Here is a 45,329-nt window from a genome sequence, read left to right on the forward strand (position 1 = left end):
CGCCGAAGCGAGCCCGTATTCACCTTTAACTGCTTGTTTATTCGCCGATTTGCCCGCGCTTGTCACACCCTTTTTGTCATTGCCGCCGCATGGCATTCGTCAATAAGCTTTCACTAATATGCGCGTTTATTAGTGTTTGCTTATATTATGATCTCGCTATGCGGAAATGAGAAACTTCAGATAACGATAGCCAATCACTTTCATACGCTTGATGGTCAGTACCATTATTTTCGAGAGCAGGCTGAAACATCATACATTCCACAAGAACGCGATAGAAGCAATGATCCGGTAGAGGGTGCACCGGAGATTCTCAATAGAAATTTAAGTGCTGGAAGAAGTGGCTCGTTTAATGCGTTAGCAATGATTGACGCATATTTCAGCCGTCTCGAACATTTCTTAGTACTCGCACTACCGTTTTCTAATTATGACCGCCAATCTGATAATTTGGTTGATTTTGTTGGCATGGTTTGGTCTGACAAACTCAAAAGAATACTCAATGTCAGTGAGACTTCTGTGCAAGCCTATTATGAACAGCTTGTAAGCGTTAAAGAGAAATACCGAAATACTTTTGCTCATGGAGGTTTTGAGAAGAGTGGGCAATCGTTTTATTTCCATTTGCCGAGATTTGGAGCAATTCCGGCAAGTATGTCGGGGCATCGAGAAAGCGTTCATTTCAACCTATTTCCAGTCGAGAATGACAGTTTCAACAATATTTGTAAACTCTTTGATGAGTTCGATAATTATCTGAAGAACGACGCTCTTGTTTCGACGTGGCAGTTCGCAGATAGTGGGCTCGATCTGGTCCTAGAAGAAAAGAAGCTATCCGAGATGCTGGCTGCATCAGAAGATGTTGAATCTTTTGAACAATGGATTGATAGGGAAGGCTACATAGCAGAGATGTATGCAAATGCCGATTACTAAAAAAGGGCCTAACAAAGCCATAAACTCGGACGCTAAAAAGCTACGCGATGCTTCGCTTTTTGGTGCCGGTTAAGGAAATTGGGTCAAGGAGGAAGGGGTCAGTTCTCGCATTGTAAGGTCACCGCCGGGGTCAGGAAAATAGGGTCAGGTCTTGCAATCCAGCACCGCCCGACTACACTTGGCCCATGGCCCGACCCCTTCGGAGCTCTTCGGCGATGCCTGTGAGCGGTTCAACTGGCGGTGCCACGCCTACTGCCAGATGACGAACCATTACCACGTCGTCGTCGAGACACCTGAGGCCAACCTGTCCAAGGGCATGCGCCAGCTGAACGGTGTCTACACCCAAAGGACCAACCGACGCCACGGGCTGGCCGGACACCTGTTCCAGGGACGCTTCAAAGCCATCTTGGTGGAACGCGATGCGTACCTGTTGGAGCTCGCGCGCTACGTCGTGCTGAATCCCGTGCGCGCGGGAATGGTCCCGGCGGCGGAAGGGTGGGCATGGAGCAGCTACCGGGCGATGGTCGGGCGGGCTTCGGCGCCGGCGTGGTTGGAGACGGATTGGCTACTCGGGCAGTTCGGCGAGGAACGCGGCGTCGCACGATGCAGGGGATTGCCGCGTTCTTCGGCGTGCATTACTCGACGGTGAGCCGCGCCGTACGACGCCTCAAGGCCGCACCAGACTGCAACGCGCCGGCAGCCTCAACAAAGTAGGGTGCTTGACTGCAAGACCTGACCCCAATGCGTGGAATGCGTGGGGTATGTGACCCCATAGTGGAAGCGTAGTGGAAGTAGTGGAAGTAGTGGAAGAACAACGAAGGCAAGACACTTAAGGAAATGGAAAGCGCATAACATGCGCCTACAGCGGACGCGCCAAAGGCGCGCGCCGCTGAGTCTTTACGTTGGGCGAAAAAAGATACCGATGAAAAAGACGCTTTTGTATAGACTACTTGGACTTGGTTCAGTCCCTAAGAAATTGCTCCCGCTGCTTGAACAGGAGGGTATTGTTGTCTACGATGAAGGAATGAGTGGATGGTTCATAGCAAAGCATGTCAATGGACCCGGAAAACGGTATCGTCATCGTTCAGAAGGTTTTTCTGGTTGCCTTGTGGTAACCAAAGAGAGGTTGATTTGCTACACATACGGGAAACGTCAAATCAACATCTCTTTTGAAGACCCGAAGATAGCAAATCTGTATGTCGACATACCCAAAGAAGAGAAGCTGTGTCTTTCGTTCGAGTCATCCGACTTTCAAGAAGCCTGGAATGGTTTAATTGAATTCCGATTTAATACAACCAAAGCTCACCAGTTTCGTGAAGCCTTGATCGAAATCGGCGTCCAACAAGGCGCTGCACCGGACCCCCGTTCCTCGCGCCAGTGAGCGTTAACGTTAGGTTTACAAAATGACACTTGTAACCTCGGTCACTTACCATTTCTTGGCTTAACTTAGATTCAGATTCATGCCGCCGGGGTCAGGTCTCGCATCGTAGCATTTTTTTCCGATCCGGCGGCCAGGGCGAGACATCGGCGACTCCGAGAGGCGCTGAGCCGCGTAGCTTTGTCCACCCGGGGGAAATTCAAACCGGGGTCACGGGGTCTCACAATGCACCCTTCGCGCTGTCCGGGCCGCTTTCGGTTTCCCGCTATGCTAGGTGAATCGCCCCAAAGGTTTCAGTAAGTGCCGACAACTCTTCGCGTTGGCCCTTACAGATCCCTTTTTCTTTGCAGGCGACCGAGATGATCCACCGCACATTCGCGTGGAATGCGACGACGAAATCTGCGAGTTTTGGCTGAATCAGATAGAGCTGGAGCGAAGCGGAAGATTCACCCAGGCTGAGATCCACCGCATTCACGAACTTGGTCGAACGTGAGACCAGCCAGATTGAACATCCCAGGTTGTTACCAACCCGAAAGGGATGACTCGACGGTGTCCGTCGCCGGCCGTGGCGGTCGCCGCCAAGACTGAAAACGCTTATATTTTGCGGATATACTTTCTTCAGCACTGGCGTGACTATGTGCGTTTGCCGCCCTTATTAGAGTTTTCTGAAATGCAATGGTCCGATGTCATCAATGATCCCAGCCTGCGCGATCTTCCTTATAAGATCGAACTGGATGCACAGGGAAGGATCGTGACGAGTCCAGCCTCGAACCGTCATGGGGCCCAACAGGCCAGGCTGGTCCGCCTTCTGGCGCGTCTGCTTAGCGATGGTGAGATTGCGACCGAGTGTTCTATCGGTACCCATGCGGGTGTCAAAGTCGCCGATGTCGTGTGGATGTCGCCCGAGTTCCAGCGGCAGCACGGCGATACCACGCCCTATCCGCAGGCTCCCGAGCTCTGTATCGAGATCCTGTCACCGTCGAATGCGCCCGCTGAGATCGAAGACAAGGTCCGGCTCTACCTCGGCTATGGTGCCCGATAGGTATGGACTGTGGATGAACAGGGTCAGATCAGCCTGTCAGGCCCAGAGGGGCAACGTCAGGTATCGGCTCTGCCCGGCATACAGGGACCCTTGGCGATCTAGTCGTCTGTCAGACTCGATAGGAGCGATAGAGGACACTTGATTTGCGGCCGGCGATGACGCCGGCGTGGGGGCACCCTGGCGGACTCCGCGCACATCGCCCGCCGGCGGGCGCCTACCACGCGAGTGGTTTTAGGCCGCGGCGTGCGGTCTCGGGCATTCCGCAGGCTTGCACTGGAACGCCGGGGCGGCGCGCCGAGCCGACCTCCGCGGCTCGGCGCTGCGGCCAGGTCGGTGGTCAGCCGGTCAGCGCCGCGAAGACGGCCGGGAGGCGCTCGGGGAGCCGTTCGACCTGGTCGACGATCGAGTAGCCGTTCTCGCCGAAGATGCGCGCGACGTAGCGGTCGGCATCCGGATCCAACGTCAGGCAGTAGGTGTGGATGCCGAGCCGGCGCAGGTCCTCGACGGCCTTCTTCGCGTCGTGGCGCAGGTACTGGGGGTCGCGCTCGTCGATGTCGGCCGGCTCGCCGTCGGTGATCAGCAGCACGAGCCGCTTGGTCGCGCCCTGCTGCGAGAGGTGCCAGCCGGCGTGGCGCAGCGCGGCGCCCATGCGGGTCGAGAGGCCGCCCTTCATGCCGGCCAGGCGCGACTTGGCCTCGTCGTCGTAGCGCTGACCGAAGTCCTTGAAGCGGTAATACTGGACGTCGTGCCGCCCGTCGGAGGCGAAGCCGTGCACGGCGAACGCGTCGCCGATGCTGTCGATGGCCCAGGCGAGGAGCCCGGTCGCCTCGCGGGTCAGCGTCAGGATGCTCGGGCTGTCCGGGTCGTCGGCATCGGTCGGTTCGTTCGTCGATTCGGACAGGTCCATCAGCACGACGATCGCGAGGTCGCGCAGGTGGCGGGTGATGCGAATATTGATCCGCGGGTCGGGCATCAGGCCACGGCGGATGTCGATCATCGCACGCACGGCGGCGTTGAGGTCGAGCTCCTCGCCCTCCTCGTAGCCGCGCCGGCGCACGATCCCCTGGGGTTGCAGGGCATCGATCAGGTGGCGGATGCGGCTCGCGATCGGCTTGTGCTTGGTCAGGATCTCGTCCATCCGCTCCGGGTCGCCTCGGCCCTGACGACGCTCCAGCACCGTGACCCAGTCGGGGCGGAAGAGCTGGGCCTGGTAGTCCCACTCCTGGTAGCGGTAGGGCTCGGAGACCGGCTCCTTGCCCTCGATCTGGTTGTAGGAGATGCCTTCGTCCTCGTAGGGGAAGAACTCGGTGGCGCAGATCCAGACCTCCTGGGCGTCGTCGCCGGCAGTCTCGACGTCGACCTCGTTGGCCAACTCGACGGCCGAGACGTACTTGCGCACCTGCTGCTGCGAGGCCGGCAGGTAGTCGATGCCGCGCTCGGTGAACAGGTTCTCGCTGAAGGCCCAGATGTAGCGGTTGTCGTCGCGGTAGGGCTGCGGCCAGGCCTCGAGGATGCGCAGGTTCGGCAGCGGCAGCCGCGCGGTGGCCTGGTTGTAGAAGGTGACGCCGGCGAGCCAGCTGATGCGGTTGTCGTCGGGGCGCACCGCGAGTTCGGCGCGGAAGGCGGCGGCCGCCTCGTCGACCAGCGGCTCGCCGTCGCGGTGATCCTCGTCGAGCAAGGCATGGGCGAGGCGCACCATCAGGTCGAGCATCGGGTGACGCTCGTCGTAGTCGTCATCGGGCGTCATCGGCGCCGTGAAGAACTGCAACCAGAGCTTCTTCAGGCCCGGGAAGTCGCGGATCGCCAGGTGTTCGATGCGGGCGTCCTCGAACAGGGCGATGAAGCGCATCTGCGCCGGCGAGAGCTGCTCGGCGCTGAGCCGCGCCTGGGTGTAGACCATGTGCGCGGCACAGTGGGCGGCGGCGGCCCGGTAGACCTCGAGGCCCGAGATGCCGTGCCAGACGTCGAAGGCGTCCGGCAGATGGATCTGGAAGTCCTCGATGTAGGGCTTGAGGCCCTGGCGCGACTCGTAGTCGCCCGAGGTCGGGCGCATGAAGAAGGCCCGCGCCCACAGCGCCCGCAGGTAGAAGTTGAGACGCCGCTGGTTGTCGACGAAGAGGGTGCCGCGCCGTTCCTTCTGGAGCACGGCGCGGGCCGACTCGGTCTTGAGGCCGAAGTAGGCCATCTGACCCTCGAGGTCGCGCTGATGGGCCTGGGCGCCCCACAGCGCCCAGCGGCGCAGGCCACCGAGGGTCAGCTTCGAGAGGAGTTCGTCGATGTTCTCCATCATCGGGCGCAGCCCCCGCGGGGCCTTGCCGGCGAGCTGGTGGAGCAGGCCCAGGTAGCCGCGCAGCACCTCGGCGTCGCCGAGGCGGCCGGCGGCGAGCGGCAGGCTCGCCATGATCAGCGTGATGACGGTGCCCGAGGTGTGCGAGGCGAGCTTCATCAGGGCCTCGACGATGTCGGGCACGATGTCCTCGCCGACCTCCTTGACGACCCGCGGCATCTCGCCCGCGTAGGTCAGCACCAGGTCCTGGCCCTTGCCCATCGTGCACATCGCGCGCAGACCGGTCAGGTAGTTGTCGAGCCCGCGCGGCGACATCACCCGCGAGGCCTCGTGGTAGCTCGACTCCAGCGCCTCGCGATGCGGGTGATCGGCGTCGGTGGCGAGACAGGAGACGTATTGGCTGAAATCGATGGTCATGGGATTCTTGGGCTTCTCACCGCAGAGACACGGAGGACACGGAGTCAACCGCTGAGGATGATTCGGCGGACCCCCTCTTTGAGCTGGGGCACGTTGAAATTGATGAGCAAGCCAAGCGGTTTCCCGAGTGCTCGCAGATAAGCGATCACCTGGGCCCGATGAATCGCCGCAAGCTCATCGACTGCTTTCAGCTCAACCAGAAGGGTATCCGCGACCAACAGGTCGATCCGGCCGTGGCCAACCGGATGGCCCTTGTACAGGGTATTGAACCGATACTGGCGCAGAAACGGGATGGCCTGCCTGGAAAGCTCGAAGCACAATGCCTCCTCATAGACGGCCTCCAGGTAACCCGGGCCGAGCTCGCGATGGACTTCAATCGCGGCGCCGATGACCCGCCCACTCAGTCGATTGAGGGATGGATCGAGCCCCACTTCATCTCTGCGCATCCTCTGCGCCCTCTGCGCCTCCGCGGTTCAAGCCTTGCACGCCTCAGAAATAGGTATTCACCGCCGCATCCAGCGTGTCGCGCATGTCCGGGTCGTCGGTCAGCGGCCGGACCAGGGCCATGCGGCAGGCCGGTTGCGGGTCGATGCCCTTGCCGATCAGCTGCGCGGCGTAGACCAGGAGCCGCGTCGACATGCCCTCGTCGAGTCCGTGGCCCTTGAGGTTGCGGCTGCGCTGGGCGACCTGGACTAGCTTCTCGGCGGTCGCCCGATCGACGCCACCCTCGTGGGCGACGATCTCCGTCTCGATCTCGGCGGTTGGATAGTCGAAATCGAGCGCGCCGAAGCGCTGCTTGGTCGACTGTTTGAGGTCTTTCATCAGGCTCTGATAGCCCGGGTTGTAGGAGATCACCAACTGGAAGTCGGGGTGGGCCTGAACCAGCTCGCCCTTCTTCTCCAGCGGCAGGTTGCGCCGGTGGTCGGTCAGCGGGTGGATGACGACGGTCGTGTCCTGGCGCGCCTCGACGACCTCGTCGAGGTAGCAGATGGCCCCGATCCGGGCGGCGACCGTCAGCGGGCCGTCCTGCCACTTGGTGCCGTTGATGTCGAGGAGGAAGCGCCCGACCAGGTCCGAGGCCGTCATGTCCTCGTTGCAGGCGACCGTGATCAGCGGCTTGCCGAGCCGCCACGCCATGTGCTCGACGAAGCGCGATTTGCCGCAGCCAGTCGGCCCCTTGAGCATCACCGGCATCCGCGCGGCATAGGCCGCCTCGTACATCTCCACCTCGTTGCCGACGGCCCGATAGTAGGGCTCCTCGGCGATCAGGTACTGTCCTCTGTCGATCTCGCTCATCGTTATGATCCTGGATTCTCGAGGGGACCTCGAATCGTTCGAGGTGCCTTTGATTGGGCGATTCTCGGGCCATTGCCCTCCGGGCAGGCCTTCGAGATGCAGCACGCCGACGCCGTCTGCGCACTGCCGCGGCCGTGCGCCCGGGCGACACGCCGGGGCGTTCGCGCCCTGATCGGGCACGCCCGGATGTCCCGCACCCCCAGCGGCGGCCGCGAGGGCCGATAAATGGCACACCAGCGCTACAGTTTCAAGGCCGCTGCCGAGAATTCAAGACCCCGTCAGGCATCGTCCTCGCGCCCGAGCGTGACCTGCGGCGGCTCGTCGTCGCCCGCGCCCAGGGTGACGGTCACGACCATCGGGGCGCAGCAGACCGAGCAGTCCTCGACGTAACGCTGCGAGCCGGCGCTCAGGTCGATGAGGATCTCCAACGGCTCACCACATGACGGGCAGTGCCGCCGATAGGTCTCCAGTGGATTCATGACGACCTCCGCTGCGAGGTTGGGGTGCGCTGCCGGCGCGGGGCGCGCTCGGCAGCCCTTCGTGGAACAGATGGCGGCGGGGGACGCGCAGCCACAGGGGCCGAGCGCCGTCGTCCTCGCGACGATGGCGCCCGTGCCCGGGGGACGGCCCCGATCTTGCGGCCCTCGCCGCGGAGACCGCTGGCGGCCCACAGCCCGATCCGGCCCCGGCAAAACCACCATCGTCGGTGGTTTTCGCCCGCCGGCGCGGCCCGTGCCGGTCGCCGGCCAGCCAGACGGGAGATCATCATGTTCTTCAAGCAGTTCTATCTCGAGAGCCTCGGCCACGCGTCCTACTTCGTCGGCTCGGAGGAGACCGGCGAGGCCCTGGTGCTCGACGTGCGCCGCGACGTGGAGACCTACTTCGCCGAGGCGCGCAACCAGGGGATGCGCATCCGCTACGCCTGCGACACCCACCAGCACAACGACTATCTGACCGGGATCTGCGAGCTGCCCGCGCGCGGCGATATCGAGCTCCTGTCCGGGGCGCGCGCCGAGCTCGGCTACCCGACGCGGTCGCTGGAGGACGGCGCGCGCCTCGAGATGGGCGAGGTGACGATCGAGCTCTTGCACACACCCGGGCACACGCCGGAGCACATCAGCCTGCTGCTCACCGACCGCTCGCGCGGCGACGAGCCGGCGATCCTCCTCTCGGGCGGCGCCCTGCTGGTCGGCGATCTGGCCCGCCCCGACCTGCTCGGCGACGAGGAGGCGACGCGCCGTGGCGCCGAGCAGTTCTGCGAGACGCTCCAGGGCAAGATCCTGACGCTACCGGACTTCGTCGAGGTCTACCCGACCCATGTCGCCGGCTCGCTCTGCGGCGGCCACATCGGCAGCCGGCTATCGACGACGATCGGCTACGAGCGGCGGCTGAACAGGCTCCTCGCCGACCTCTCCGACGCCAACGCGCTGGTGCGCCATTGCCTGGACCTGAAGGATCTGCCGGCGGTGCCACCCTACTGGCCGCGGATGCGTCGGCTCAACACGGCCGGTCCACCGCCGCTCGGGGTCCTGGCCGACCCGCCGCCGCTCGGCGTCGAGGCGTTCGAACATCGGCGCCGCGACGGCGCGATCGTCCTCGACTGCCGCTCCCCGGAGGCCTTCACGGCGCACGTCCCGGGGGCCGTCAACGTCGGCATCGGCACCTCGTTCCCGACCTGGGCCGGCAGCGTACTGCCCTACGACAGGCCGCTGATCCTCGTCCTGGAGCAGCCGGACGACCTCTGGGAGGTCTGCTGGCAACTGCTGCGCATCGGCTACGAACTGCCGCAGGGCTGGCTCGCCGGGGGCATGCTCGCATGGCGCACGGCCGGGATGCCGATCGACATCCTGCCGCAGTGGACCATCTGGCAGCTCCACGAGGCGATCGAGAGGGACCGCGATCTGCTCGTGCTCGACGTCCGCCAGCCGGCCGAGTGGTCGGCCGGGCACATCGCCCGGGCGACCCACATCACCGGCGCCGAACTCACCCGCCGCCTCGACGAGATCCCGCGCGAGCGCCCGGTCGCCGCGATCTGCGGCAGCGGTTACCGCTCGTCGGTCGCCGCGAGCATCCTCCAGCGCCACGGCCACCCGGCCATCTTCAATGTCCTCGGCGGGATGACCGGCTGGCAGGCCGAGGGGCTGCCGGTCACCGACTGAGCCACGTACCGCAGTTGACCGCGTCACCGTAGCGGTAAGGCAACGGATCGGCGGCTCCCGCACGCGCGCCCAAGGGCCGGACGATGGCGGGCCAGCACCCGGAGCGGCGTCGGCGTCGACGTCGTCCCCGCCCGCGAGACGATCACCACGGCGACCGGCCCCGCGCGTGCACCCTCATCGGGGCGGGATGTTCTGGTTTCGGCGGAACAGATTGTCGGGGTCATACTGCGTCTTGACGTCAACGAGTCGTTCGTAGTTGCCCCGATAGGCGGACCGCACCCGTGCCTCGCCCTCCTCTTCGAGAAAGTTCACATAGGAACCACCAGCCGAGTACGGGTGCAGATCTTGCCAATAGCCGCGCGCCCAGTCGCGGACACGGTCGCCATCCGCCGGGTCCTCGGCCACGCCAGCGATCAGGGACGACCACTGGCAGTCGCGATAGGCGAAGGCGGTCGCGTCGCTCGCGACCTGCTGCACGACCCCGTCGATGGGATAGAGGTGCATCGTCGACAGGGGCGTTGGCAGGCCGCGCGCGTGGCGTCCATGCTTGTCCACGGCCTCGTCCGGGATCTCGTTGACGAAATCCCCCTTCCAGTACCATTGCAGCCCGGGCGGATAGAATTGGTCGAAGAGGCCTTGCAGCAACGGATAGGGGACGGTGTCGATGTGCTCGAATAGCGGGTCGTGGACGCCGCGTACCTGTGCCAGCACCTCGTCGGCGCGTTCCGGTGGACCGCTGTAGCACCAGAGAACCGAGCAGACCCGGCGGCCATGCAGGCCCGACGGGAACAGCGGCGAGGGGGGAACCTCGAGAAAGGCGAAGAAGCCGTAGAGCTCGCGCGGCGCGCGGGGCATGAACTCCCGATACCACTTGAGGATCACCTCCGCATCGTCCATCGACCAAAACGCCGGACCGGCCTGGACCATCGCGACGGGATGCAGCCGCAACAGAAACGAGGTCACGACGCCGAAATTGCCGCCGCCACCGCGCAAGGCCCAGAACAGATCGGGATGCTCCTCGGCGCTGGCGCGGACCAGGCTGCCGTCGGCGAGTGCCACATCGGCCTCGAGGAGATTGTCGATGGTCAGTCCGTACTGGCGCGAGAGGTAGCCGTGGCCACCGCCGAGCGTGAGGCCGGCGACACCGGTCGTCGAGATGATGCCGCTGACCGTGGCGAGCCCGAAGGCGTGGGTCGCATGGTCGACATCTCCCCAAGTGCAACCTGGCTCGACGCGCACGGTACGCGCCTGCGGGTCGACGCGAATGCCCTTCTGCGACGAGAGATCGACGACCAATCCATCGTCGCAGAGGCTCAGTCCCGCACCATTGTGCCCCCCGCTGCGCAAGGCGAGCGTGACATCATTGTCGCGGGCGAAGCGAATGGCCCGCATCACGTCGGCGACATCGGCGCAGCGCGCGATCAGGGCCGGACGCTTGTCGATCATCCCGTTGTAGATGCGCCGCGCCGACTCGTAGGCGGGATCCTCGGGCTGAATCAGGTGCCCGCGCAGTTGATTGGCAAACTCACCGATCTGCCTTGCTTCGCGCATGATTGGCCTCCTCGTTGGCGTTCGGCCCGGCAACCGTCGCTCGCGATTCGAGACGATAACCGGACGCTTGGCTCGCGCACCGATCTTGGCCACCGCGCACCAGTGATCGGCGTTGCCAAACGGGCGGCAAGAACTACTCCAGGCGCCCCCACCCGAGTCGGCGAGCGACTGAGGGACCCGCGCACCCTCGGCCCGCCGCCCGTCGGTCGCATTGCCCCCGCCCCGTCGGCAAATGCCCCGACAGCCGATGCCCGGCGGCCCGCACGGGCGGCCACGACGGAGCCATCGACACGCGAGTCGCCGGCGTCAACCGGTGCCGACCCGCTCGCGCACCGGAGCCCGGAGCGTCAGCGCGTTGCGCACGCCAAGACCAGCCTCGTCGCTGGCGAAGCGGACGTAGACGAAGTCGGCCGTGAGGCGCTCGGGCGTGCGGAAGCCGTCGAACTCGTAGAGGCAGAGCGCCGCGCCAGACGGGGCAGCAGGTCATAGACGGGCTCGACGAGCCAGCCGTGGTCACGCAACTCGAAGGCGTGGCGGAAGCCACCATCGAGCGCGGCTGGGAATCCTCGAAGCCGCCGTGGATCGACGCGCCAGCACGGCGGGAGCTGGAACAGGATCGGCCCGAGCCGCCCGGCGCACGCGGACAGGCCCAGTCGCGCCCCTGCGTGCCTGATCGCCCTGCCGCCAAGGGCCGATCCGGCGGCGGAATACCGGACCATCGTCGAAGAATCTTCACGGCCCGGTCACCCATCGGTCACAAGCCCACTCCATCTAGGTCCTGCGCCGGCCGCCTTGCCGGCGCACACCGACCGCCGAGACGCCCAAACCCACCTGATTGACCCGAGGTATCGACGATGGATGACAAGACCCATGCGCCCAATCCAGACAATTTTCGTTGGGATAATGACGGTACCGCCGATGTGCTCCCCGGGACGGCGACCCGTCCCACCGCCGGCGAGCCGCTCGCCAGCGTCATCGACCGCGCGATCAGCCGCCGCGCCCTGCTGAAGGGTTCGGCCGTCGCCGGCGCGACGCTCGTGATCGCGCCGAGCGCGCTCCTGGCCCCGTCGCCCGCCGTGGCCGCGCCGCGCCACCGCGACCCGGGCAGCCGCCTGACCTTCGAGACGGTGCCCCCGGGCAACGAGCCGGATATCGTCGTACCGCCCGGCTACTCGGTCGACATCCTCCTGCGCTGGGGCGACCCGCTGACGCCCGCGGCGCCCGAGTTCGATGTCGACCAGCAGAGCCCCGCGGCCCAGGCCCAGCAGTTCGGGTTCAACGCGGACCTGGTCCTCTGGTATCCGCTGCCGCGCCTCGTCGCACGCTCGGTCGGTATCCGCGGCCGCCTCGGGGCGATCGCCAACCGCAGCCTCGGCCTCCTCTACCCGCGGCTCGCCACGCAGACCAGCCGACACGCGCTCGTGGTGGTCAATCACGAGTACACATCGGGCGTCGACATGTTCCCCGGTTACGACAGCGCGGCCCCGACCGCCGAGCAGGTGCGGATCGAGATCGAGGCGCATGGCTTCTCGATCGTCGAGCTGCGCCTCGGGGACGACGGTCGCTGGCGCTTCGAGCGCGGCTCGCCGTTCAACCGCCGCTCGACCGGCTCGACGCCGATCGAGATCGCCGGCCCATTGCGCGGCCATGCCCTGATGCGCACGTCGGCCGATCCGGACGGGGTCGAGGTGCTCGGCTCGCTGAACAACTGCGCCGGCGGCAAGACCCCCTGGGGGACGATCCTGACCTGCGAGGAGAACTTCGATCAGTACTTCGCGAACTTCGCCGCCGTCACCGGCGCGAGCCGCGCCGTCAGCGAACGCATCCCGGCCCCGGACGGGGCGAGCGAGCGCCGCTGGGAGGATGTCGTCGAGCGCTTCGACCTCGCCAAGGAGCCGAACGAATACAACCGCTTCGGCTACGTGGTCGAGGTCGACCCCTACGACCCGGGTACCCCCGCGAAGAAGCGCACCGCGCTCGGTCGCTTCAAGCATGAAGGGGCCGCGGCGCGCATCGCCCGCGACGGGCGGGTCGCGATCTACAGCGGCGACGACGCCCGCTTCGAGTACGTCTACAAGTTCGTCAGCGCCGGCACCTACGACCGCTTCGACCGCGCGGCCAATCTGGACCTGCTCGACCGGGGCACCCTCTATGTCGCACGCTTCGACGTCGGCGATGTCGCGGGGGACGATATGGGCGACGGCGTCTGGCTCGAACTCTCGCCGGACAATCCGGTGCTGGCGGACTGGACGCTGGAGGAGATCCTGCTCGACACCCGCGGCGCCGCCGATCGCGTCGGGGCGACGCCGATGGACCGCCCGGAGGACGTCGAGGTCAGCCCGCAGACCGGCAAGGTCTACATCGCCCTGACCAACAACTCCCGCCGCACCGAGCCGGACGAGGCCAACCCGCGGATCGCCAACGAGCACGGCCACATCATCGAGCTGGTCGAGGACGACCCGGCCGACCTGACCTTCCGATGGAATATCCTCGTCAAGTGCGGCGACCCGACCGTCGCCGAGCACGACACGCGCTTCGGCGACATCCCCGACCCGGTCGCGGCCGGCATCAGCCCGATCGCGGATCCGGACAATCTGGTCCACGACGATGACGGCAACCTCTGGATCGCCACCGACGGCCAGTACTTCAGCGGCAGCGTCGGCTTCGGCCAGAACGACGGCATCTTCGCCGTGCCCGTCGAGGGGACCGATCGCGGCCGGCTGCGCCAGTTCCTCTCGGGCGTGCCGGGCGGCGAGGTCTGCGGCCCGGAGTTCTCCGGCGACAACAAGACCTTCTTCTGCGCGATCCAGCACCCGAACGACGGCGAGGCCTTCGCCAAGCTCTGGCCGACCGATGAGACCCGGGTCTCCAAGCCGAGCCTGATCGCGGTTCGGCGCAACGACGGCCGCAAGATCGGCCGCTGAGGACCCGCCCGCCGCCAAGCCGCTGCGGCCCGGCGGGCCGACGCGGGGCCGATCCAGACCTCGCCGCAGAGACCGCGGGGCGGCCGCCTGGCCGCCCGCCCAGGGTCGGCGCGCGGCGGACACGCTGACAGCACACCGCGCAAGGCCCATACTCGGTGGCCTGGCGGCAGGCCCTGCCGCCCCACCCGATGGTGCCCAAATGGTCCTGACCCTCCCCCAACTCTGTGCCCGACTCGGCATCCCGGTCCCCACCCTCGCCGGCAGGCCGGTGACGATCCAGGGGGTCAGCACCCTGGAACTGGCCAGCGAGACGGACCTCTGCTTCGCCGAGCGCCTGGACCAGACCGCGCGCGTCGCCACGAGCCACGCCGGGGCGATCCTGGTCCCGCTCGACTTCCCCATCCTCGCCGGACCTCGGCTGATCCGCGTCCCGGATCCGCGCGCCGGGTTCTTCGGCATTGCCGAGTCCTTCATCCCTGTGCCCGACACGCGCGGCATCCACGCGAGCGCGGTAATCGACGGCGACGCGGTGCTCGGGGAGGATGTCGCCGTCGGCGCCTGCGCCGTGATCGCGGGCGGCGTGCGGATCGGCGCCCGGTGCCTCATTGGGCCCGGCTGCTATTTGGGGCCCGGCGTGACGCTGGGGACCGACTGCCGGATCGAGGCCAATGCGACCCTGCACCGGGACAGCCGGGTGGGGGCGCGCTGCAGGATCCATTCGGGCGCCGTGATCGGGGGCGACGGCTTCGGCTATCAGTGGGACGGCCAGGCCCACCGCAAGGTGCCTCAGCTCGGGCGGGTCGAGATCGAGGACGACGTCGAGATCGGCAGCAACTGCTGCATCGACCGCGCGACCCTTGGGATCACGCGGATCCGCCGCGGCACCAAGGTCGACAATCTGGTTCAGATCGCCCACAACACGGACATCGGCGCCCATGCGATCCTCGTCGCCCAGGCGGGGGTGGCCGGCAGCGCGACGGTCGGGGCCGGGGCGCTGATCGCCGGCCAGGTGGCGATCTCCGATCACGTCGAGGTGGGCGCTGGGGCACGCGTCGGCGGCCAGTCCGGCGTGACCAGGGATGTGCCCGCCGGCGCGGCGGTCTTCGGCACCCCGGCGCGTCCGATGAGGGAGACCTTCAAGGAGCTGGCGGCCTTGGCCCAGTTGCCGCGCCTGCTCAAGCAATTCAAGGTGCAGCGCCGGGAGATCGAGGCATTGGAACGACGTTTGGCGGAACTCGAACGCGGGCGCTGATCTAGAACGTGCACACCGTCACGCCGTCCCAACCGCCCCAGGCGCCCTCGGTCGCGGATCCGCGCGATAATGGCGCCACCCTGCGGACCGCCGAGACGGAGCAAGACCATGCCCACCGAACACCGCGCCATCCTCATCACCGGCTGTTCCAGCGGCATCGGCCACGCCTGCGCCCACGGGCTCGCCCGGCGCGGCTACCAGGTCGTCGCCTCGGCGCGACGCGCCGCCGACGTCGCCCGGCTGCGCGAGGAGGGTCTCCAGGCCGTACGCCTCGACGTCGACGACCCGGCGAGCATCGCCGAGGCGGTCGCGGCGACGCTGGAGCAGACCGGCGATCGACTGTGGGGCCTGTTCAACAACGCCGGCTTCGGCCAGCCGGGGGCGGTCGAGGACCTGACCCGCGAGGCCCTGCGCGGCCAGATGGAGACCAACCTGCTCGGCGCCCACGACCTGGCTTGCCGGCTGATCCCGGTGATGCGCCGCCAGGGCGGCGGGCGCATCGTCCAGAACAGCTCGCTGCTCGGGCTGGTCGGCCTGCCCTACCGCGGCGCCTATGTCGCGAGCAAATTCGCCCTCGAGGGGCTCACCGACTGCCTGCGCCAGGAACTGCGCGGCAGCGGCATCCATGTCGCGCTGATCGAACCAGGCCCGATCACCAGCCGCTTCCGTGATAACGCCTACGCGATGTGGCGCCGCCACATCGACACCAGCCACAGCCCCCACCGCAGGGCCTACGAGGCGATGGAGGCGCGCCTCCTCCGCGAGGGGCCGGTGCAGCCCTTCACCCTGCCCCCCGAGGCCGTGCTGCGGCACCTGATCCATGCCCTGGAGAGCCCGCGCCCGCGCCCGCGCTACTACGTGACGCTGCCGACGCATCTGGTCGGGGCGGCACGCCGGTTGCTCCCGACCCGCGGCCTCGACTGGCTGCTGCACAAGATCTCGCGCGGCGGGGCCGGTTGACGCCCAATGGCGACTGCGGATGCGGGGGAGATCGCCGGCAAGCCGGCTCCTACGGACCCGCCACGACAACCGCCGCCAGCCCTCGAATCGCAGGAGCCCGCCTGCAGGCGACCGATGGAAGGCGATCCCTAAGCCGATTTCTGTCAACAAACCTGCCGTCTGGCTGGTCTTTTCGCCCGCCTTCCGTGTCGCGAGCGCACTCACATCGCTGGGCTAGGCTCCTGCGCTCGCTCCTTGAAGATAAACGAACGTCCGGCGTCATCCGGTCGGTTTGTTTCCGGCAATCGCCTAACGACGGGTCTTGAGGAGTCCGTCGACCTCGGCCGGCGAGACCAGCGTGTTGGCGCAGAGGATCCCGGAGGCGGCAGCGGCCGGCACCCCCACGCCGGGGCGGGTGCTGTCGCCGACCCGGTAGAGGCCGCGGATCGGGGTGTGGCAACTCGGGAAGAGGCCGTCGGCGGCCGTGATCGCCGGGCCGTAGGTGCCCTGGTGGCGGCGCAGATAGCGGGCATGGGTCAGCGGGCTGGCGCTCAGCTCCAGCACGACGCGCTGGCGGATATCCGGGATGATCCGCTCCAGCGCCCGATAGATGGCCTCGGTGCGCTCGCGCTTGCGCGCCTCGTAGGCCTCGTCGCCGCGCTCGCAGCCCTCCCAGGCGGCCCAGGGCTCGAGCGTAAAGGCATGGACCGCGTGGTGGCCCTCCGGGGCGAGCGACGGATCGAGGAGCGACGGGATCGAGATCACGAAGACCTTCCCCGGCACCGTGACGTCCTCGCCGTCCTCGACGACCACATGGTGGGGATGGAGCGCACCGAGGCCGTCGGCACGGATCCCCAGGTGCAGGTGCATGAAGCTCGGCGTCGTCGGGGTGCGCAGGGCCGCCGCGCGGTACTTGGCGGGCAGGTCTTCCGCGGCCAGCAGCGCGCCGGCCGTATCCCAGATCGAGGCGTTGGAGATGACGACGGGGGCCCGCAGCTCCTCACCGTCGCGCAGCCGCACGCCGCGCGCCGCGCCGCCCTCGACCAGGATCCGCTCGACGTGGGCGCGGGTGCGCAGGGTCCCGCCCCAGCGTTCGAGGGCCCGCACCAGGGCGGCGGCGATCGACTCGGTGCCGCCCTTCGGATAGTCGATGACCGACTGGTCGCGCTCGCCGAACATGATCGCGATCGCGGGGACCGGGGTCTCGCGGGCGTTGAGCGTCGTCACCAGGAAGCATTCCAGATCGATCAGGCGCCGCGCCCAGGGGTCGGCGATGTGCCGATCCGCGACCTGACCGACCGAGCTGTAGATGAGCCCGAGATGACGCATCATCCGGGGCATTGCGATCGGGTAGCGGCGCATCAGGAAGGGCACCAGCCGCTTGTCGGCGCGCAGGCCGAGGACCGGGATCGCGGAGAGGACCCGGTAGAGCTCCATGAAGCGCTGCTCGAGCGCCGCGAGCTCCTCGGCACCGCGCGGCGAGAACCGGGCGGCGGCGGCGCGATAGTCACGCCAGCGTCCGTGCACCGGGAAGGTGCCCTCGGGCAGGTGATAGAGGCTCAGCGGGTCGTACGGCACCGCCTCGAGCGACTCGCCGAGGGCCGCTAGCACCTGGCTGAGCGGGTTCAGCGAGCGCGGGTCGCCGAGGCCCCAGAACAGCGATGGACCGGCATCGAAGCGAAAGCCCTGGCGCGTGAAGCAGTGCGCCGCCCCGCCCGCGGTGCGGTGGCTCTCGCAGACGACGACCCGACGGCCGTAGCGGGCGAGCAGTCCCGCCGCGACCAGCCCACCGATCCCGCCGCCGATGACGATCACGTCCGCATCTCGCATGTCGACCTCCCGGGGATTCCGCGGCCGCGCTGCGCGACCAGCGCCAGCCTGTCGTTCTCAGATGGTGGCCCGCCCGGGCGATCCTCGACCGCCCGGTCGCCGCGTCAGCCGGCGGCGTCGTCGCGCGGCGGGACGTAGGTCGGATCGAGCGGATTGAGAAAGATGAAGTGCTGGTGGCCGGGCTCGATCTCGACATAGTCGAGGGTCGTCTGCTCCAGCAAGGGGACCTGCTCCGGGGCCATGACGATGTCGATGCCCTCGCTCGTGAAGCGCAGATCCTCTTCGCCGACCGTATCGAAACCCATCCGGTAGTCGATCGAGCCGTCGGCCTGGCGCGCTGCCGCCAGGCGCAGCGACAGTCCCTCGCTACCGCCCTGCCTGGCCGCCTTCAAGATCTGCTCGGCGGCCGCTGCTGTTATCTTGAACATGCCTACTCGCTCTCTTTGGGTTCTGTCCTTGGAAGTTCGCCGTGCGGAGGCGGCGCGTCCGCGCCCCTCCCAGGGGGGATGCTAACAAAAGGACGCCTCGAAGGATCCAGGACGCCTGGCAGGGATGGCGGCCCGGGGCCACCGCGAGCCCGCCTCATCCGCGCGCGGCGGCGACATAGGCCAGGAAGCGGCGCGGCCAGTCGCTGCCGCCGACGCCGCGCAGGTGGCTGTAGCAGGCCAAGACCCGCTGCTGGACGATGCCGTCGTGGCGACCGTCGAGGCCGGTCCCCCGTTCGACGGCATAGGCGTAGCGCCAGTCGGGGGCCGGCGCGACGAGCGCCGAGTGGTGGAACTCGTGGGCGCGGACCTCGCGGCCCACGGTCGCCGACCAGGGAAAGGCCTCGGTCTCGCGCAGCCGGACATAGCCATGCCCCCGTGGGCGGGCATGCATCGCGACGTCGGCCGCCAAGACGCCGCACATCGCGGCGCGCCGCTCGCCCCAGTGAAGGCCGCGGCACAGGTACATCAGGCCGCCGCACTCGGCATAGACGGGCCGGCCCGCCGCGGCGAAGTCGGCGACGGCCGCGCGCAAGACCCGGTTGGCCTCCAGGTCGGCCATCCGGCACTCGGGAAAGCCCCCGCCGATGAACAGGGCGTCGACCGGCGGCAAGTCGGCATCGTGCAGCGGGCTGAAGTCGACGAGTTCGGCACCGGCCTCGGCGAAGGCCAGCAGGTCGTCCGGGTAATAGAAGCCGAAGACCTCATCGCGGGCGATGCCGATCCGCAACCCGGCATGGGTGCGATCCGCCGGCGCGGGGGCCGGCACCGCCGCCGGCGGGGCCGCCGTCGCGGCAACGGCCAGGATCGCCTCGACGTCGACCTGGTCGGCGACGAAGGCGCGGATCGCCTCGATCTGGGCCTCGGCCTGGCCGGCCTCGTTGACCGGGATCAGGCCCAGGTGGCGCTCGGCGATCTGGATCTCTTCGGCGCGACGCACGAGGCCCAGGACCGGAAGGTCCGTGAAGTGCTCGACGGCGCGCCGCAGGGTCCCGGCATGACGCGCGCTGCCGACCTTGTTCAGGATGACGCCGGCGATTCGCAGGTCGCGGTCGAAGGCCTGGTAGCCGAGCAGCAGCGGCGCGATGCCGCGCGCCATGCCGTGGCAGTCGACGACGAGCACGACGGGCGCGCCGAGCAGCTTGGCGAGTTCGGCGTTGCTCGTCGAACCGGCGATGTCGACGTCGTCGAAGAGGCCGACGTTGCCCTCGATCAGGCCGAGGTCGGCGCCGAGTTGGCGCGCGAACAGGGTGTGGATCTCCGCGCGCGCCATCGTGTGGAAGTCGAGGTTGAAACAGGTCTGGCCGCTCGCTTGGGCGAGCCAGAGCGGATCGATGTAGTCCGGCCCCTTCTTGAAGGGCCGCGGCGCCAGGCCGCGCCGGCGCAACTCCCGGGCGAGCCCGATCGACAGGGTCGTCTTGCCCGAGGACTTCTGGGTCGCGGCGATGTAGAGGTGGGCCATCGCTCACTGGCCCCCGGCGGCCCGCGCCGGGGGCGCCGCCTCGCTCAGGCCTTGCTTGCCCGCAGCGTCGCGTGGGGATCGACGATGTCGTCGGCGAGCGACTCGGGCAGGAATTGGAGCACCCGCACCCCGACTGCGGCGATGAACAGGGCCACGCCGACCCCGCCGACCCCGAGCAGCACCTCGGGCAACGTCGGCGCATAGGGCGCCGGCAGACCGCCGGCACCACCCGGGATCCCGGACTCCAGGACGATGTGCCCCGGGAACATCGGCATCGGATAGACCTGGCTGCCGATGATGATGACGGCCATCGCCGCCAGACCGCCGAGGATCACCAGGGTGCAGGCCGCGACGATCCAGCCGCGCTGGGCACCGAGGACGGGGTGGTAGATGATGCCGATCGGCAACAGGCCGCCGACCAGGACCCAGCCGATCCAGAAGAGCAGCGTATAGGCGCCGCCGTCGCGCAGGATCCAGGAGACCAGCCCGTAGTGCTGGGCGCCATAGACCTTGGTCAGGTGGTAGACGAGCGTGAAGTAGAGCACCCCGGCGACGAACAGCGCGAGCAGCCGCGAGAGCCGGCGCAGCATCTGATCGCCGATCGGCCGGCCTTCCTGGGCGAACGCGAACAGGAGCACCAGGATGAAGATCGCGAGCCCATAGGCGAACGACATCAGCACGAACATCGGCGCGAGGATCGCCGTATCGTAGGCCTCGCGCGCGACGAGAAAGCCGAAGATCGAGCCAGTGCCGGTCGTCAGCGCCAGGCGCCAGAGGACCGCGAAGACCCCGACGGAGTGCGTGTACTTGTTGCCGGTGCGCTCGGCCATCGTCCACAGATAGGCGATCACGACGACCATGAAGCCGGTGTAGAGAAAGATGTTCCAGGCGAAGATCGAGCGGAAGTTGTAGTGCGTCATCGCGACGATCAACCGATCCGGCCGACCCAGATCGAGGACCAGCACCAGGAGCCCCCCCGTCAGCAGGGCGACGGCGAGGAGGCCCGACAACCGCCCGAGCGGCTTGTAGGCGCTGCGCCCGAAGACGCTGCCGATCGAGGCGACGTTGAGGGCGCCCGAGGCGGCGATGACGAGGAAGACCGCGAAGATGTGCGGCGTGCCCCAGACCACCGAGTTGTTCATGCCCGTGACCCAATGGCCGACATGTTCGGTGTAGAGCGCCGCCGCCGCTCCGCCGCCGATGACGGCGAGCAGGAGCGCGAGCAAGCCCCAGTAGCGGGCGGGCTCGATCCGCCACTCCCGATAGATGATGCGTTTCATCTCGACAACTCCCGCCCTAGAGGCCCGCGTAACGCACGCCGGTGTTGAGCTTGAGGTCCTCGCGGATCTGGCGATTGGGCTGCGCCCGCAGCGCCTGGCTCAGGGCACTGTCGGGATCCTTGAGGTCACCGAAGACGATGGCCCCGTGTCCATCCTTCGCGCAGGCCTCGGCGCAAGCGGTCGTCAACTCGCCGCGGTCGAGGCGGTGGACGCACAGGGTGCAGCTCTCGACGCAGCCCTTGCCGCGCGGCGCCCGGGTCAGCTTCTCCTCGACCTCGGCATGGATGAAGGAGCGGGCCTTGTACGGGCAGGCCATCATGCAGTAGCGGCAGCCGATGCAGGTGTGGCGATCGACCAGGACGATGCCATCGGCGCGCTTGAAGGAGGCCCCGGTCGGGCAGACGTCGACGCACGGCGGGTGCTCGCAATGCTGACAGAGGATCGGCAGGTTGCTGATGCGCCCGCTCACCTGGTCCTGGAGCTTGACCTTGCGGATCCAGGCCGAGCGCTGCTGGAGCCATTCCGCCTCGCTCTGCCCCTCGGGCTTGGCCTGGAGATCCAGGCCGTTCTCGCGGTTGCAGGCCGTCACGCAGGCGTCGCAGCCGTCGGCGCATTTGGTCGTGTCGATGAGCATGCCCCAACGGTGCGCGCTCGTCGCGCCCTCCGTGCGTCCCTCCGCGTCGCTCGACTGGGCCGTCGCGACCGTGTGCAGGAACACGCCCGGGGCGACGACCGCCGTCGTGACGCCCGCAGCCGTGCCGAGGAAGCGGCGGCGTTCTTGATCGATCTTCTCGTGCGCGTCGTTCATCACTGGTTGCCTTCCTCCGGCGCACGCGCGCCATGGCCCGCCGCGGGGGCCGCGTGCTCCGGGACGCCCTTATGGCACTGGAAGCAATCGAGGGTCACGGCCGCGAAGGCGTGGCAGGTCTGGCAGAACTGCCCCTTCGCCGCCACCGGGACCGGTTGCCCGTCATCGTAGCTCGCATGGCAGGCGACGCAGCCGGCGAGGCTGTACTTGATCGAGCGGATCCCGCCGTGGACCGTCGCGTCGCGCTGATGACGGATCAGCTCCATATGGTTGCGGCGCATCACATCGGTCGGCTCGACGCACTGCCCGAGTTGGGCGGCCTCGGAACCAGGTACCACGTAATTCTTGCCGAATGCCGGGGCCGCCAGGGCGCAGAGCGCCCAGAGCAGCCCGACGACGACGAGGCGGCCTCGTACCGCGGCTAGAACCATCGACGCCTCCAAGAGTCCGTTACTCACCCAGGCCCATCTTGATATAGCCGGTCGGGCAGACATCGGCGCAGATGTGGCAGCCGATGCACTTGTTGTAGTCCGTGTCGACATACCGCCCGGTCGTGCGCTTGTCCTTCGCCACGCGGAAGACCGCGGTCTGCGGACAGAAGATCACGCAGTTGTCGCACTCGAAGCACATCCCGCAACTCATGCAGCGCTTGGCCTCGTCGATCGCCTCGGCCTCGGTCAGGCCGATGACCCGCTCCTTGAAGTGCCCCAGCACCTCCTCGGCGCTCGGCACCTCCTCCTTGCGGAGGTTGCGCGGATGGTGGCCGAAGTGGCCGAGGAAGAGCTCGTCGTGCGGGATGACCTCGGCCGCCGAGCGGTCCTCGTAGTTGTGGATCGCCCAGTTGCCGGCCGAGGTACCGCGCAGGTCGCCACGATCGGCGACGCTGAACCACTCGGGGGCGACCTCGGCCTCGGCCATCTTGGCCAGGAGATCGAAGTGGTGGACGTCGACCTTCGGGCGTCGCTTGTGCTCGGCCTGCTTCAGGTACTCGTCGATCGACTCGACGGCGATCCAGGCCTGGCCGATCGCGGTCGTCAGCAGGTGCGGACGGATGATGTCGCCGGCGACGAAGTGGCCGGGTCGATCCGGGACCTGGAAGAACTTGTCGGCGTTGATCAGACCACGGCCGTTGTCGAGCGCCTCCAGGCCGGTGAGGTCGCCGCCCTGGCCGATCGCGGCGACGACCAGATCGGCCTCCAGGACCCGCTCGGTACCCTCGACCGGCATCGGACGGCCGTCGACCATCTGGCAGTCGGCGACCTTCAGCCCGGTGGCGCGGCCGCGCTCGTCGCGGATCAGGGCGACCGGCATGACGCCGTCGAGGATGGTCACGCCCTCCTGGAGGGCGTCGGAGACCTCGTGCTCGGCGGCGGTCATCTTGTCGCGCGTGAAGAGCGAGGTCAGCGTCACCTGGGCGCCCTCGGCGGCGGCCGCGGTGGCCGCGTCGTGGGCGACGTAGCCGTCGCGGATCACGGTCTCCGGGAGATCCTTCTGGCCGGTCTTGGTGATATGGCCCAGGCGGCGCGCGACGGAGACGACGTCGATCGAGGTGTCGCCGCCGCCGACGCAGACCACCTTCTCGGCGGTGACCTTCATCCGGCCCTCGTTGAAGGCCTTGAGGAAGGCGACGCCCGAGACGCAGTTCGGCGTCTCGTCCCAGCCCTCGACCGGCAGGCCGCGGCCCGCCTGACAGCCGATCGCCCAGAGGACCGCGTCGAAGTCGCGCTCCAGGTCGGCGATCTGCACATCGACGCCGACCCGGGTGTTGAAGCGACAGTCGACCTGGCCCATCGCCAGGATGCGGCCGATCTCGGCATCGAGCTTGTCGCGCGGCACCCGGTAGCCGGGGATACCGTAGCGGAACATGCCACCCAGGCCCTCGTTGGCCTCGAAGATGGTACAGGCATGGCCGCGGCGGCGCAGTTGGTAGGCCGCGGCGAGGCCGGCCGGGCCGCCGCCGATGATGGCCACGCGCCGCCCGGTGTCGGGACCGGCCTCGAAGCCGTAGCCCTTCTCGATCGCGGTGTCGCCGATGAACTGCTCGACCGCGTTGATGCCGACGTAGTCCTCGAGCTCGTTACGGTTGCAGCCGTCCTGGCAGGGCGCGGGGCAGACCCGCCCCATCAGGGATGGGAAGGGGTTGGCCTCGGTCGAGCGGCGGAAGGCGTACTCCTGCCAGTCGACGCCGACCGGCGGCTTCTCCTGCTGACGCACGATGGCGAGCCAACCACGGATGTCCTCGCCCGACGGACAGCTACCCTGACACGGGGGCGTCTTGTGGACGTAGGTCGGACACTTGTGGGAGGTGTCTTGGACGAAGATCTTCTGGGTCAAGGACGACCAAGATTGGTCGCCGTCACGAAAACGGCGCCAGGAGGGCTTCGTCTTCATCTCATCGCTGGAGGTCGCCATCGCTCACTCTCCTTACCAGTTGAACCCTATCATTATGATAATTATGCTTTTCTGCTCGCCAGGCAAGCGCTCGTACAACATCGGCACGGCCGCTCGAGCGGGCCGACTTCAGGCGGCCTCATCGGACGTCTCCTCCTCATCCTCCTCGTCTCGATCCTGACCCGTCAGGATCAAGGCATTCGATACCAGCTGGTGGACGCTGACGATCTGCTCCATCTCCATCCCGTAGTAGGGGAGCACCTTCGTGAACTGGCTCTTGCAGATGGCGCAGATCGCGGCCATGTGCGTGACGCCCTTCTCCTTCATCACGTTGTTCAGCGCCTGCATGCGCGGCATCGCGCCCTTGACGCGCAGTTCCATCAGATCGTCGGTCAGGAGTCCCCCGCCGCCGCCGCAACAGAAGGTCCGCTCGCGGATCGTCTCCTCTTCCATATCGAAGAAGTGGTTGCAGGTGGCGCGGATGATGGCCCGCGGGATCTCGAACTGCCCGCCTGGGCGATCGCCCATGCGCGAGGCGCGGGCGACGTTGCAGGAGTCGTGGAAGGTCAGCACCATGTCGTCGTTCTGCGACTTGTCGAAGCGCAGCTTGCCCTGCTGGATCAGGTCATGGGTGAACTCGCAGATGTGCTGCGGCACCGGGTAGCGCGGGTCGAGGAAGTCCCAGGGGCCGGCCAGGGTGTTCAGGAAGCTGTAGGCGACCCGCCAGGCATGGCCGCACTCGCCGAAGACGATGCGTTTGACCTTGAGCGCGATCGCCGCCTCGCGGATGCGCTGGGCGAGCCGGCGCATGTTCGCGTAGGAGCCGATGAACATGCCGAAGTTGGCCGCCTCCGAGGCATGGGTGCTCAGCGTCCAGGAGACGCCAGCCTCGTGGAAGACCTTGCCATACCCGATCAACCCATCGACGTGCGGCTCGGCGAAGAAGTCCGCCGACGGGGTCACGAGCAGGATCTCGGCGCCCTCCTCATCGATCGGATAGCGAACCGCGACGCCCGTGTCGTCGAAGACGTCTTCCTCGAGGCCCTCGAGCGTGTCGCGCAGGGCCGGCCCGGGCAGGCCCAGGTTGTTGCCGATCTTGTAGACCTTGCCGATGATCTCGTTGCAGTACTTCTGCCCGACGCCGATGCTGTCCATGATCTCGCGGGCCGCCATCGAGATCTCGGCCGTGTCGATGCCATAGGGACAGAAGACCGAGCAGCGGCGACACTGCGAACACTGGTGGAAGTAGCTGTACCACTCGTCGAGGACCTCGCGGGTGAAGTCGCTCGCCCCGACCAGCTTCGGGAAGAAGCGCCCGGCCAGCGTGAAGTAGCGCCGATAGACCTTGCGCATCAGGTCCTGGCGGCCGACCGGCATGTTGTTCGGGTCCTTGGTGCCGAGATAGTAGTGGCACTTGTCGGTGCAGGAGCCGCACTTGACGCACGAATCCAGATAGACGCGCAGCGAGCGGTACTTGCCGAGGAGCTCGCCCATCTTGTCGATCGCCCGCTCCTGCCAGTCCTCGACCAGTTCGCCGGGGAAGCCGAGCGGTCCCTGGAAGTCCGCCTTCGCGACGAACGGCCGGCTGTGCGCCATCGCCCCCGGCTCGAGTGCCGGGATCTCGGCATAGGGCTTGAGGAGCGGGACCTCGAAATCTGCCTTGGCCATCGTTACACCTCTTCAGCGCATCTTGCGGCAGCCGGGGGCGGCTGCCGTCACTCTTGCTCCAGGCGCTCGGCCCACGGAACGATGTGCCGCTTCTCGCGGGGGTTGTCGACCTGGTTGCGCGACGGGCTGAAGAACAGGCCCGGGGCATGCAGCAGCTTGCTGTAGGGGAAGATGATCATCAGTACGGCGACGAGCAGCAGGTGGAGCAGCAGCAGCGGGTCGCTCGGCAGCGGATTGACCTGCAGCTGGTAGAGGCCGAAGAAGAAGTTCTTGACCGCGACGATGTCGGTGTGGGCCGCGAATTTCATCGACAGCCCACTGAGCCCGATCAGGAGCAGCAGGAGCAGGATCAGGTGATCCGACGGCGAGGTGATGTAGCGCACGCGATCGACCAGGACCCGCCGCGCCCAGAGCCCGGCGAGGCCGACGACCATCGCGATGCCACCATAGATGCCGAACGGCTGGATGAAGGTGATCGGCAACCAGACCGGATCGATGAAATAGCGCAGGTGGCGCAGCGTCACGAGGAACAGGCCGAAATGGAAGACCCAACCGAAGATCCAGATCCATTTATTGCCCTTGAACAGACTCTCGAAGAACACCACCTCGCGAACCATGCGCAGGGTCACCTTCCCGGACGAGGTCGGGGCGGGTGTCGTCGGGATCTTCAACGGCGCCGGTGTACGCGCGTACTGGACGATCTTGTTGACCAGGCCCGCGATCAGTATGACGACGGCGACGTAATAGAGGGAGGCGTAGAAGCCAGACAGAAACGACATGTCCCCGCTACCTCGGTTCGGATGGGGCGAGGGGCGAACGGCGCCCCTCCCCAGAGTGTCTGCTCGACGGGGGACCCGCATGGGGACCCCTGCCACAGAGCCGGTCGCTCACTGCGCGCGGTCGCGGCGCCGCGCGCCGAGCGACCGACAGGGTCGCCGCCCGCGCGCCGCTCGGCCTGGCAAGGCCGTCAGACGCAGCCGGTCGGCTTGGGCAGACCAGCATAGCGGCACGCCTGCTTGGCCGGGCCGTACGGGAACAGCCCGTAGAGGTACTTGCTGTTGCCCTTGTCCTTACCCATCTTCTTGCCGACGGCCTTGGTCAACACCCGCACGGCCGGGGCAATCTGATACTCGTCGTAGTATTCGCGCAGGAAGTTGATGATGTCCCAGTGCTCGTCGGTGAGCGCCAGGTCGTCTTCCTTGGCCATGACCACGGCGACTTCCGGTTCCCATTCGTTGATATTGGCGAGGTAGCCTTCCTCGTCGGTCTCCAGGGACTTGCCATTGACGTCGATCGGCATGATTGCGTTTCCTCTCTTGGATCGAATGTGGGTTAAAGGATGTGATCGGTCAGAGCCAGGCCTGAACCTTGTCGTGCTCGGCGGCGAGGTCGACGAAGCCGCCATAGTCCACGACCTGGACGCCGGCCATGATACGCTCATCGCCGAAACCGCGGGCCTTGAGATCCGGACCGAGGACATAGAGCCTCACCCGGTCCATGGCCGCGGCGACCCGCTCGGCCACCGCCGTGTCGCGCAGCGCACCGTAGACACCGTCCTCGATCAGCAGCACGGCGGCGCCGGGCGCGGCGAACGTCAGGCAGGAGTCCAGCGCGTTGCGCTCGAACGGCGACTTGTTGACTGTGTGCAGGATTGCCATGTGCCCCACCCTCAGAAGCTGAAGATCACGTCGGACTCTTCCATCAGCTCGGTCGCGCGCGCGGCGTCGACGACCTCGACGATGTTGTCCTTCTCTTCGCCCGATTCCCAATCTTCCCAGGCGACCTCGACCAGGTCGTCCTGGGTCAGGCCGCGCGCCGCGAGCGACGCGCGGTCGACGTAGATGCTCTTGACCTCGTAGTCGCCGAGGGTGCGATAGGTGGGCGAGAAGTTCTTCATGCCGATCCCGACCGTGTCCTGCGACTTGGTCAGTTGGTAGACCCCGTCGTCGACGAACAGCAGGCTCACCTCCTGATCGAAGGCGGCGCCGATCAGCACGACCTCGAGCGACTCCCAGGCGTAGATCGTCCCGTACGGGGCCTTGCGGTTGAGGTAGAGAAACTTCTTCACGACTTCGGACATGGCATCCCCCTCAATCCCCGAAGACGACGAGACGGTCCGACTGGATCGCCGCCTCGACCAGCTGGCCCAGACCCGAGATGCGGAACCTGGGATGGATGTTGGTCGCGTCCTTGCCGTTGCGCTTGGCCTCGCCCTCGTCGACGATCCCGCGGCGCTGCGCGGCCGCGACGCAGACGACCATGTCCAGATCGTGACGCTCGGCGAGTTCGGCCCACTGATTGACGATGTGGCGGTCGTCCTGCGGCGGCGTCGTCAGGCGCGACGAGTTGTAGACCCCGTCGTGATAGAAGAACACCCGCATGATCTCGTGGCCCTTCTCCAACGCCGCCTTGGCGAAGTGATAGGCCGAGTCCGACGCCTGGTGCTGGTAAGGTCCTTCGTTGATTTGAATCGCGAACTTCATAACGGCCTCGTCTTGTCTCCCCGCGTCCGTCTGATCCGAAACAGCTGAAATCCGTGCCCCGTGAGCCGACCAGGTCGCCCTTGCGGGCGCCTGGACGCGCCCGCAGGGAGGCGGCCGCACGACCTAGAAGCGGATGTAGGTCGAGGCGTTGAAGCTGTTGCGGGCGCCGCGCCAGGTATCGATGTGGTACTTGGTGAACGGCAGTTCGACCTCCTCGAAGAAGCGCGGCCAGCCGATGCGTTCGATCCACTCGTTGATCCGCTCCCAGTCGCGCGCCCCTTCCTTGTAGGCCTTCAGGATCCGCTTGACGATCCCAGTCGCCTCGGGCCAGCGCGGCGGGTTGTTCGGGATGCCGGCGGCGACGAGCTTCTGGAAGGTCGGCTTGCCGCGGGCGTTGGAGTGATTGCCCCCGACCCAGATCGCGAGCTTGGTGTGCTCGGCGTCGTTGATCTGCATCGGCGGGCAGGGCGGATAGCAGGCGCCGCAGCAGATGCACTTGCGCTCGTCGACCTCGAGGGACGGCTTGCCGTTGACCAGCGCCGGGCGGATCGCGGCGACCGGGCAGCGGGCCACGACCGACGGGCGCTCGCAGACGTTGGCGACCAGGTCGTGGTTGATCTTCGGCGGCTTGGTGTGCTGCACATTGATCGCGATGTCGCCCTGCCCGCCGCAGTTGATCTGGCAGCAGGAGGTCGTGATGTGCACGCGGTTGGGCATGTTGGTGTTGCGGAACTCGTCGATGAGTTCGTCCATCATCGCCTTGACCACGCCCGAGGCGTCGGTGCCCGGGATGTCGCAGTGCAGCCAGCCCTGCGTGTGCGAGATCATGGTCACCGAGTTCTGGGTGCCGCCGACGATGAAGCCGGCCTCCTCGAGGGCCTGGATCAGCGGCTCGACCTTGGCCTGGTCGGTGACCAGGAACTCGATGCTCGAGCGGATCGTGAAGTGCACGTGACCGTCGGCGTACTGATCGCCGATGTCGCAAAGCTTGCGCAGCGAGAAGACGTCCAGGATGCGCTGGGTACCGGCCTTGACGGTCCAGATCTCGTCGCCGCTGAAGGCGACGTGGCGCAGGACGCCCGGGCGCGGGTGCTCGTGATACTTCCACTGGCCGAAGTTCTTGCGCATCACCGGATGCATGTACTGCCAGGGATCGGGACAGCCGGACTCGATGGGCTCACGCATGTCTGCCATCGCCTTGCCTCCAATAGCTCGGGAAATTCGTTGGGATTCTGCCTGGCCCGACCGCGCGAGGGCCTCGCCCCCGACACGGCCGGTCGCGCGTCACTCGCCGGCCACGGCCTGGCGCTCGAACCACTCCTCGGCGGCCTCGTCCCAGCCGTCCATGCGGATGTAGGAGCTCTGACGCGGGTGGCTCAGCATGTTCGGATCCGGCTCGATGCCGATCCCCTCGAGGAAGTTGGCCAAGCCGATGCGCTCGATCATCTCGCCGCAGCGCTCGTGCTCCAGGCCGTTCTCGGCCCAGAAATCGATGATGGTCTCGGCCAGCTCGACCATGGACTCGTAGTCCTCTTCGGTCTCGAGCTTCTTGAAGGGGACGACGACCGTGCCCATCAGATCGCCGATCTTGAGGGTGCGCTTGCCGCCGATCAGGATGGTCACGCCCTTGTCGTCGCCCGGGTGCAGGGCCTTGGGCATGACGTTGAGACAGTGCATGCAGCGCACGCAGTCGCGGTTGTTGACGGCCAGCGTGTTGTCATCGTTCAGCGACAAGGCGTGGGTCGGACAGCGCGTCACGACGTTGTCGATGATGTACTGGCGGCCCTTCTGGGCGACATAGGCCTTCACCTCGGCCTGGTCGACCTTCATGTCGTCTCGCCAGGTGCCGATCACGGCGAAGTCCGAGCGCTCGATCGCGTTTTGGCAGTCGTTGGCGCAGCCCGAGACCTTGAATTTGAACTTGTAGGGCAGGGCCGGGCGGTGGACGTCGTCGGTGAAGTTGTTCACGAGCAGGCGATGGGCCTTGAGCTCGTTGGTGCAGGACATCTCGCAGCGCGCCGAGCCGATGCAGGACATGGCCGTGCGCACGCAGGGGCCGGCCCCGCCGAGGTCCCAGCCGTAGTCGTTGATCTCGTCGAAGAAGCGCTGCGTCGAGGGCGTATCGGCACCGATGAACATGATGTTGCCGGTCTGGCCGTGGAAGGTCACCAGGCCCGAGCCGTGCTTCTCCCAGCTGTCGGCGAGCTGGCGCAGCATCGCGGTCGAGTAGTGGTTGCCGGCCGGGGGCTGGACGCGAATCGTGTGGAATTCCTTCGACTTGGGAAAGGCCTTGCCGACCTCGGAGAAACGCGGAATGATGCCGCCGCCGTAGCCGTAGACCGACACGGTGCCGCCCTTCCAGTAGCCCTTGCGGGTCTCGTAGGAGTGCTCGAGCTGGCCGAGCAGGTCGTTCGTGACCTCGTTGATGCGGGCGTCGGGATGCTGGTCGCGGAGCCGCTTGATGCCGGAGATGAAGCTCGGCCATGGCCCCTCTTCGAGCTGGTCGAGCATCGGGGTGTGATGTTTTTGGATCGCCATTTGCGCTGTCTCTCCCATCGCACGGGTTGATTCGCAGTGTCCGATAGCCGATGCCGGCGCGCCCCCCGGCACAGGAGCTGTGGCGCGAGGGGCTCGCCAACCGCGCGACCGGCAACCGAGGCCGACTCGCTGGCAAGACGCCGACACAGGGATCGAGACCCCTTTGTCGAGCTTCATTGTAGTGAGGGGGAAACGCGAGCCTCCATTCCACCATCGGGGGGCGGCGGCCTGCCCCTTGCCTATCCCGTTCGGGATAGAGCCCCCCGGGCGCGTCGGCGCCATCTTGGGTCGTGTTCCCGATCAAAATCGTCGGTGATCATACGCGGAAGCAATCCACAAGGTCAAGAAATTCTAATATAAGCGTTTCATTATATGATCCCAGAAGCCCGACCTTCGCCGTTCTGCCTCGACAACCCCGTCGGCTACCGCGACTGGCGCGCCCGCAAGCTCGCCAACTACCCGCGCTCGATCGAGGCGGTCCGCGTGCGCGTGCGGCGCCTGGCGGAGCCGAGCGCCGCCGAACTCGCCGCCATCGGCGCGCGCATCGCCCGGTGCAACATGGCCCTGATCGACTGCGGCGACCCCGCCCAGGTCGAGGCCGACGCCCTGTTGCGCCTCGGCGAACACCTCGGGCTGCGGCGCACCGATCATCATCTGTGCGCCGACGCCAACGCAGTCAGCACCATCCGCGTCGCGGGCGACGGCCGAGCGGGCGAACTCATCCCCTACACCAACCGCCCACTCAACTGGCACACCGACGGCTATTACAATCCGCCGCGGCGCGCCGTGCGCGCCTGGCTGCTCTTCTGCCGCCAGGACGCCGTGGCGGGCGGCGAGAACGCCCTGCTCGACCACGAGATCGCCTACCTGCGCCTGCGCGACCAGGAGCCGGAGCTGATCCGCGCCCTGCTCGACCCGCAGACCCTCGGCGTGCCGGCCAACGAGGAGGCCGGGGCCGACCGGCGCGAGGCGATCTTCGGACCGGTCTTCTCGTGGCCGCAGGGGGCGCTGGAGATGCGCTACACGGCTCGCGCACGCCATGCGATCTGGCCACCGACGCCGGCCGTCACGGCGGCGCGCGAGGCGCTGACGCGCTTGTTTTCGGGAAACGAGGGCTTCATCTACCGCCACAAGTTGAGGCCGGGCGAGGGGTACATCACCAACAACGTGCTCCATAACCGCAGCGGATTCGACGCGAATGGCGCCGAACGAACCCTGCTGCGGGTGCGGTACCTGGACCGGGTCTCCATCTGATGGCCGCTGCCGGTCGCGCCGGAGTCGCGCCCAGGCCGCGCGAACAGACCGACGAATCCCGCCGCCACGCGGCCTAGGGAGACGCTGATTTATTGGCCGTCCTGGCCAAGAATCAGCACGGGGCTCCTGCCCCGCACGGGAAGCGCTGAATACTTCAGCACTTCCCTAGGCCGACCGATGGCGGCGGCGCATCAGAACGAACACGGGGGACACGCATGTTGAAACTCAGCGACATCCTGGTGGAACGCAAGGACCTGGAGTCCTTCGAGGAGCTGGTTCCGATCATCCAAGGCGTCGCCCGCAGCGGCGAGCGCTTCTTCCGCATGGACGTCAAGCCGCCCTATCCCGATACGCCGGAGAACTGGGAGGACAGGCTGGAGGCCGCCTTCAGCGGACTGATCCGCTAGCCCCTAGACGACCACGACGAAGGCGATGACGATGAAGTGTTATGACATCACCGGCTCCTACCGCTCGGACCCCACCGCCCACGCCACCCCTCACCCGTTGCCCGAGGCCAGCGCCCTGGAGACCCACCTGTACACCCTCCTCGAACGACTCGAGGAGCTGCGCCGACACGCGGCGCCGACCCACCTGCTAGCCGACGCCAAGCTGCAGGTGGCCCGCGCGATGGCGAGCCTGGAGCGCGGCGCGGAGGCCTGGCCGTTGGCCCGCGAGGCCTTCGACATCTTCATCCTGACCCAAGACTTCGAGTCGGCCGCCGATGCCTGCGACATCCTCTTCCAGGCCGAACAGCCCGGCTCGCTCGCCGCCCTCGGCCAGGGGATCTGGCTCGCCGTGACCTACCCGATCGACCCGGAACTCGCCGTCGAACTCCTCTCCCACGTCGTCGACGAGACCCCGCCCGAGGCCGATGGGGCGGCCGTCGCGGCAACCACGGCGCTCTTCCTCGCCGATCTGCGCGCGACCGGCAAGACGCGCGAGAATCTGATGTTCTTCGCCGCCCAGACCCTCTCCGAGGTCGCCCGTCGCCACAGCCAGATCGCCAGCCAAGAGGCCTTCGACCTCTGGATGGACCGTCTGGAGCTGCGCGAGCCGGAGAAATTCCTCGTGCGCCTGCGCAATATCGTCGACGTGCTGGTCCAGGACGACTGGTGGTTCGACCGCGACACGCTGCTCGCCCAGTTGCCGCTCGGCGACGGTGCGGGCGGACCGCATCCGTGCTGCGACCAGGACCACTGACCCCGCCGGCCCCCTCAACCCCTGTCCCGAGTCCATCGCGCATGTACTGGCAAGACGACGACGCCGACCAAGCGGTCGCGATCCCCGACGACATCATCGACGTGCAGTTCGCGATCGACGCCAAACGCCTCCCTGTCGACCACGGGTGCGCCCTCGGCGCGGCCGTCGCCGCGGCGCTGCCCTGGGACGACGGGCAGGTGGCGCTCGGCGTTCACACGATCCACGTCGCCGGCTCGCAGAACGGCTGGCAGCGCCCCGAGCACGGTCAGGATCAGTTCCTGATGCTTTCGCGCCGCACCAAGCTGACGATCCGCGTGCCGCGGGCCCACGCCGAGGCGCTCAAGGCCGCCCTCGCCGGCCGGGTCCTCGACGTGGCCGGCTGCCCGCTGACCGTCGGCGCCGCCAAGGAGCGAGCGCTGAGCCGCGAGACGACCCTCTTCGCCCGCTACGTCGTCGACCCGCATGACCAAGACGAGGCCCGGTTCCTCGAATGGGCCGCCGCCGAGCTGCGCGCGATGGACATCCGACTCCGCAAGGCCCTCTGCGGCAAGGCCCTGCCCCTCGCGACCCCGGACGGCCCGCTACCGACGCGCAGCCTCCTGCTCGCGAACCTCGACATCGAGGACGCCGTACGCCTCCAGCGCCTCGGCCTCGGCCCGCGGCGCGCGATCGGCTGCGGCCTCTTCATCCCCCACAAGGGGATCGACGCGGTCCAGTCCACGCCGCGCTAGACCGCCCCCAGCCCCTAACCGCAATCGATGGTAGTGCCCGCCGGCCGGCGACCAGCGGCACGCCCCCATCGCCGGCAAGCCGGCTCCCGCCGGCCATCCGCGAGCGTCTGGCCGCTGGGGGTGACCGGCCGCCCGAGGATCAGCTTCCACCAACCCATCGCTCCGGGCTCGCGCTACATCCATCGCACACAGCCCCTGATCTCCGCACTGGCCAACACCCTCCTGGAGCGCGCGCTCGACGGGGCACGCGATCCGGACGAGTCGGATGCCGTGGCCCGAGCGGGCCCCGCCTTCGTGGGGAAGGTCGTTTTTTCGCGACTTTCGTGTGTTTCGTAGTTTCTTGTCGTCTTCGTGCTTGTGTCGTTTGTTTTGAACCCTTCCTTGGCAGCCACGAGCGCGTCGTAGTCGCCCGCAAGCGGGCTCCTACGGTGCTCGCATCCTAGGGCGACATGAGAGCGGCCTCGGTATTTCCGGAGCGAGGCACTAGCTGCCTATCGTGCTCAACCCATTCGGGCGACGATGCGCGGGCCTCGCCTGGGTTGCCGCCCGCGCTCAACCCGACAAGCTCGCCCGCAGGTCGGCCAGGGTGATCATGAGGGTCATCGGATCGAGCGGCGAGGGATCGAAGCCGATGTGCGCGTAGAACACCCGGGCCTCGTCATCGATGGCCTGCACGAGCAGACCCCGGATGCCGATCACGTCCGCGGCGCTCAGCACCCGCCGGCCGGCGTCCTGGAGCAGCGCACGCCCGAGCCCTCGGCACTGATGTGAGCGCGAGACGGCCAGGCGAGCGAGCAGGACCACGGGAATGGGATCGGGCATGTTGCGCCGCAAGCGGCCGGTCGCAAGCTCCGCGCTCACGGCCCCCGAGGCCAGGGCGTAATAGGCGACGATGCGCCCGCCCTCGCAGACGACGTAGGTTCTCGATGCGCCACTGACTTGGTTACGCAGCGCACGCCGTCTGAGCCAGACGTCCAGCGTTTCCCGGCCAGAATCGAAGGCGGCGCCGTCGTGTCGTTCGGTCAGCGGCTCCGGCGCGCCGAGCGTCACGCCTGGTCCCAGGGTGGCACCGTCCGCATGGTCTTGCGCAGCCGTTCGTTCGGCTCCGGCGGCGCATCGAGACGTGCTTTGAAGGCGTTGAAGGCGTCTTCCCCGACAGACAGCAAGACCTGATCGAGGAGCGCCTCCTCGGCGGCCCGACGGGTGGCATCGAGGATGAACTCGGTCCGATTCTTCCCGCGCGCGCGCGCGGCACGGTCGATCAGGTCGCGCTCCTCTGGCTTGATCCGCAGATTGAGTGTCTGGCGGTTGGTCGTTGATTCTTGTGCTCTAGGCATGGCATTGACTCCCGTTTCCGGGAATACTAGCAAATGCGTAATGACGGCGTCAGTACGTAACGACCCATGCCACGTCTCGACCCCAGCCAGCTCGCCTTTCAGGCCCTCCGCATCAAGGGCGGGCTCATCCCGGCCGACGAACTGGCCCGCCTGACCCTGCTTCAGTCACCGGCGCAAACCGAGCAGACCGAGCGCCACTACACCGCCCCCAAGGGCCTGGCGCTACGCGACGAGATCGCGCGCCATTGGAAGATCGCCCAGAACCTTTGGGTGGATCTCCAGCCACTGCGGCAACGCAGCGATCTGCACAGGCAGGCGCTCGGGCTTCGCGCCTTCCTCGTCCCGCTGCTGCGCGATGTCCTGGGTTTCAGTGACCTCGCCACGGCGATCGGTCTGGAGCTGAACGCACATCGGTATCCCGTCGGTCATGCCGCGCGCGGCGGGCGCCTATCGATCGCCCTGGTCGCGCCAGACCAGGAGCTCGACGCCCCGGCGGAGCCCTTCGAAGCACACCCCGAGACCGGCCGCATCCGCCGCCGCTCGCCCTTCATGCTGGCCAATACGGGTTAACGACGTGTCCGTTTTCGCTTGATGGGGAAAATGGCTTCGCACAACAGACTTAGGCGATTGCCGGAAACAAACCGACCGGATGACGCCGGACTTTGGTTTGTCTTCAAGGAGCGAGCACAGGAGCATAGCCCAGCTCTGTGACTGCGCTCGCGACACAGAAGGCGGGCGAAAAGACAAGCCAGACGGTAGGTTTGTTGACAGAAATGGCCTTAAGTCATCAAGAACAAAAACTTGCCAGAAGCTTTATTATCCATCCTGGTGGCCGCACCGCTCCAACCGCCCGGTGCCGATCGGCATCAGAGCGCCAGTTCGATCCCTTCGACCAGGATGCCGGGCAGCCGCGCGCTCGCGGTCGAGCGCCCGCCGTAGGTGTCGGCCGATAGGATCAGCTCGCGCCCCTGGGTGAGGCCCTCGAGTCGGTCGCCGAGCAGGTGGTAGAGGGAGTCGTCGAAGCGCATGACCGAGAGGGGCGCGACGATCTCGCCCCGCTCGACCCAGAAGGACGCGAAGCGCGTCATCCCGGTGATGCGACAGTCGTTGCGGTCCGACCAGTTGCAGTACCAGAGGTTGCCGATGTAGAGGCCGTCGCCGAGGCGTTCGCAGGCGGCGGCGTCCGGGATCTCGCCGGCGGCGAGCGCGAGCGACTCTGGGGCGCCGCCCGCGGCGTTGACCGGCACGCCGTACTCGCACCCATCGCGCGCGTCGACCAGGCACTCGGCGAAGCGCCCGGCCTCGATCAGCGGCACCGCCTCGGGCAGCAGGAACCCCTCGCCGGTGAAGCCGGGCACCAGCCCCCGCCCGTGCTCCTCGACGAGCGTCACGGCCGGGCTCAGCGTGCGCTCGCCACGCACCAGGCGCAGCAGCGGCGTCTGGGCCGTGCGGTGGCTCTTGAGATCGAAGCCGTCCCAGGCCAGCATGCCCATCAGCTCCTCGACGGCCGCCGGCGCCAGATAGGCGCGGTAGCGGCCGGGCTTGGGCGTGCGCGGCGCCCGGGCCATGACCGCGAGCCGCGCGCGCACCGCGGCGACCTGCTCGGCGAGGCGCTCGGGCTCCCAACGCAGCCCGCCCCAGCTCGCCTTGACCGCCTTGTCACCTTGCAGGTAGGCGCTCCAATCGAGGTGGAAGCTGGTCGCCGAGTGCCAGTGGCGGTGGCCGAGCGAGCTGGCAAGCCCCGCGTGGATCGTGCCGCTCGCCCAGATGCCGACCAGGTCGAGGCCGGCGGCCGCCTCGATCAGCGCGGCGACCACCGCCTCGGCCGGCGGCAGGTCCGCGCCGACCTCGCGCTGGCCGGTGCTCGACTCGAGCGAGAAGTGCAGGTACGGATCGACCGGGACATGGGCCAGGCGCTCGCGCAGCCGCGCGAGCAACTCGCCGGCGAGGGCGCGGTCGGCCGCCGGCCCGCCACCGAGCTCGATGCCGCCCTCGACCTGGCGCCCGGCGTCGATCAACGTCAGCCCGAGGGTGCGGCGATGGACGCTGCCGGCCTGGCGGATCCGCCCGCCGTTGAGGCGCACGAAGTCCGAGTCCTCCCCATCGAGGCCGCAGAAGAGGACCTCGCCGCCGCGCAGGCCGGCGCCGAGGTCCGCGGCCAGCGCGAAGAAGGCGTCCGGCGTCATTCGCCACCCCCGAAGACGGCCACGTCGCGGAAGCGACACGGCGGTGTCGCGTGCCCGACCGAGATCGACTGGTTGGGTTCGCCCTTGCCGCAGTTCTGCACCCCGCGCACCTCCCAGGTCGCCGCCTCGCCGACGCCGTCGAGGTTGCGCCAGAACTGCGCCGAGAGGCCGCGATAGCCCGGGTTGCGGACCAGACCGCCGAGCTCCCCGTCGACGATCAGCCGGCCGAGCTCGCAGCCGAACTGGAACTTGTTGCGGCTGTCGTCGATCGACCAGGAGCGGTTGGTGTCCATCAGCACGCCGCGCTCGATGCCGCCGATCAGGGCCGCGAGCGACAGCCCGCCGGGCTCCAGATTGATGTTGGCCATTCGGTCGATCGGGGGGCGATCCCAGCCGCAGGCGCGCGCGGCGGCGACGCCCGGCAGGCCGCTGCGGGCCTGCGACAGGCGCCCGCCGAGCGGCCGCTCGAGGATGCCGCCGCGGATCAGGTAGGCGCGCTCGGCTGGGGTGCCCTCGTCATCGGCCGCATAGCTCGCGAGCTCGCCGGCGACGCTCGGGTCGAAGGTCACGTCGAGGAGCGGCGAGCCGTAGCGGTAGTGGCCGAACATCTCGGGCGTGACGAAGCTCGTCCCGGCGTAGTTGCGCTCGTCGCCGAGGATGCGATCGAGCTCCAGCGGGTGGCCGATGCTCTCGTGGATCTGGAGCACCATCTGACTCGGCATCAGCACCAGATCCATGACGCCGCTCGGACACTCGGGGGCGGCAAGGAGCGCGAGGGCCTCCTCGGCGACGCGCCGGGCGTCCTCGCCGAGGCGCGCTTCGGCGAGCCGCTCCAGCCCCCCGAGACGCGGGCGGTCGAAACCGCCGCCGCGGCGCGACTGGGTCTGGCTGCCGGCGTTGGCGACCGCCTCGAGGCCGGGCTCGACGCACTCCTGGACCTCGACGATGCGCCCGCCGTCGGCGGTCACGAGCCACTGCTCGACGCGCTGGTAGGCGAGCCAGGCGGCGGCATCGACGATCCGCTCGTCGATCTCCAGGGCCGCGCAGGCGTCGTGGAGCAGCGCGAGCTTGTCGGCGATGGCGACGCCATCCCAAGGCTCGCATACTTGGGTGCGCCGTTCGCTGCGCAGGGCGCTGCGCGGGACGAGGCGCGCGTCGAACAGGCCGTGGCGGGCGTGCTCGCGCGCCCAGTGGCGGGCGCGCGCGGCGGCGGCGCGCAGCCCGGCCGGGCTGAGATCGCTCGTCGCGCCATAGCCGACGCCGCCGTCGACGACCAGCGTCACCATGGCCCCGCAGCTCGCGGTCAGCCGGCTCGGCTCGGGCACACCCTGGCGCACCGCGAGGGCGTCGCCCTCCTCGGCGACCAGCCGCAGGGTCCAGTAGTCGGCGGCCGGGGCCTGCGCGGCGAAGCGCGCGGCGATCTCCTCGAAGCCGTTCATCGCAGTGCCTCCGGCCCGCCGGCGGCGGCGCTGAGCGTGTGCAGCGCGGCGAGCCGCGCGCGCGGTCGGGCGAGATCGAGGCCGGCGTCGCCCAGCCCGGCGAGGCAGGCCTCGGCCTGCTCGGCGAGGAGCGCAAGCTCGGGCCCGTCGAAGAGCTCGGGGACGGCGTCGAACTCGGCATCGCTCGCGCTGAGGACGGTCGCGGCCAGCTCCTCGGGGGCGATCAGGCTTTCCGGGTGCAAGAGGTCGACGACCAGCGGAAGATCGAGCAGGCGGAAGTGGCGCGCCCGCGCCGCCTCCTCCTGGGCCAGCTCCTCGGCCGCGAGCGGGTCGGCCGCGGCATGGCGACGCACGACACCCATGATGACCTCGATCAGCCGGGCGATGCCGGCCTTCTCGGCCGCGTGGTCGCCAGCCAGGCCGCAGGCCTGCTCGTAATGGCGCTCCAGCTCCTCCTTGAGGGCCAGGATCGCGTCGCTGCCGGTCTCCGCGGGCAGGTCGACGGCGCGTCGTACCAGCGCGTGCAGCGAGGCGTCGAAGGCCTCCTGCTCCTCGTGGTCGGCGCGCTGCGCGGCGAGCAGCACGATTGGTTCGACCGGCGGGGCCGGCCAGCCGAACAGGGGGTTGACGTGGCGGCGGCGCAGGTGGCGCTCGCGCCGACCGGGACGATCGGTGAAGGGGAGGTCCATGGGATGATCAGGTGTCGGGTTTCAGGGGACAGGTCGTTGCGAGTGACGATTCAAGCACCACCGGGACATCTTCACTGGAACTACGAAATACACGAAAGCCGCGAAAAAACTGTAGGCAATCCTGTATCGATCGAGCCTTTTCGCGTCTTTCGCGTGTTTCGTAGTTCCCTGTCTTAGCAACAAGTGAAAAATAAGCGGCGCGCTTGACGATGGGGGGCGTGACATCAGTGGTGGTCGGCTCAGCGCGCAACCAGGGCCTCGTAGAGGACCGAATAGTCCTCGTCGCCGTGCCCGGCCGCGATGCCGCGCAGGCAGGCCGCCTCGAGGGCGGCGATCGGCGCCGTGTCGATGCCCTCCTCCCCGGCCACACGACGGAACAGGCGGATGTCCTTCAGCAGGTGCTTGAGCGAGAAGTTGGCGCGGCCATAGTCGTGGGCGAGGTACTTGTCGAGCTTCTTGTCGAAGGTCGGCGCGTAGAGGGCGCTGCCGCGCAACAGGGCCATGAATTGGTCGACGGCGATCCCCTCGCGGCGCACGAGCCCGAGGCTCGCGGCGAAGGTCGCGGTCAGCCCGGCGATCAACTGGTTCATCGCGAGCTTCAAGGCCGCCGCGTGGCCCACCGCGCCGATGCGCTGCGGGGCCTCGCCCAAGGCGGCGAGAAACGGCCGGCAGCGCTCGAAGAGGGCCGCCTCGCCGCCGGCCATGATCAGGAGCCGCCCGGCGCAGGCCTCCGGCAGGCTGCCGAGGACCGGGGCCTCGAGGTACTCGGCGCCGGCGGCGGCGAGACGTGCGGCCAGGTCGCGACTCTCGTCCGGGGCGATCGTGCCCATCTGGATGACGATCCGCCCGGCGAGCGCCGCCGTGGCCGGCGGCACCAGCGTCTCGGCGATCGCCTCGGCATCGGCGAGCAGCAGCGCGACCAGCTCGGCCGCGGCGATCGCCTCGCCCGGCGAGGCGGCGGTCGCGATGCCCTCGTCGGCGAGCGCCTGCGCGGCCCCCGGGCTGCGGTTCCAGCCGACGATGGCGAAACCCTGCTGGTGGAGGCGCCGCGCGATCGCGGTGCCCATCAGCCCGAGGCCCAAGACGGCGATCTTCATCGAGTCAACCACTCCCGACCCGCGCGCGGGTCCGTCGTTGCCTTGCCCTAAGGAGACGCTGATTTATTGGCCGTCCTGGCCAAAAATCCGCACGGAAGTCGAAAGCGCGGCTTCCGACTTCCTTCATGTTCAGTCGCTTATCGCGACTGAACATGGCGGGGCTCCTGCCCCGCACGGGAAGCGCCGAATACTTCGGCGCTTCCCTAACGTCTCGGATCGCGCGCGCCGGGCGCAAGGCCTGTCAGCGGGCCATCGCGCGGCGCAGCTCGGCGATGACCTCGGCCGTCTCGGGCCGCACGCCGCGCCACAGCAGGAAGGACTCGGCGGCCTGCTCGACGAGCATGCCGAGGCCGTCGAGGACCACGGCCGCCCCCTGCGAACGGCCCCAGTCGAGGAAGGGGACCGAGGCCGGGCCGTAGACCAGGTCGTAGACCCAGCCCCCCGCGCTCAGGCAGCCGGCCGGCAGCGCCGGCAGCGCCCCGCCGAGGCCGGCCGAGGTGGCATTGAGGATCAGGTCGAAGCCCGCGCCGGCGAACCCGTCGAACCCGCCGCCGCGCACCGGCCCGAAGGCCGCGGCGGCGGCCGCCAGCGCCTCGGCCTTGGCGGCGGTGCGGTTGGCGATCGCGAGTTCGGTGACGCCCGCGTCCAGCAGCGGGCGCAGCACGCCGCGCGCGGCACCGCCGGCCCCGAGCAGCAGGACGCGTCGACCGGCGAAGGCGAAGCCGTGATTGCCGGCCAGGTCCCGGACCAGGCCGGCCCCGTCGGTATTGTCGCCGCGCAGGCGCCCGTCGGGCAGCCGGCTCAGGGTATTGACGGCCCCGGCGGTCTCGGCATACGGCGACCGCTCGTCGGCGAGCGCCCAGGCCTGCTCCTTGAACGGGACCGTGACGTTGAGGCCGGCACCGCCGGCGGCGAAGAAGCGCTGCACGTCGCCGGCGAAGTCATCGAGCCGCCCGAGGATCCGGTCGTAGACGAGATCCTGGCCGGTCTGGCGGGCGAAGGCCGCGTGGATGACCGGCGAGCGGCTGTGCTCGATGGGGTGGCCGATGACGGCGTAGCGGCTGGGCATCGCGGATGGCCTCGTGGTCGGCGCGGCGCCTCAGTCGGCGAGCCAGCGGGCGACGTCCTTCGCATAGTAGGTCAGGACCCCGTCGCCACCGGCGCGTTTGATCGAGACCAGGGCCTCGAGGACGACGGCGCGCTCGTCGAGCCAGCCGTTCAGGCTCGCCGCCTTGAGCATCGCGTACTCGCCGCTGACCTGGTAGACGAAGGTCGGCACGCCGAACTGGTCCTTGATGCGGCGCACGATGTCGAGGTACGGCAGGCCCGGCTTGACCATGACCATGTCGGCGCCCTCTTCGAGGTCCAGGGCGACCTCGTGCAGGGCCTCGTCGCTGTTGGCCGGGTCCATCTGATAGGTGTACTTGTTGCCGCCGCCGAGGTTGGCCGCCGAGCCGACCGCATCGCGGAACGGGCCGTAGAAGCTCGAGGCGTACTTGGCCGAATAGGCGAGGATCCGGGTATGGATGTGGCCGTCGGCCTCCAGCGCGTCACGGATCGCACCGATGCGCCCGTCCATCATGTCCGAGGGCGCGACGACGTCGGCCCCGGCCGCGGCATGCGAGAGGGCCTGACGCACGAGGACCTCGACCGTCTCGTCGTTCAGCACGTAGCCGGTCGCGTCGATCAGACCGTCCTGACCGTGGGTCGTGAAGGGGTCGAGGGCCACGTCGGTGATGACCCCGAGGCCGGGGACCGCATCCTTCAGCGCGCGCACGGCGCGCTGGGCGAGACCGTCGGGGTTGTAGGCCTCGCGCGCGTCCTCGGACTTGGCGCTCGCCGGCGTGACCGGGAACAGGGCCATCGCCGGGATGCCCAGCGCCTCGATCGCCCGGGCCTCCTCGACCAGCAGATCGATGCTGAGGCGCTCGACGCCGGGCATCGAGGCGACCGGCTCGCGCTGACCGCGGCCCTCCAGCACGAAGACCGGGTAGATCAGGTCGTCCGGCGTCAGGTGCGTCTCGCGCATCAGCCGGCGGGAGAAGGCGTCGCGGCGCATGCGCCGCATCCGGGTGCGGGAGTAGCCCCCGCGGGAGGTGTCTTGGGTGATCATCGTCTCCGCGTCCTGAATATAGAAGACGCGCCGGAACGACCGGCGCGGCACTGTGCTCTAACCCAGTGCGTTAACATAGCGCAGCGGCCGCCGAGGCTCCAGCGCGAGCGGCGGCGCAGCGCTCTGGGCCATGAGGTCCGGATTCAAGAACGACCGGTACCTCTTCTTGGAACCACGAAAAGAAACGAAACACGCGAAGAGGCTGAACAGACGCCAGATGACCTTCGGTATTTTCGCGACCTTCGCGCACTTCGCCGTTTCTTGTCGTCCGTGCTCGCGTCGATCGTTCTGGAACCGTTCCTGAAAGGGGCCAAGGTTCTCGAGGGCCAAGAGCCGTCAACCGCCAATCGTTCGTAGCGACCGGCCCCGATGCCCGCCCTCCTTGGGATCCACTGCCGAGAACACCAGAACCGAACGGAATTTTCGATACGAATGAACGCCATGGCACATCCTTCCGCGCCGGACGCGCCGCTGATCTTCGACTGCGACCGGGCCCGCTTCGAGGCCGAGGTCGTCGAGGCCTCGCGCACCCGGCCGATCCTCGTCGACTTCTGGGCCGACTGGTGCGCCCCCTGCCACGCCCTCGCCCCGCACCTGGAGCGGGTCGTCGCCGAACTCGGCGGGGCCGTGCGGCTCGCCCGGGTCGAGGTCGATGCCGACGACAACATGAAGCTCGCCGGCCACTATCGGCTGCGCGGCTTTCCGACCGTGCTGCTGCTGCACGACGGCGAGGAGCTCGGGCGCTTCAGCGGATCACGCTCCTCGCACCAGGTGCGCGACTGGCTCGGCGCCCACCTGCCCGCCGGGCCGACATCCTGATCGCCGCCCAACCGAGGTCCCCTATGTTGCCGAACCAGCCGATCGCCCGCGCCTGGCCCCTGCTGCTGGTCTTGCTCGTCTGGACGTGGCCGCTCGCCGCCGAGCCCGATCTGAGTCCGCCGCAGCAGGTGATCGAGCGGGTCTCCGAGGGGCTGCGCCAGGTCCTGCGCGAGGACCGCGACCGGCTCGCGAACGATCCCCAATACGTCTACCAGGTCGTCGATGAGCTCCTCGTGCCGCACGTCGACCTCGCGCGCAGCTCCGCCCTCGCGCTCGGCCCGATCTGGCGCGAGGCGAGCCCGACCCAGCGGGCCGCCTTCGCCGAGGAGTTCAAGCGGATGCTGGTGCGCACCTACGCCACCGCGGTCGACGAGCTCGGCGAGTGGCAGATCCAGTTCCTGCCGACGCCCCAAGCGCCCGATCGGGAGCGGGCGATCGTGCGCACCCGGATCCAGCGCGGCGGCGGCCAACCCATCTCGGTCGACTACCGGATGGTGCAACGCGACGGGCGCTGGCGGGCGTACGACGTCTCGATCGAAGGGGTGAGCCTGCTCGTCAACTACCGCTCGACCCTCGTGCGCCTGACCCGCGAGCGGGGCGTCGACGGCATGATCGAGGCGCTCGCCCGGCACAATATCGAGCGGGCCGGGTCGTGACACCGGGCACGGCCGAGTCGCTGTCCGACCGCCGCATCCAGACCGCGAGGGGCCCGGTCCGGTTGGGCGCGCGGGCACGGCGGCTCAATGAAGACAGGGGATTGCGCGCGCCGTAACCCGGCATCGGCCTTCGTCGGAGCCGCCTGCACATGTAGGGTGATCCGGGGTGACCAATCGCCGGCAAGCCGGCCCCTACGGCGCGCAATCAGCCGCCCAGTGGGTGTTAGGGAAGGGTTCAGAAACAAACGACACCAGCGCGAAGACGACAAGAAACTACGAAATACACGAAAGTCACGAAAAAACGGCAGATGCTTGTGTAAGCTTGGCCCTTTCGCGTGTTTCGCGTGTTTCGTAGTTCCCAGAAGATGTACCGGCTGTTCTTGAATCGTCACTAAGAGCCCGGTGGGCCGTACCGACGCGCCCCACCCGTGGGGCGGGAATTCGCCGGCGCACCCCGCCGAGGATCGACCGTCACCCGTTCAACATCTCGAAAGAGGCCGCGGAACGGATCAGCCCTACCACCGCCCCTGAGAACTGTCGCTCATGCTGCGCCACTTCAATCGCTATCTGGTGCCTGGAAGAAAACCCCGTTGAATTCAAAAAAACCGCTGGCCTCATGCCGCCCCGGCGGCGGCTTTTCATTCGGATCGAGGCCGTCAGCGAGGAATACGGGGGGGCGATGTGAATTGCTTTCATC

44 protein-coding genes and 1 pseudogene are annotated in these 45,329 nt (G+C 67.7%); 16 read left to right on the plus strand and 29 right to left on the minus strand.

Annotated features, from left to right (window positions below; all coding sequences use genetic code 11):
* Positions 1–132 precede the first annotated feature (132 nt).
* From CKO41_RS11005 to CKO41_RS11025, 5 genes and pseudogenes are all read left to right on the plus strand, one after another.
* Positions 133–921, plus strand: coding sequence for a hypothetical protein (locus CKO41_RS11005; RefSeq protein ID WP_200382270.1), 789 nt, complete (start codon positions 133–135; stop codon positions 919–921).
* A gap of 205 nt (positions 922–1,126) precedes the next feature.
* A pseudogene (locus CKO41_RS11010) lies at positions 1,127–1,513 on the plus strand (transposase); the annotation flags it as partial.
* Between the two features lie 330 nt (positions 1,514–1,843).
* Complete coding sequence (locus CKO41_RS11015; protein ID WP_200382272.1) at positions 1,844–2,302, plus strand: hypothetical protein; 459 nt, start codon at positions 1,844–1,846, stop codon at positions 2,300–2,302.
* A 376-nt stretch (positions 2,303–2,678) separates the two neighbouring features.
* The gene (locus CKO41_RS11020; RefSeq protein ID WP_338115571.1) at positions 2,679–2,792 is read left to right on the plus strand and encodes a hypothetical protein; all 114 of its coding nucleotides are present in this window, start codon (positions 2,679–2,681) and stop codon (positions 2,790–2,792) included.
* 72 nt (positions 2,793–2,864) lie between these two features.
* Positions 2,865–3,341 (plus strand): Uma2 family endonuclease, encoded by a 477-nt coding sequence (locus CKO41_RS11025; RefSeq protein WP_338115570.1) that lies wholly within the window; start codon positions 2,865–2,867, stop codon positions 3,339–3,341.
* A gap of 337 nt (positions 3,342–3,678) precedes the next feature.
* Here CKO41_RS11025 and CKO41_RS11030 read toward each other — a convergent pair whose 3' ends face one another.
* From CKO41_RS11030 to CKO41_RS11045, 4 genes are all read right to left on the minus strand, one after another.
* Complete coding sequence (locus CKO41_RS11030; protein ID WP_200254201.1) at positions 3,679–6,045, minus strand: nitric oxide reductase activation protein NorD; 2,367 nt, start codon at positions 6,043–6,045, stop codon at positions 3,679–3,681.
* Positions 6,046–6,089: 44 nt separating this feature from the next.
* Positions 6,090–6,491, minus strand: a complete 402-nt coding sequence (locus tag CKO41_RS11035; RefSeq protein WP_200254199.1) for a GxxExxY protein — start codon at positions 6,489–6,491, stop codon at positions 6,090–6,092.
* Positions 6,492–6,534: 43 nt separating this feature from the next.
* A complete protein-coding gene (locus CKO41_RS11040; protein ID WP_200254198.1) occupies positions 6,535–7,341 on the minus strand; it encodes a CbbQ/NirQ/NorQ/GpvN family protein in 807 nt (268 codons plus the stop codon).
* A 278-nt stretch (positions 7,342–7,619) separates the two neighbouring features.
* Positions 7,620–7,820 carry a CPXCG motif-containing cysteine-rich protein gene (locus tag CKO41_RS11045; protein WP_200254196.1) on the minus strand — a complete coding sequence of 67 codons (201 nt, stop codon included), beginning with the start codon at positions 7,818–7,820 and terminating at the stop codon, positions 7,620–7,622.
* A 288-nt stretch (positions 7,821–8,108) separates the two neighbouring features.
* On the opposite strand from CKO41_RS11045, the gene CKO41_RS11050 reads away from it, so the two are divergent.
* A complete protein-coding gene (locus CKO41_RS11050; protein ID WP_200382273.1) occupies positions 8,109–9,500 on the plus strand; it encodes an MBL fold metallo-hydrolase in 1,392 nt (463 codons plus the stop codon).
* Positions 9,501–9,674: 174 nt separating this feature from the next.
* Here the strand turns inward: CKO41_RS11050 and CKO41_RS11055 are convergent, their stop codons facing one another.
* Both CKO41_RS11055 and CKO41_RS19135 read right to left on the minus strand, forming a co-directional pair.
* Complete coding sequence (locus tag CKO41_RS11055) at positions 9,675–11,051, minus strand: FAD-binding oxidoreductase (RefSeq protein ID WP_200382274.1); 1,377 nt, start codon at positions 11,049–11,051, stop codon at positions 9,675–9,677.
* Between the two features lie 347 nt (positions 11,052–11,398).
* Positions 11,399–11,770, minus strand: coding sequence for a DUF72 domain-containing protein (locus CKO41_RS19135; protein WP_200250526.1), 372 nt, complete (start codon positions 11,768–11,770; stop codon positions 11,399–11,401).
* A gap of 135 nt (positions 11,771–11,905) precedes the next feature.
* Between CKO41_RS19135 and CKO41_RS11065 the strand changes: the two genes are divergently transcribed.
* From CKO41_RS11065 to CKO41_RS11075, 3 genes are all read left to right on the plus strand, one after another.
* Positions 11,906–13,975 (plus strand): PhoX family protein, encoded by a 2,070-nt coding sequence (locus tag CKO41_RS11065; RefSeq protein WP_200382276.1) that lies wholly within the window; start codon positions 11,906–11,908, stop codon positions 13,973–13,975.
* 199 nt (positions 13,976–14,174) lie between these two features.
* Positions 14,175–15,227, plus strand: coding sequence for a UDP-3-O-(3-hydroxymyristoyl)glucosamine N-acyltransferase (gene lpxD, locus CKO41_RS11070; RefSeq protein ID WP_200382278.1), 1,053 nt, complete (start codon positions 14,175–14,177; stop codon positions 15,225–15,227).
* Between the two features lie 108 nt (positions 15,228–15,335).
* Positions 15,336–16,187 carry an SDR family NAD(P)-dependent oxidoreductase gene (locus CKO41_RS11075; RefSeq protein WP_200382280.1) on the plus strand — a complete coding sequence of 284 codons (852 nt, stop codon included), beginning with the start codon at positions 15,336–15,338 and terminating at the stop codon, positions 16,185–16,187.
* A gap of 288 nt (positions 16,188–16,475) precedes the next feature.
* On the opposite strand, the gene CKO41_RS11080 is transcribed toward CKO41_RS11075, so the two are convergent.
* From CKO41_RS11080 to dsrA, 15 genes are all read right to left on the minus strand, one after another.
* Positions 16,476–17,996 carry a phytoene desaturase family protein gene (locus CKO41_RS11080; RefSeq protein WP_200382282.1) on the minus strand — a complete coding sequence of 507 codons (1,521 nt, stop codon included), beginning with the start codon at positions 17,994–17,996 and terminating at the stop codon, positions 16,476–16,478.
* A 104-nt stretch (positions 17,997–18,100) separates the two neighbouring features.
* Positions 18,101–18,424 (minus strand): HesB/IscA family protein, encoded by a 324-nt coding sequence (locus CKO41_RS11085; RefSeq protein WP_200250517.1) that lies wholly within the window; start codon positions 18,422–18,424, stop codon positions 18,101–18,103.
* 154 nt (positions 18,425–18,578) lie between these two features.
* Positions 18,579–19,943 (minus strand): cobyrinic acid a,c-diamide synthase CobB, encoded by a 1,365-nt coding sequence (locus CKO41_RS11090; protein ID WP_200382284.1) that lies wholly within the window; start codon positions 19,941–19,943, stop codon positions 18,579–18,581.
* A 44-nt stretch (positions 19,944–19,987) separates the two neighbouring features.
* The gene (gene nrfD, locus CKO41_RS11095; RefSeq protein WP_200250515.1) at positions 19,988–21,223 is read right to left on the minus strand and encodes an NrfD/PsrC family molybdoenzyme membrane anchor subunit; all 1,236 of its coding nucleotides are present in this window, start codon (positions 21,221–21,223) and stop codon (positions 19,988–19,990) included.
* Positions 21,224–21,239: 16 nt separating this feature from the next.
* Entirely contained in the window at positions 21,240–22,031 is a 792-nt protein-coding gene (gene dsrO / locus CKO41_RS11100; protein ID WP_200382286.1) for a sulfate reduction electron transfer complex DsrMKJOP subunit DsrO, read from the minus strand.
* Complete coding sequence (locus CKO41_RS11105) at positions 22,031–22,462, minus strand: sulfur reduction protein DsrJ (RefSeq protein ID WP_200382287.1); 432 nt, start codon at positions 22,460–22,462, stop codon at positions 22,031–22,033. The genes dsrO and CKO41_RS11105 overlap by 1 nt, the downstream gene beginning before the upstream one ends.
* Before the next feature lie 19 nt (positions 22,463–22,481).
* Positions 22,482–24,443: an NAD(P)-binding protein gene (locus tag CKO41_RS11110; RefSeq protein ID WP_200382288.1), complete on the minus strand. Its 1,962-nt coding sequence runs from the start codon at positions 24,441–24,443 to the stop codon at positions 22,482–22,484.
* A 108-nt stretch (positions 24,444–24,551) separates the two neighbouring features.
* Complete coding sequence (dsrK, locus tag CKO41_RS11115; protein ID WP_200250508.1) at positions 24,552–26,090, minus strand: sulfate reduction electron transfer complex DsrMKJOP subunit DsrK; 1,539 nt, start codon at positions 26,088–26,090, stop codon at positions 24,552–24,554.
* A gap of 47 nt (positions 26,091–26,137) precedes the next feature.
* Positions 26,138–26,869 carry a respiratory nitrate reductase subunit gamma gene (locus CKO41_RS11120; protein WP_200250506.1) on the minus strand — a complete coding sequence of 244 codons (732 nt, stop codon included), beginning with the start codon at positions 26,867–26,869 and terminating at the stop codon, positions 26,138–26,140.
* 188 nt (positions 26,870–27,057) lie between these two features.
* Positions 27,058–27,390 carry a TusE/DsrC/DsvC family sulfur relay protein gene (locus CKO41_RS11125; RefSeq protein WP_200250504.1) on the minus strand — a complete coding sequence of 111 codons (333 nt, stop codon included), beginning with the start codon at positions 27,388–27,390 and terminating at the stop codon, positions 27,058–27,060.
* Positions 27,391–27,439: 49 nt separating this feature from the next.
* Positions 27,440–27,748: a sulfurtransferase complex subunit TusB gene (gene tusB, locus CKO41_RS11130; RefSeq protein ID WP_200250503.1), complete on the minus strand. Its 309-nt coding sequence runs from the start codon at positions 27,746–27,748 to the stop codon at positions 27,440–27,442.
* Positions 27,749–27,759: 11 nt separating this feature from the next.
* Positions 27,760–28,170 (minus strand): sulfurtransferase complex subunit TusC, encoded by a 411-nt coding sequence (tusC, locus tag CKO41_RS11135; RefSeq protein ID WP_200250502.1) that lies wholly within the window; start codon positions 28,168–28,170, stop codon positions 27,760–27,762.
* Between the two features lie 10 nt (positions 28,171–28,180).
* The gene (gene tusD, locus CKO41_RS11140) at positions 28,181–28,573 is read right to left on the minus strand and encodes a sulfurtransferase complex subunit TusD (protein WP_200250501.1); all 393 of its coding nucleotides are present in this window, start codon (positions 28,571–28,573) and stop codon (positions 28,181–28,183) included.
* 123 nt (positions 28,574–28,696) lie between these two features.
* On the minus strand, positions 28,697–29,767 hold the full coding sequence (dsrB, locus tag CKO41_RS11145; RefSeq protein ID WP_200382289.1) for a dissimilatory-type sulfite reductase subunit beta: 1,071 nt from the start codon (positions 29,765–29,767) through the stop codon (positions 28,697–28,699).
* A 90-nt stretch (positions 29,768–29,857) separates the two neighbouring features.
* Complete coding sequence (dsrA, locus tag CKO41_RS11150; RefSeq protein ID WP_200250498.1) at positions 29,858–31,111, minus strand: dissimilatory-type sulfite reductase subunit alpha; 1,254 nt, start codon at positions 31,109–31,111, stop codon at positions 29,858–29,860.
* Between the two features lie 372 nt (positions 31,112–31,483).
* On the opposite strand from dsrA, the gene CKO41_RS11155 reads away from it, so the two are divergent.
* The 4 genes from CKO41_RS11155 to CKO41_RS11170 all read left to right on the plus strand — a co-directional run bounded on the left by CKO41_RS11155 (position 31,484) and on the right by CKO41_RS11170 (position 34,296).
* Positions 31,484–32,365 (plus strand): TauD/TfdA family dioxygenase, encoded by an 882-nt coding sequence (locus tag CKO41_RS11155; protein WP_200250496.1) that lies wholly within the window; start codon positions 31,484–31,486, stop codon positions 32,363–32,365.
* Between the two features lie 215 nt (positions 32,366–32,580).
* Positions 32,581–32,772 (plus strand): sulfur relay protein DsrC, encoded by a 192-nt coding sequence (locus tag CKO41_RS11160; protein ID WP_200250493.1) that lies wholly within the window; start codon positions 32,581–32,583, stop codon positions 32,770–32,772.
* Between the two features lie 31 nt (positions 32,773–32,803).
* Positions 32,804–33,565 (plus strand): hypothetical protein, encoded by a 762-nt coding sequence (locus CKO41_RS11165; protein WP_200250490.1) that lies wholly within the window; start codon positions 32,804–32,806, stop codon positions 33,563–33,565.
* Positions 33,566–33,606: 41 nt separating this feature from the next.
* A complete protein-coding gene (locus CKO41_RS11170; protein ID WP_200250487.1) occupies positions 33,607–34,296 on the plus strand; it encodes a type I-MYXAN CRISPR-associated protein Cas6/Cmx6 in 690 nt (229 codons plus the stop codon).
* Between the two features lie 552 nt (positions 34,297–34,848).
* On the opposite strand, the gene CKO41_RS11175 is transcribed toward CKO41_RS11170, so the two are convergent.
* Together CKO41_RS11175 and CKO41_RS11180 are read right to left on the minus strand one after the other, a co-directional pair.
* Positions 34,849–35,346: a GNAT family N-acetyltransferase gene (locus tag CKO41_RS11175; protein ID WP_338113723.1), complete on the minus strand. Its 498-nt coding sequence runs from the start codon at positions 35,344–35,346 to the stop codon at positions 34,849–34,851.
* The gene (locus tag CKO41_RS11180; protein ID WP_200250485.1) at positions 35,343–35,633 is read right to left on the minus strand and encodes a type II toxin-antitoxin system TacA family antitoxin; all 291 of its coding nucleotides are present in this window, start codon (positions 35,631–35,633) and stop codon (positions 35,343–35,345) included. Before CKO41_RS11180 ends, CKO41_RS11175 begins: the two co-directional genes overlap by 4 nt.
* Before the next feature lie 66 nt (positions 35,634–35,699).
* On the opposite strand from CKO41_RS11180, the gene CKO41_RS11185 reads away from it, so the two are divergent.
* Entirely contained in the window at positions 35,700–36,203 is a 504-nt protein-coding gene (locus CKO41_RS11185; protein WP_200250483.1) for a hypothetical protein, read from the plus strand.
* 296 nt (positions 36,204–36,499) lie between these two features.
* On the opposite strand, the gene CKO41_RS11190 is transcribed toward CKO41_RS11185, so the two are convergent.
* The 6 genes from CKO41_RS11190 to hemB all read right to left on the minus strand — a co-directional run bounded on the left by CKO41_RS11190 (position 36,500) and on the right by hemB (position 43,157).
* The gene (locus tag CKO41_RS11190; RefSeq protein ID WP_200250482.1) at positions 36,500–37,819 is read right to left on the minus strand and encodes a TldD/PmbA family protein; all 1,320 of its coding nucleotides are present in this window, start codon (positions 37,817–37,819) and stop codon (positions 36,500–36,502) included.
* Positions 37,816–39,258, minus strand: a complete 1,443-nt coding sequence (locus CKO41_RS11195; protein ID WP_200382290.1) for a TldD/PmbA family protein — start codon at positions 39,256–39,258, stop codon at positions 37,816–37,818. The genes CKO41_RS11190 and CKO41_RS11195 overlap by 4 nt, the downstream gene beginning before the upstream one ends.
* Complete coding sequence (locus tag CKO41_RS11200; RefSeq protein ID WP_200251879.1) at positions 39,255–39,947, minus strand: hypothetical protein; 693 nt, start codon at positions 39,945–39,947, stop codon at positions 39,255–39,257. The genes CKO41_RS11195 and CKO41_RS11200 overlap by 4 nt, the downstream gene beginning before the upstream one ends.
* Before the next feature lie 239 nt (positions 39,948–40,186).
* On the minus strand, positions 40,187–41,044 hold the full coding sequence (locus CKO41_RS11205; protein WP_200251876.1) for an NAD(P)-dependent oxidoreductase: 858 nt from the start codon (positions 41,042–41,044) through the stop codon (positions 40,187–40,189).
* Positions 41,045–41,285: 241 nt separating this feature from the next.
* Positions 41,286–42,113 carry a shikimate dehydrogenase gene (gene aroE, locus CKO41_RS11210; protein ID WP_200251873.1) on the minus strand — a complete coding sequence of 276 codons (828 nt, stop codon included), beginning with the start codon at positions 42,111–42,113 and terminating at the stop codon, positions 41,286–41,288.
* Between the two features lie 30 nt (positions 42,114–42,143).
* Positions 42,144–43,157: a porphobilinogen synthase gene (gene hemB / locus CKO41_RS11215; RefSeq protein ID WP_200251871.1), complete on the minus strand. Its 1,014-nt coding sequence runs from the start codon at positions 43,155–43,157 to the stop codon at positions 42,144–42,146.
* A 432-nt stretch (positions 43,158–43,589) separates the two neighbouring features.
* On the opposite strand from hemB, the gene CKO41_RS11220 reads away from it, so the two are divergent.
* Complete coding sequence (locus tag CKO41_RS11220) at positions 43,590–43,976, plus strand: thioredoxin family protein (RefSeq protein WP_420826474.1); 387 nt, start codon at positions 43,590–43,592, stop codon at positions 43,974–43,976.
* A 23-nt stretch (positions 43,977–43,999) separates the two neighbouring features.
* Positions 44,000–44,632 carry an MlaC/ttg2D family ABC transporter substrate-binding protein gene (locus tag CKO41_RS11225; protein ID WP_200251868.1) on the plus strand — a complete coding sequence of 211 codons (633 nt, stop codon included), beginning with the start codon at positions 44,000–44,002 and terminating at the stop codon, positions 44,630–44,632.
* The last annotated feature ends 697 nt before the right edge of the window (positions 44,633–45,329 follow it).

Origin of the sequence: Thiococcus pfennigii, assembly GCF_016583835.1 — a bacterium.
GTDB classification, from domain to species: domain Bacteria; phylum Pseudomonadota; class Gammaproteobacteria; order Chromatiales; family Chromatiaceae; genus Thiococcus; species Thiococcus pfennigii.

Bases quoted from the DNA above. Each gene is read 5' to 3' on its own strand.
- dsrO (WP_200382286.1), bottom strand. From the start codon at position 22,031: ATGAACGACGCGCACGAGAAGATCGATCAAGAACGCCGCCGCTTCCTC.
- CKO41_RS11085 (WP_200250517.1), bottom strand. From the start codon at position 18,424: ATGTTCAAGATAACAGCAGCGGCCGCCGAGCAGATCTTGAAGGCGGCC.
- dsrK (WP_200250508.1), bottom strand. From the start codon at position 26,090: ATGGCCAAGGCAGATTTCGAGGTCCCGCTCCTCAAGCCCTATGCCGAG.
- tusB (WP_200250503.1), bottom strand. From the start codon at position 27,748: ATGGCAATCCTGCACACAGTCAACAAGTCGCCGTTCGAGCGCAACGCG.
- dsrA (WP_200250498.1), bottom strand. From the start codon at position 31,111: ATGGCGATCCAAAAACATCACACCCCGATGCTCGACCAGCTCGAAGAG.
- CKO41_RS11035 (WP_200254199.1), bottom strand. From the start codon at position 6,491: ATGCGCAGAGATGAAGTGGGGCTCGATCCATCCCTCAATCGACTGAGT.
- CKO41_RS11110 (WP_200382288.1), bottom strand. From the start codon at position 24,443: ATGGCGACCTCCAGCGATGAGATGAAGACGAAGCCCTCCTGGCGCCGT.
- CKO41_RS19135 (WP_200250526.1), bottom strand. From the start codon at position 11,770: ATGGTCCGGTATTCCGCCGCCGGATCGGCCCTTGGCGGCAGGGCGATC.
- CKO41_RS11075 (WP_200382280.1), top strand. From the start codon at position 15,336: ATGCCCACCGAACACCGCGCCATCCTCATCACCGGCTGTTCCAGCGGC.
- CKO41_RS11180 (WP_200250485.1), bottom strand. From the start codon at position 35,633: ATGCCTAGAGCACAAGAATCAACGACCAACCGCCAGACACTCAATCTG.
- CKO41_RS11120 (WP_200250506.1), bottom strand. From the start codon at position 26,869: ATGTCGTTTCTGTCTGGCTTCTACGCCTCCCTCTATTACGTCGCCGTC.
- CKO41_RS11160 (WP_200250493.1), top strand. From the start codon at position 32,581: ATGTTGAAACTCAGCGACATCCTGGTGGAACGCAAGGACCTGGAGTCC.
- CKO41_RS11015 (WP_200382272.1), top strand. From the start codon at position 1,844: ATGAAAAAGACGCTTTTGTATAGACTACTTGGACTTGGTTCAGTCCCT.
- CKO41_RS11170 (WP_200250487.1), top strand. From the start codon at position 33,607: ATGTACTGGCAAGACGACGACGCCGACCAAGCGGTCGCGATCCCCGAC.
- CKO41_RS11055 (WP_200382274.1), bottom strand. From the start codon at position 11,051: ATGCGCGAAGCAAGGCAGATCGGTGAGTTTGCCAATCAACTGCGCGGG.
- CKO41_RS11105 (WP_200382287.1), bottom strand. From the start codon at position 22,462: ATGGTTCTAGCCGCGGTACGAGGCCGCCTCGTCGTCGTCGGGCTGCTC.
- CKO41_RS11155 (WP_200250496.1), top strand. From the start codon at position 31,484: ATGATCCCAGAAGCCCGACCTTCGCCGTTCTGCCTCGACAACCCCGTC.
- CKO41_RS11030 (WP_200254201.1), bottom strand. From the start codon at position 6,045: ATGACCATCGATTTCAGCCAATACGTCTCCTGTCTCGCCACCGACGCC.
- hemB (WP_200251871.1), bottom strand. From the start codon at position 43,157: ATGATCACCCAAGACACCTCCCGCGGGGGCTACTCCCGCACCCGGATG.
- CKO41_RS11050 (WP_200382273.1), top strand. From the start codon at position 8,109: ATGTTCTTCAAGCAGTTCTATCTCGAGAGCCTCGGCCACGCGTCCTAC.
- CKO41_RS11205 (WP_200251876.1), bottom strand. From the start codon at position 41,044: ATGAAGATCGCCGTCTTGGGCCTCGGGCTGATGGGCACCGCGATCGCG.
- aroE (WP_200251873.1), bottom strand. From the start codon at position 42,113: ATGCCCAGCCGCTACGCCGTCATCGGCCACCCCATCGAGCACAGCCGC.
- CKO41_RS11195 (WP_200382290.1), bottom strand. From the start codon at position 39,258: ATGAACGGCTTCGAGGAGATCGCCGCGCGCTTCGCCGCGCAGGCCCCG.
- CKO41_RS11065 (WP_200382276.1), top strand. From the start codon at position 11,906: ATGGATGACAAGACCCATGCGCCCAATCCAGACAATTTTCGTTGGGAT.
- CKO41_RS11080 (WP_200382282.1), bottom strand. From the start codon at position 17,996: ATGCGAGATGCGGACGTGATCGTCATCGGCGGCGGGATCGGTGGGCTG.
- CKO41_RS11220 (WP_420826474.1), top strand. From the start codon at position 43,590: ATGAACGCCATGGCACATCCTTCCGCGCCGGACGCGCCGCTGATCTTC.
- CKO41_RS11045 (WP_200254196.1), bottom strand. From the start codon at position 7,820: ATGAATCCACTGGAGACCTATCGGCGGCACTGCCCGTCATGTGGTGAG.
- tusD (WP_200250501.1), bottom strand. From the start codon at position 28,573: ATGAAGTTCGCGATTCAAATCAACGAAGGACCTTACCAGCACCAGGCG.
- CKO41_RS11165 (WP_200250490.1), top strand. From the start codon at position 32,804: ATGAAGTGTTATGACATCACCGGCTCCTACCGCTCGGACCCCACCGCC.
- dsrB (WP_200382289.1), bottom strand. From the start codon at position 29,767: ATGGCAGACATGCGTGAGCCCATCGAGTCCGGCTGTCCCGATCCCTGG.
- CKO41_RS11225 (WP_200251868.1), top strand. From the start codon at position 44,000: ATGTTGCCGAACCAGCCGATCGCCCGCGCCTGGCCCCTGCTGCTGGTC.
- CKO41_RS11125 (WP_200250504.1), bottom strand. From the start codon at position 27,390: ATGCCGATCGACGTCAATGGCAAGTCCCTGGAGACCGACGAGGAAGGC.
- nrfD (WP_200250515.1), bottom strand. From the start codon at position 21,223: ATGAAACGCATCATCTATCGGGAGTGGCGGATCGAGCCCGCCCGCTAC.
- lpxD (WP_200382278.1), top strand. From the start codon at position 14,175: ATGGTCCTGACCCTCCCCCAACTCTGTGCCCGACTCGGCATCCCGGTC.
- CKO41_RS11090 (WP_200382284.1), bottom strand. From the start codon at position 19,943: ATGGCCCACCTCTACATCGCCGCGACCCAGAAGTCCTCGGGCAAGACG.
- tusC (WP_200250502.1), bottom strand. From the start codon at position 28,170: ATGTCCGAAGTCGTGAAGAAGTTTCTCTACCTCAACCGCAAGGCCCCG.
- CKO41_RS11040 (WP_200254198.1), bottom strand. From the start codon at position 7,341: ATGAGCGAGATCGACAGAGGACAGTACCTGATCGCCGAGGAGCCCTAC.
- CKO41_RS11200 (WP_200251879.1), bottom strand. From the start codon at position 39,947: ATGGACCTCCCCTTCACCGATCGTCCCGGTCGGCGCGAGCGCCACCTG.
- CKO41_RS11190 (WP_200250482.1), bottom strand. From the start codon at position 37,819: ATGACGCCGGACGCCTTCTTCGCGCTGGCCGCGGACCTCGGCGCCGGC.
- CKO41_RS11185 (WP_200250483.1), top strand. From the start codon at position 35,700: ATGCCACGTCTCGACCCCAGCCAGCTCGCCTTTCAGGCCCTCCGCATC.